This is a genomic window from Salipiger sp. D13 (assembly GCF_003703915.1).
Taxonomy (GTDB): domain Bacteria; phylum Pseudomonadota; class Alphaproteobacteria; order Rhodobacterales; family Rhodobacteraceae; genus Salipiger; species Salipiger profundus.
The window spans coordinates 56,340-112,647 of the sequence record NZ_ML112600.1 but is presented as its reverse complement, the minus strand read 5'-3'; the positions used below and the strand labels follow the sequence as shown (position 1 = coordinate 112,647).

Below are 56,308 nucleotides of genomic sequence, written 5' to 3'. Positions count from 1 at the left end.
GGTTCGGACAGGAACGCATCCGGAACTGCTGAACCCTGACGCCGCGCCATAGTCCCGGATGGTACGCTTTGTCAGTATGGCCTCCCCGTCACAGGCGCGGCAGAAGGCGTGATCCTGCAGGTCGGTGCTCTCCCATAACTGCAACTCGGTATTCCAGCCGACCCAGCAATCCCGCAGGACGTCTTCGCTGCCACAGGCGCTGCAATGGATGGTGACGCCCAGGTCGGGACGGGAGACAAAAAACGACATCTCATCCCCATTCAGCTTTGTGCCGCTTCGGTCCGTGAGGCCGATCGAACTGCCATTCGGCAGATAGGTGATCAGGTATTGGCCAGGTGGATCCCGGTGGACGCGGTAGCCTTCATGTGACCAGTGCACGGAGTGTCTCGCATCCACGGCGGATTCGATCTCTGCGAAGTTCATATTGATCTCCGTAGGGGATTGGTTGGGAATGCCCACGGGCCCGATCAATCGATCTGGCCCGTGGAATGGACGTTTTGGAGTCTGGACCTGCTCGAGCCGACGCGTGTCAGGCGGCTTCCTGGGACGCGCCAGTTTGGGCACCGGTGATCCGAGACAAGATCGCGGCGGTATCAACGCCCTCTCCGTGCGGCACGAAGACCCGGAGCTGGAAGGCGATGATCTCTGTAAAGCAGCCCATGGCCTTCAGCCCGTCGATCATGCCCCGGTCGGCCCCGTCGATCTCAAGACGGGCCGCCCCCGCGACCCGGCGGCGGATGAGCGTGAGACCGCGACCGAGATCGACCGGCGCTGTGGACCCGAGTGCCGCCGTCAGCACCTCCTGCGGGGTCTTCGGGGTGCCAACCATGAACCGCGCGCGCAGCGCCGCTGCGCCGTCCTCGCTGACGGTCCGGCCGATCATGCTTGCCTGGCCCTCTGGCGTGACGCGGTAGATTCGCTCGTTGCCCGACGGGATGTCCTTCCAGATCGGAAGAAGCAGCCCCGTCAGCAGGTAGAGCTTCGTCGTGGCGGTTTTAGGGAGACTATCGGCCTCCTTGTCCCAGAGGCGGCGGAACTCTGACGGTTTGATCTCCTCCCAGGCGGAGGCCTGGAACTTCCCTTCCTCGACATAGGTGGACCCGCTCGGCCGCGTCACCTTGCGCATGAGCGTGACAATCTCCTCGTCATACATCTGCATCGGACGCGAAGAGATCAACGCCACGCGACCCGACGCGCGATTGATCATCGGCTGCTTATCAGGATTTCGATCCAGAGCCTCTTCAGCGGCGAGAACATGGACGGGGTCCGTCACTTCGAGCCCGATGATCCGTGTCACCGCGCCGGAGCGCGGACAGGTCCAGAGGTCTTCTGCCGAAACCTGCTCGATCCTCTCGCCGTGTAAAGTCTCGACGCCGAGATCGAGCGTGCCTGCCGCCCGCGCCCGCTCGGTCTGGTCGGCAATGCGGCTCATGAACTCGGCAAAGAGCGCGTTCTGCATGTGGATCGGCAGCGCCAGCACGCGGTTGAGGAAGCGCTGGATCGGCGGAAGTTCTTCGAGCAGCACGCCGTCCTGATCGATCAAACGAAGCGCTGTCCAATCGCAGAACTGCTCGAAGCTCATCGCCCCGGCACGCCCGGCGGCCAGATCGGCATAATAGCCGCGGAGCGCTCCCCTTGCGATCGGGCTTTCGAGATTGTCCTCCTCGCGGAACATGCCCTGGGAGCCGGTCTCGCGCTGGCCCTTGGTGAGCGCGCCGAGCTGGTCGAGCCGCCGAGCGATCGTCGAGGTGAACCGCTTCTCGCCGTGCACGTCCGAGGTGCAGACCCGGAAAAAGGGCGCGGACACCTGAGCCGAGCGATGCGTGCGGCCGAGCCCCTGGATCGCCGCGTCGGCCCGCCAGCCGGGCTCGAGGAGATAGTGCCGCCGCCGCTTCTGGTTCTTCGCCGTCTGGGCGGCGTGATAGGACCGGCCCGTCCCGCCGGCATCGGAGAAGATGAGAATGTCCTTCTCGCCGTCCATGAAGGCGCGGGTTTCCGAGGAATTGCTGCTGGCGGATCGCTTCTCGATGAAGAGAGCGCCGTCACCGGATTTAAGGGGTCTGATGGAGCGCCCGGTCACCTCGGCCACGGCCTCATCGCCGAAGGCCCAAAGGATCTGATCGAGCGCCGCGGGGATCGGCGCGAGGGACATCAGCTCCATCATCGCGGCATCCCGCAAGGCCTCGGCCTCGCGCGAAACGACCAGGGCACCATTCGCATCCCGGAGTGGTTCGGCCACCATGTTGCCGTCGATCTCGATCAGCTTCTGGGCGTGGATCGGGAAGGCCTGTTCGAGGTAGGAGAGCACGTAGTCGCGTGGTGTCAGCGCGCCTTGCACGAGCTCGTCTTCAGGATCCATCGCCTCGAGCCGGCGTTTCAACAGGCTCTCTCCAGTTGAGACCACCTGGATGACGCAGGCATAACCGTCCGCAACATCCTCTTCGATGGCGCGGATGACGGTCGGGGCCTTCATGCCCATCAGGAGATGGTTGAAGAAGCGCTGCTTGGTGCTCTCGAAGCGCGACTTTGCCGAGGCCTTGGCGGCAGAGGCGTTCGTCTGACCGGAGGCGTCGTTGACGCCAGTCGCGGTCAGCGCGGCCTCAAGGTTGTGGTGGATCGTCCGGAAGGCCCCGGCATAGGCGTCGTAGATCTCGATCTGGGCCGGTGTCAGCGCATGTTCGAGCACGTCATACTCCACGCCGTCAAAGCTGAGTGCTCGCGCGGTGTAGAAGCCGAGGGTCTTCAGATCGCGTGCCACGACTTCCATCGCCGCCACGCCGCCGGCCTCCATCGCGGAGACGAAACTCTCTCGGCTCGGGAATGGATATTCCGGCCCCTGCCCCCAGAGCCCGAGCCGGGAGGCATAGGCAAGGTTTTGCACGCTGGTGGCGCCCGTCGCCGAGACATAGAAGACCCGCGCCCGGGGCGCAGCGAGTTGGAGGCGTAGCCCGGCGAGACCCTGCTGGGAGGGCTTGACGCCCCTGCCCGCGTCGGACCCGGCGGCATTCTGCATGGCGTGGGCCTCATCGAAGGCCAGCACGCCGTCGAAGTCTTCGCCCATCCAGTCGAGAACCTGACTGAGACGCGTGGTTCCGCATTTGCCCGCCGAGCGCAGCGTCGCATAGGTCACGAAGAGGATGCCGTCGCCCATCGGAATGGGTTGGTCCGGCTTCCATTTGGAGAGCGGCTGGATGTCGGCGGGCGAGCCGCCGAGATCGGTCCAGTCGCGGATGGCGTCCTCGATGAGCGTGGCGGATTTGGAAATCCAGACCGCCTTGCGCCGCCCGGCGAGCCAATTGACCAGGATGAGCCCTGCGCATTCCCGGCCTTTGCCGCAGCCGGTGCCATCGCCGAGGAAATAGCCGAGCCGATAGGCCTTCGCCTCCAGATCGGTGTCGGCGCGGGTCATCCGGGTCTGGTCCTCATCGATGGTAAACCGCCCCGGCAGGTCGCGCGCGTGCGCGTCGTTCGCCATGAGGATGGTCTCGAGCTGGGCTTCGGAGAGATGGCCCCCCTCGATCAGGCGACCGGGCAGGCGCAGATCGGCGGCGGCTTCGTTCGACGGGACTGGGGGCGCCACCGAGGCCATGGCGATGCTCTCGACGAGCGGCGTGGGATGCTCTTGCGCACCCGCGATCTCGATCCGCTGCGGACGGTAACGGGCATAGATGTCGGAGACGGGGGTGTTTTCCCGGGGTGTGTCGAGATTGGTGAAGGACAGCGGGACAGCGGCGTGGGATGTCGATTTGACAGTAGAGGTTGCGGTGGCGGGGAGCTTGCGCGCGGCGGGCGCACCGCCTTGCCGTGGGACATGCCGGACCTGTGCTCTGGTCTGGACGAGAGACGCACCGGGTCGCGACTTACCGATGTTATCGACGATTTCCCGCGCCGCATCCAAATCGTCGACAGCTGAGCGCACAAACTCGACGTCTTCCTGCAGCTTGTCGAAGACCATGAGCTGCGTTTCGACGGTGGTGCCAAGTTTGCGATAGACATGGCCGGGGATGGTGAGCGCAAGGCGCGGTTTTGCGATGGCCGAGGCCCGTGCCCAATGCCCCGCATCCCGTTCCGGCGTGAAGCCCGTGGGCATAATTGCAACGAGACGCCCGCCGGGCGCGAGGCGTTTGGCTGCGGAGATCAGATGTTTCGCCGCGATGTGCTTGTCGCGCGACCGATCGACCGAGGAGGCGAAAGGCGGGTTCATCACGATAACACTGGGAAGTTCGGAGGTTTCGAGAAGATCGTCGATATGCTCGGCGTCGAAGCCGGTCACCTGTATATCAAAGATCGCCTCGAGAAGCGCCCGGCGAAAGGAGTCGATCTCGTTGAGCATCGGCTTGCCGCCAGAGCGAACGGCAAAACCGGTCAGTGCGCCGGTGCCTGCGGAGGGTTCGAGGAAGGTTTCGCCGGGACGGATGGCCGCGGCACGCGTGACCAGCGCCGCATAGGGCAGCGGCGTCGAGAACTGTTGCAGGCGGATCTGCTGCTCGGAGCGCCGCGTCTCCGTCAGAAGCCGTGAGGAGAGCAATCTGGCCATCGCAAGCGCGTCCGAACTGCTGTCCCGCACAAGCTGCATGACCGCGGCGGCCTGCATCAGGTCATAGGCCATGCGCCAGAACCACGCGCCGCCGGCATCGCTGCCACCGAAAGTCTCGCGCATGATCCGAGCGAGCGATGAGCTCTTGAGCGGTTGCTTCTCAATCTCGCTGCCGATCAGGCGAATGGCCTGAAGAAGGTGAGGTTTCGATGGGAAATCGCGTGCGAGTACCGGGCTTCGGTTGTCCATATCGTCTGTCCTTTGAGTCAGGTTGTGGGTTCGACAGGACAGAAAGCCGCCTCTGCGCTTTTGTCTGCGCGGAGGCGGCTCAAGGCTGGACAGATGGCGACGCTGCCGGCGGTCAGGAACCGTTCCCGGCAAAGAACTCCGCCAGAACGGGGCTCGCGTCACCCTTCGCGGTGCCGAGAAGCTCGGACCCGGCAAGCGAGGCCTTAGACAGACGCATGAGGCCGCCTGTCTCCTCGATGCGGTAGCAGCGACGCTTCTGCCGCCCGCGCCGATAATGGGTAGCGGTCACGATCTGGCAGGTGCTGCCATCGGTCAGCGTGACGGGCGCAGCGAGCTTGATCCTGTCGCCCTCTTCGTATTCCGGGATCGCGGCCCAGTCGCGGCAGCGCTGGCGCCAGGCATGGGCATGGCTGTCGGGATCCTTCAACTCGGACAACAGGGCAAGAAGACCGAGCGGTGCCCGCGACTCCACCGGCCCGGCGCTCTCCTCCATGTCCTTGTAGCCCCAGCAGCCATCGTCGTAGCGCGTCAGGAAGACGGCCCCGAAGGTGATCGACCCGTCCTCGTCGGTCACATAGGTCGCATCCTCGACCCGCGAGCCGTCGATATTCGTGACCTTCGCTGCCGCATACCAGGTCGAGCCGACCTTGCAGGCCTTGAGCAACAATGTCTTGCGGGTATCCGTCTCGAAAGTGCAAAGCCGTGTGATTTCCGCTTTCTCGTCCGCGTAGGTTTTGACGCGGCGGTCGGTATAGAAAAGCCAGCCCACTATGCTGCCCTCCGGTCATCGATTTCCATCAGCGCATCGAGCGGCACGCGGTAGGGCTGCATGGCGTCAAAATCCTCGCAATTGCCACAGTTCTGCACGATCGCAAAGGTGTCGCAGGCATCCTTGAGGATGACCCTGAAGGTGCCACCGAGGCCCGAGGGCACTTCGTAGGTCCCGCCGATGAGATAGTCCGAGGCCCGGCGCACGAAGACGCGGATGCTGTGGCCATCGGTGGCGAGCCGGATGGCCCCTCGCCCCCGGTCGATGAGCACCTGCACGTCATCCAGGATGTCGGTGTAAAACTGGCCGGTCAGATCGCGAAACGCCATGCGGCGCTGCGCCATCCAGTCGGTGTCCCGAAACGGGTTCATGCCGTCGGCGAAGGCGAAGGAGGGATCGGCCTGCTCGGTGGTAACGATACGGGTGGTCGTGCCATCGATGCCGTTTGAGCGCAGATGCACACCATTGCCGACGATGAGGATCAGGGCCGGCCTGTCCACGGGCCCGTTCCAGTTGGGCAGGAAGGTCTTGCAGGCACGCGCATGTGCGATTTGCGCCGCAACAGCGGAGGCAGAGAACTTGAGAATAGCCATGGGGATGTCTTTCTGTTCGGTTTGGAAGGGTGCGACCCGCGCGGGCGGCATGGTCCACGCGCGGGTCGCGTGAGGACTCAGGCCGCTTGCGCGATGTCGCCGTCAGGCTCCGGGTGTCTCGGCCGCGGGCTCCGCCTCATCACAGGCGACACCGGCTGTCTGCATCATGGGCGGGCACCAGGCGGCCACGGCAGCGCGCTGCGCGTCCGTGAGCGTGGCGAAGGGCTCGGCGAAGAGCTTGTCACAAAAGGCGACGATCTCCTTCTTGCTCGACGAGGCCAGCGTCACCGCCTCCTGGGCGAGACCCAGATCCTCGCCGAGGATCTTCAGGAGCCAAGCCTTCTTGAAGCGGTTGAAGAGCGCCGCATTCGGCGTCCAGTGGGAGCGGATGTCGGGCATGATCTCGATCTCGAACGCATGCATCAGGCTGTCGCGCTGGCGGTCCCGCGCGAAGCAGGACTGCGTGGTGCTGGCCGTGGCATAGGCCACGAGCTTGGCCTTTTCGCCTGCCTCCAGCGCGCGAAACGCCGCGAACTGATCGGCGGGCGCGCGGGTGTCATCGAGCCAGGAGAGGTCCAGCGCCTCATGCGCCGCCGCCACCTGCTCGAGCGAGGTTGCGTCGATCTCGTCCATCTTGGCATGGCTGCGGTATTCCTTGCGGGCATCGATCTTGATCGCCTGCGTGACACTCATGCCGCTGGCCAGAACGTCGCTCACCAGCTTGAAGAGCGTCAGATCGAGCGTAGCTTCCGGATGCAGCGCCATCGCGGCCCCAAGCGCCATGGCTCGCTCGGTCTTGAGGTCCTCAGCCAGTGAGGCCGGATAGGTGATTTCGCCGGCGTCTGGGGCCTCCTCCCCGGTCGGGCTAGCCGAGGAGCCGCGCGCGCCCTCCTTTTTGACGGTGTCTTCCGGGCGGACGAGGCCAACATGGAGGGTCACCTGCCCGCCCGACCAGGACGCGATTACCCCAGACCGCGCGAGGTCCTCGGCGCTGTAGGCCTCCTGCAGGTCGCGGGCTTCCTCTTCCAAGGCGTCCACGCGCTCGTAAAGCGCGTTGTAGGCACCGTCCTCGAGCCCCTCATCCTCCATCTCGAGCTGCAGTTTCTCAAGCTCGGCGGCGATCTCATCGATGCGTTTTTGCGCAGCCTCATCCGGTTCGATCGGGCCGGGATAGACGCGGCCGTAGTCGGCCATGGTCGCGTAATCATAGCGGACCATCGCATCGGCCCAGGCAAAGCCCAGCCTCATACGCGCCTCTTCGGCAGCGGCACCGAGCTTCTCGAGCAAGATGGTCTCGACCAGAGCGGCATCCTCGAGCACGGAATGCTCTTCCAGAAGGTCAGCGGCGACAGCGCCGCCGCGCGCCTCGTAGTCTTCGCGCACGAAAGCTCCGATATCGTCACTGACCTGCACGCCGCGGGATTTGAGCGCCTGGCGGACCGTATAGGCCTGCAGGTAGCTATCTTCCTTGGTGAGCGCCTCGAAGACTTCGCGCTGCACCTCCTGGCTCGGATGCTCCGCAAAGGCCTTCATCGTGTCGAGCGTGATGGTCTTAGCCCGGGCCGCAGCGCGAATGTCGGGGTGGATCAGACCGTAGCGCAACCGGCCTTTCACGGCCGCCACCGTGGTGCCGAAGGTCTTGGCGATCGTCTCGGGCGTCTGGCCGTCGACTTCCATCATCCGGGCGAAAGCCTCGAACTCGTCGATGGCGTTCATGGGGGCCTGGGTGATGTTCTCGGCGAGGGACAGCGCCGTCGTCACGTCGCAATCCTCGGGCACAAGGCGGCAGTCGACCTTGGTTTTCGCGGTGAACCCCTTCTCGCTCTTGTCCGCGACCAGCTCCTTCAGGGCTGCATGGCGCCGTCCACCGGCCAGCACGGCGTATTTGCCGTCGAACTTCTGGACGAGGAGCGGCTGCAGGAGGCCCAGCACAGCGATGCTGGCCTTCAGATGCGCGATGTTCTCGGGGTCATAGGTTTCCGGCGCGTTGCTGCGCACATTGGCGGCATGCGGGACGAGATCGCCGATAGCGACGGTGAGGGGGGCAAAACTTGTGGTCATGGGATATCCTTCCAGATGGGTTAGGTGTGGCCCGCGCCTCTACGCGCGGGACCAATCCCCGGCTTCGGGGATCACCACGAAAAAAGGCCCGCTTTGCCTTTTTTGGGGGCAGCGGGCCTTAGTCGTCTGAGATGTCACGGGGAGGCGTCCCCTGCCCTTCTACCAGTCGCGCGCCAGCATGACGGTCAGTACGCGCATTGTGGTCACGGGATTGCCCGGGCGTTTCCGCCCCGTAGCGGAAATCCGAATCCGCTTCATAGAGATCGATTTTCCAGAACACGGTCTCGCCCCGGATCTCGACCGCTCCGAAATCATGCCATCCCTCGGGATCATTGTCCTGCTCAAAGGTGGTAAACTCACCGGTGGCTTTCACCGCCTCGGCCATAAAGCCGTCACCGGCCTCCATGAGCGAGCGGGTGACATGCATCCGGCCTTGGATGGGCTGCGCGGGCGGCACTCCAAGGCACGCGAGCTTGCGGAACGCGTCGTTCTGCGCGGCGATCACACTCGGATCCGGGCATTCTGTCTGGGGCTGTGCAGTGATGGTCATAGGGCTCTCCTTTGAGAAGTTGAAACACCCTTCCCAAAGCCTGCTTTTTCTTTTCTGCTTGGCGGAAGGACCGAAGCAGAAGGTGCCCTACCCGAACAGCCCCTTGGGTCTGTAATTCGGGTTAGGGATGGTTTCGATCCAGCCGCCTTGGTGCTTGATGCTCTCGAGCGCTGCCGAGAGCGGATAAGCACCCTCGGACGGGCTCCACCAATAGGCACCGCGCTTGAAGGTGATGATCTTGCGGCGGCCGTCTTCAAAGCAGGCCACCCGCAGCGCCTTGGGTTCCTTGCGTGACATGCGAGTCTCCGTTCTCCGTGTGGTCAGGCGGCCTCGGCACTGCGCCCTGCCCTGCCCACCTCCGATCTGGCGATCAGATAGTCGCAGGCGCGCTGCGCATCGGCGGCATGGCGGAAGATCGCACCCTTGTCCGACCGAAGAACGCGCAACCAGTTGTGGAGGTAGGCGGCATTCATCTCGAGCGTATGCGCCGTGAAGCCGAGCGTCTGACCCAGGAACACCGAGGTCAGTTCCGCGACGATCTCCTCGCGCGCATAGGACGTGTTGCCAAACTTCGAGAACCCGAAATCACGGTTCAGTCGATGTGGGGCTTTCGTGGCATGGGCCAGCTCATGGGCCCAGACCCCGTAGAAATTGCGCGGGTCCTGGAACCGCGTGATGGATGGCATATAGACCTTGTCCACGGGGGGCAAATAGTACGCCTCCGTGCCCGTGAAGACGGTTGTGATGTCGATGGCATCGAAAAACGCCTGCATGTGCGGGATCGGCTCGGACGGCGGATGCTCGGGTACGGGCTCCGGGTCAGGGTAGAAACTGTCGGGCAGGCCATCGATCTGGCAGGCATTGAACACGCGATAGGATTTCTGGAAGCGGAAGATGCGGGCTTCCTCGGAGCGATCATCGCCATCGCTGCGGTCGTCCTCGCCGCCCGCGTCTTTCCGGCTTTGGCCGTAATAGACGACGACAGAGGATTTCTCGCCCTTGCGGACCTTTGCGTCCAACGCATTGGCCTGAGGCAGAGTCATCCAGAAGGGAGAGCTGTGGCCCGCCATCACGGTCCGCATCGTCAGCAGGAAGTTGTTCACCCCCTGGTAGGGTTCGCCGCCCACGCGCAGGGGGCGTGAGCTGCCGCCTGCGGTCCAGGGCTTGCGCCACGGCAGGACGCCGCGCTCGATGATGCGGATGATTTCGTTTGTGATGACCTCGGAGGCATCGAATTTGGGCGTGCGGGATCGGGCCATGGCTGGCGTCCTTTCGAGTTTTGGTGAGAGGGAGTGGTGACTAGGTTGACCGACAGAGCCGCGGATCGTTGGTGATGCTCGCGCCGAGCTGTTCGGCCATGTCGATGTAGGTGGTCAGCGACACGGACCTGCCGGGACCCGAAGGTTCAGAGTCGTCCGATCCGTCCCGCGCCACCCGCGGCAGGTTCGCGAAGGCGATGACATCGGTGACGGGTCGGATATCGATGAACGGGGTCCCTTGTGCGACCGCGAGGGCGGCCAAGGGAAAGCGCTTGATCGGCGCGAAGGTCGACACGGTGGTCCAACCGAGATGGAGGAATGTCCCGCCCTCCCCGCAGATCACATGCGCGTTAGGCAACAGCGCCGCCTGCTTCAGATAACCGAGATCACGTAGGACGGTCTCGCGCTCGCGCCGTTGTGCCTGCCCCGTCTGGCCGGTTCGGCGTAGTTCCTTGTGTCGCCACCACGAGGCAGCGGTCGCGCGCAATACGCGCAAGACACCTGTTTGCATGAGAATGCCCTTCATCCGGAACGGCAGACCGGAATCCGGCCCGGACCCATCTGAGGGACCTCAAAGGCCCTCATCCGTCAGTCACAAAACCCGAAGAACACTTTCACTCTTTAGGGATCTGATGCCGAGGAGCGTTAAATGCAAAGCTCATGAGAACGTAGGATCCTCCACTTTCCGGCATCAGACCCCAATGAGGAACAGGATCAGGCCCGGACACCCTCTTTCGGGCATCCTCAGGCCTGACCTCCCCCGGCCCTCCTCTTCCTCTCAAACCCCATGATTTCCGCAGGTGGCTTGATTTTGTTCCTGTTATGTTCTATGTTGAAAGCCACGCTAAGAAGGGAGATCCCCGATGGAAAGCACCACTTACGCCCTGCCCGCGACGCCAAAGCAGATCGCCTATGCGCGCGCACTGGCCCTTCGCAACCAGACGCTTCTGCCGTGTGAGGTTCAGCAAGATCGGCGCTCCTTGAGCGCCTGGATCGACGCACAGGCCAAGCTGAAGCCGGGCACGCAGGACAGCCGCCCGACATCAAAGCAGGTCGCCTTTGCCGAGCGCCTCGCCCGCATCAAGCGCCGCGCCGTGCCGGACGAATGCTTCCGCGACAAGGAGCTGATGTCGAAGTGGATCGATGGGAACAAGTGAAGCTGGGTAGACCCCGCGCTGATCGAGATTACTTCGGCCGATCGACAACGGATGCCCCGCCCGACTTGGCAAGCGCGATCAGGCTGGACTGGATTTTGGATGTGAAGACGGAACTGAACGTGCCGATGGGCGTGCGGTCCTCCCAGACAAAGGACCGCTCCAGAACATCGGTGTTGATCTCGTCCAGCATGACCCATTTGCGGACATGGGTTTATGACCCCACGCGCTGCGACTCGATCTGTGGCACCTCGATGATCAGCACGATGTTGACGAGCGTTGCCGCAACAAGCAGCCGGAGCGGGGTTCTGGTACACCCCATTAACTCCTAGCCTACGGCGACCCCGAACAGCGCACCGACCCCGGCTGTCGCCGCCATTGCAAGCGCTCCCCATAGCGTGACCCGCGTGGCCCCACGGACGACGCCTGCGCCGCCGGCCGAAGCGCCCAATCCGCCAAGAACCGCAAGGCCAAGGATCGTCGATCCCGCCACCAGGGGAGCGATCTGCGCCTCCGAGACCAGCAGCACGACGATCAGGGGCAGCACCGCCCCAACGGCGAAGGTCAGTGCGGACACCAGAGCCGCCTGGACAGGGCGGGCGGTAACGGTTTCCGAAATGCCGAGCTCGTCGCGCGCATGCGATCCGAGCGCGTCACGTTCAGTCAGTTGCACGGCAACCTTTTCCGCCAGGTCGCGGTCCAGCCCCCTTTCAACATAAATCCGGGTTAGTTCCTCGAGCTCGGCCTCGGGCGTTTCCTCGAGTTCACGGCTCTCTCGGGCGAGGTCCGCCTGTTCGGCGTCAGTTTGCGAGCTGACCGAGACATACTCCCCCGCCGCCATCGACATCGCGCCAGCCATAAGCCCGGCCAGCCCGGCGATCATGACCTCGGGCTTGCCGGACCCGGCTGCGGCGACGCCGACGACGAGGCTCGCGGTCGAGACAAGACCATCGTTGGCGCCGAGAACGGCGGCCCGCAGCCAGCCGATGCGATGCACCATATGGATTTCAGAATGTGATAGACGGCTCATGGCGTGGCTCCTTGAACGATGTCAGCTTGCTCTGAAATGATCGCCTGGGGTTTGCCCGTAGCTGGCTCCTGTGGCGCGATGCGCAGCGCGCGCAGGGCGTTCAGGATCACGGCAACGTCGATCACTTCTTGCAGGAGCGCGCCCTGAACCGGCGTGAGGTAGCCGAAAGCGGCCGCGATCATGCCCATGACAGACAGGCCGATCCCGGCGACAACGCTTTCGACCGCGATCCGGCGTGAAGCCCGCGCGATCTCGATGCCGGGCCCCAGCCGGTCGATCCGGTCGACGAGCAGCACCACGTCGGCGGCCTCGGCCGAGGCCGCGGCGCCCCGTGCCCCCATTGCCACGCCTACATCGGCTGCGGCCAGGGCGGGCGCGTCGTTGACACCATCACCCACCATCATCACCGGCCCGTGTTTACGCTCAGAGAGCACCAGCAACACCTTTTGATCCGGCGTCAGACCGGCCCGCAGCCCGTCGAGGCCCAGCCCTTCCGTCACACGCTCGGCCACGTCCGCGCGGTCGCCGGTGGCCAGCAGGATACGCGAGATCCCTTGGCGGCGCAGACCGTCCAGCATGGCACCCGCTCCCTCGCGCAGCGGGTCGGACATGACGAGGTGCCCGGCCATGTGACCGTCAACTGCCACTGCGACAAGGACCGATCCGGCGCCCTTGGCGGGGTGATCGCCCACCATCCGCCCGACCCGGGACGCCACGAAGCCGTCGCCCCCGACGATCACCTCGCGGTCCTCCACACGACCCAAGACCCCTTCGCCCGGGATCTCAGCCACTTCTGTCGGAACGGGCAGTGTGAAGCCCTGTGCCTTGGCGGCGGTGACGATCGCTTGCGCGACAGGGTGCTTGGAGGCCTGATCGAGCGCGGCCGCGAGGCGCAGGATGTCGTCCTCGTTCATGCCATCGTGGCTGTCGATCGAGATGATCTGCGGACGGCCATCTGTCAGCGTCCCCGTCTTGTCGAGGATCAGCGTACGGATGCGCGCCATTGTCTCGAGCGGCCCTGCGCCCTTGATCAAAACGCCAAAATGCGCCGCACGCGAGAGACCCGCGACCAGCGCAACCGGCACGGCAAGGATCAGCGGACAGGGCGTGGCGACCACCAGCACGGCGACCGCGCGGATCGGATCGCCTGTGAACCACCAGGCCGCGAAGGCGATACTGACGGTGACGACCAGAAAGCCCAGCGACCAGCGGTCGGCCAGCCGGGACATCGGCGCTTTGGACGCCTGCGCTTCCTCGACCAGGCGAACGATCCCGGCATAGGTGCTGTCCTTGGCCTCGCGCGTCGCCGTCAGGTCGAAGGCCTCGCCCGCGTTGGTCGATCCGCTCATGGCGTCGGCCCCGCGCGCCAGCCGGACTGGGAGGGATTCGCCGGTCAGCGCCGCGGTGTCGAGGAAGGCGGTGTCGGACGTAACCGAACCGTCCACGGGAACGACATCGCCCTGCCGGATCAGCAGGCGATCGCCCGGTGCGATCTCCTCGAGAGGCACATCCTCAAGACCGCCGTTCCGGTGCCGCGTCGCGGTCCGGGGTACGCGAGATAGAAGATCCTTCATCGAACGACGTGCACGGCCCTCAGCGAAGGCTTCGAGGAAAGTGCCTCCAGAATACATGACTGCGACGACAGCCGCAGCCAAGGTCTCGCCGAAGACAAGCGCCGCCGACATCGACAGCGCGGCAACGATATCGAGGCCCACCTCGCCGCGCCCAATGCTGCGGACGATTTCGACCACAAGCGCTGCCAGCGCGGGAACAACTCCTGCAATCCAGATCAGGTTCGCAACCTCTGGTTGGCCCGCAAGGTAGAATGCGAGTCCCACGATCAGCCCGGTTGCGGCCATCAGCAGGAGTGCGGTCTTGAAGCGATCGGTACGGGTCTGTTCCATGCGGCTCATCTTCCCCCGGCTGAGGCGATTGCCGCTGGTTCTTCGGAAAAAAGACGCCCGACTCCCACGCCCATTGCATTCCCTTCATCATCGCGCAGAAGAAACAGGGCGTCGAGTCCACGTTGTCTTGCGAGGTCCGCACCCCTCTCCGCACCGAGCACCATCAGCGCCGTCGCCCAGGCGTCGGCCTCGGCACAGGTGCGGGCCACGACGGTGACGGAGGCCGGCGAGGCGATCAGCGGCGCGCCACGTCTCGGATCCATGGTATGCGACAGGCGGCGCCCATGCACCTCGACCCAATGGCGGTAGTCACCGGAGGTCGCGACGGCGGCGTCCTGCAGCGCCAGAACCGAATGCGGCGTCCGGCGATCAGGGTCCGGCGCTTCTACCGCGATGATCCATGCCTCGCCATCGGGGCGCAGGCCCATGGCACGCATCTCACCGTCGATGCCGACAAGGGCGTCGGCAATCCCATGATCGCGCAAGGTCTCGGCGAGCCGGTCGACACCGTGGCCCTTGGCGATGCCGTTCAGGTCCAGCGCGACGGGCGCGGTCTTGCGCAACTGCATCCCCTCGATCTCCAGCACCTCCTGAGCCGGGCGGCGGGGGGCGTCCATCGCGGCGCGGATACCCTCGGGCGCGGCGGCCCCGGGCCCGAAACCCCAGGCCGTCACCGCATCGCCCATGCCGATATCGAAGGCCCCGCCCGAGGCACGCCCGATCTCGAGCCCGAGGCGCAGGACCGCCCGCAGTTGCTCCGGCACCACCACCCAATCGCCCACCGGCGCCGCATTGATCCGCATGAGCGCGCTCTCCGCGTTCCACATCGACATCTGCGTGTCCACCTCGTCGACAGCCGCCTGAAGGGCGGCACGAATTGCATCCGTGTCGCGGACCCGATCCGCGAAGAACAGCGCCGACCAGCGCGTGCCCATGGCGGGGCCGTTCAGGGCGATGCGCGCGCGCTCAGTAGACATCTTCGACATACCGCCCCTCTGCCTTTAGGACTGCGGGCGTAAGCCCGGCAGGTGCGAGTATCTCGGCCAACGCATCGCTCACGCCCGTGGCCATGTCGCGCCCGCCGCAGACCATCACACGCGCCCCGTCGCAGATAAGCCGGGCCACCTGCGCCGCGTCGGCGCGCAAGGCGTCCTGCACATAACTGCGCCGCGCGCCGCGCGAGACGGCGGTGACAAGCCGGGTCAACCGCCCCTCAGCCTGCCAGCCGGGCATCTCTTCGCCATAGAAGAAATCGCTGTCCGCATGCCGCATCCCGAAAAACAGGTGCACGGGCCTGTGCCGCGCATTGCCGCGGATGAAGCCCGCCAGCGGCCCGATGCCGGTGCCCGCCCCGATCAGGATCAGCGGGGTGAGACCGCGACCGGCGTGAAAGCCGGGATTGCGCCGCAGGAAGGCCCGGACCGTATCGCCCGGTTCCAGCGCGGTCAGCTGGCCCGAGGCCAGACCGCCCGGATGCTTGCGCACCACGATCTCGACGAACCCGTCGCGCCGGCCCGAGGCCAGCGAATAGAGGCGCGGCATCGGGCTGCCCTGCGGCAGGACGCCGATCAGGTCGCCCGCCTGGAACCGTGCGAAGCCCGTGCCCGTCAGCCGTTGCCACGGCGTTGCGCGCGGCAGGGCGAAGCGCAGGATCGCGGCCCCCGCCTGCATCTCGGCCCCGTAGTTGCGCCGCGAGACGAGGGTCAATGTTTCGGTGCGCGGCGAAACGGGCTGGTGAGAAAGCTCGAGAGAGATGCCAAGCACCTCGCCAAGAGCTCGGCCCCAGCGCGCGAAATCCTGTGGCGATTGGCGGTCGATCGTGTCCAGCGGCATGAGTTCGGCCCAGCCCTTCGCCTGCGCCGCTGCCGCAACGGCCTTGGCGAAGGCGCAATAGGACGGAAAGCTGCGGTCGCCGAAGCCGAGCAGGGCCATCGGGATATCAGGCGCAGGGGCCGACGCGTTCATCCGGTCGAGGAGCCCCTTGGCCGAGGCGGGCGCCGCGCCATCGCCATAAGTCGCGGCGAGGACGATGATGCGCTCTGCACGGGCGTAGCGCTCTGGTGCGAAGCCCGACATCGGGCCAACATGGACGCCCTGCCCCGCTGCCGTCAGCGCGGCATGCAGGGTCGCGGCGAAGCCCCAGGTGCTGCCACCCTCGCTGCCGACAAGAATGATCGTCTCGGCACGGCCCGCGGGCTGGTTGCCCCGGATGCGCGGCCGCCCGCGCCGCCCGGCAAGCCAGATCAAGACGCCGGTCACGCCCATCGCCGGCACTCCGAGCGCCATCATCCCGAGCACAAGGCCGAGCATCGCGGCCCCCTGCCCCGTGTGCAGCATGTAAATGGTTTCCGAGACGCGCTCCCACCCGGTCAGGTCGGCCCATGCCACGAGCGCGCCGGTTCCCTGGTCAAGATAGCCGGTGCCCCGGTCGGTCTTCAGTGTGAACACGTCCGTCGCATCGCCGGGATAGGGAAAGCTCAGTTCGCGCAGCTCGGCGACGGGCGTCTGCAGCAGCGTGGCCATCTGATCGAGAGCGAACCCAATCTCTCCGCTCACTTCGGTGGGATCAGCCGGCAGGACGCCACCGTCCGGCAAAAGATCGAAGGTGGAGGCTGTCATCCAGAGGGCGGTGGTGGAGGACAGAACGAGGCCGATGACGGCGATCCGGGCGATCTCGACATGCAGCCTGCCCGTGAACGGACCGCGCAAGGACGCGAACCAGTGCCGCCATCCGCCCGCCCGTCGCACGACCAGCATAGCACCCGAGAGCGAGAGGACCAGCATCGCCGCGGCCCCGGCGGCCATGGCGATGCGCCCGCCATCCCCGAGGAAGAGCGAGCGATGAAAGTTGGTGAGCCAGCGAAGCGCCTGGTTCGGGTCGGCCGAGGCCACGCCCGCGCCCGTCGCCGGGTCGATCACGGCAGCACCCGGCGCGCCCTGATCGAACCAATAGGCGGTGATCCGACCGGAGGGCGACCGCCGGATCTGCTCGACGCCCGGATAGACGACCTGGATGCGCTCCGCGAGGGTGGCGACTGTCAGGCCAGTCTCCACCTGCGGCGCGGTGATGCGCTCGACTGCCGGAAAGACCGAGAGCGCAGCGCCGCTCAGGCTCAGGATCGTGACGAGCGCGAGTGCCAGAAGACCCGGCCAGCGATGGAGTGTACGGATCATGGCCCTGCCCCTCACATGTCGTAGGAGAAGTTGGCGATGTAGCGCCGCCCGCTCACCGGCGTGCCCGCGCCCGCCGTCGTCAGCGGCACGGCCACCTCGTTCGGGCTGTCGCGCATATCCTCGACTGCCGCGTCGATGTGCAGCGTGTAGCCCGCATCGAACAGCGCGTCGGCCAGATCGAGCGTGATCTCGAGACTGCGGCCCGCGCCGACGCTGGCGCCGGTGATACCGTTTACCTGCGCGGTATCGCCGCCCGTGGCACGGTACCAGTCGCTCAGATGCTCGTAGTACTTGGACTTGCCACCAGCCATCCAGAGACTGCCGACATAGGCGCCCGAGGCGTCGGTAACGTAAAGCGCGAGGTAAGCGCCGTCGCCACCATAGTTGTTAAGGGTGGTTGTGAGCGTCACGGGCCGTGCCATAGCGAGGCCGGGAAGCGTGAGTGCGGTGGTAAGCGCGAGCGTTGCGAGAAGTGATTTCATGGGAATGATCCTTGTTCAGGGTGCTTCGGAGCTGTTCAGTTCACCTGAACCTGCGGAGGGGCGCCGTTTCCGAAGAGGCCGTTCTGCGGAGGAGCGACCGTTCCAGCGGGCGCGGGATTGCGGGCGCCACCGCGGTCGTCGTCATCATCCTCGTAGTCCATCTCGACGATCTGCAGCGTCGCCGGATCGAACTTCACCTCGATCTCGCGGCCATTCTGGTCTCGGCCTTCGATTTCGTAGCAGCCGTCGTCGATCTCGAAGTCGCGCACCGTCCAACCGTTCTGTTCGGCCATCTGCATGGCGGCCTCGCGCGGCTGCCACTGGTCACGGGGCGCATTGCAATCATCGTCGTCGGCCAGCGCAGCGCCGGCGGGCAAAAGTGCGATCAGGGCAAGGGCGGTCAGGGTCTTTTTCATGGCAAGGGGTCCTTTCGTTTGATGAGACCAATCTGGCACCCCGACCTGAGGGCATCCTGACGCCCCAGCGATTCCTGCTTCAGCTTGCCGTCAGGAAAATGGCCCCGCCGATGATGACGGGGCCAAAAAGATGCGAGCGCAGGCTACAGGGCTGGCATGGCTATACGCCCTGCCCCGCGTTCAGGTGAATTCGAACTGCTCGAAGCGGACACGGCGAGGCGTTTGGCCTTGTGCTTTCAAGCCCTTGAGAATCCCGTCCTTCAGACCGGTTGGGCCGCAGAACCACAGATCGGCTTGCCGGATCGCGAAAGGGACCGCGCCAATCAGGCGCTCGGCCGTGAGCCTGCCATCGCGCGTCGTAACGACCACCTCGAAACTGAACCTCGGGTTGCGGGCAGCCGCAGCGCGCAACGTCTCTACGCCAATCGCCTCCTCTTGTGTCGGAACGCAGTAGATGAGGTGAATGTCGCGACTCTCCGCCTCTGTCAGGCTTTCCGCCCAGGCGAGGAACGGCGTGATACCGATGCCGCCGGCAAGCCATATTTGGCGCGCACCGCCCTTGCGGAAATTGAACCATCCATATGGCCCTTCGACCTGCACGCGCGTTCCGGTCCGCAAGATGGCGGGCAGGCTTCGTGTCCAGCCACCCAACCCCCTGATGCAGAACGTCAGGGTGCCGTCAGGGCGCGGGGCGCTGGCAATCGTGAAAGGGTGCGGCTCGGACAGTCCTGCCTCTGGCGCGCGGAAGAAGGCGAATTGCCCCGGCCGCCACCGCATGGCCCGCCCCTCGGGGCGGAGGGTTAGCGTGGTGGTGTCCTTGGTCTGGCTGATCTCTGTGACGGTGAATTCTCTACGCCGCAGGTACGGGGCGACCAGCTCGGTGAATATCCACGCGATCACTCCGGCGATGCCGAATGTGTTCAGAAGCACCGAGAGCGATGGATCTACCTCTGTCGGCAGGTCGACGAAGAACTGGTGAAAGACCACGATTGCAAAAAGGGCCCCCATGAAACGATGGCTGAACCGCCAGATTTGATAGGGGATTTCCAGTGGGGTGAAGGGCAATCTCCGGAACCAGCTGACAGCAACCAGGGCAAGAAGCGCGTTGAAGGCAAGTTCGCCCGCCTCTTCACCAAGTTCACCAAGGGAGGTTTCACGCACCAAACGCTCGAAATCCGGCTCGATCTGCTGGTGCAGGATCATCAGGACCATTGCGGAAATACCAAGCCACTTGTGGACCCGGTACATGCGATCGAGACCGCCGAACAACGGCTCCACCAGCGGCGGCCGTGCGGCGAGGATCAGGGTCTGTGCCATCGCGACAACTGCCGCGGCCCCGACGGCGATGCCGAGCGCGGCATCCGCACCATAAGTCGCATAGGTGTTGAAACCGAGCAAAGCCGCCAGCAGGCATGGCAACGCAACCAGCACCGGGCCCGTCAGGGCTAGAGGAGAGTTTAGGGAAAGCCGGGAGAGTGGCGGCAGGCTCGGCACCGGGACAATACCGTCGCGACGCGCTGCATCAGTCATCGTCGCGTCTCTCGTGATCCCGCTCGCGGCGATCATCCTCGTCGTCCTCGTATTCGAACTCGATTACCTCCAGCGTGGCCGGGTGGACAGTCACCTCGATCGCACGCCCCTCGGCATCCCTCCCGTCGATCTCGTAGCAGCCGTCATCGATCTTGATCCGGCGCACCGTCCAACCATTTTCCTCGGCCAGCATGGCAACAGCATCGCGCGGCTGCCAGTCGGCCATCGGCACGAAGCAATCGTCGTCAGCCAGCGCCGCGCCGGCCGTAAAGACCGCGAGAAAGCCGATAATTGTCAATGTCTTCTTCATGGGGCACACTCCTAGTGGCTCGCCTCTTGATGCCATTCATGCGCCGCGAAGCTGACGGCAGCCTGAAGGGGCTCGACCCACAAGCTTCAGCTTCGTGTCAGCCAGACGGATCATGGAGGGACATCAGGAAAGGACGGGTACGACCATGCGCATATTGCTGATCGAGGACGACACGACTCTTGGCGCTGCCGTGCGCGACCAGATCGCAGCTGATGGCCAGTCAGTAGACTGGGTCACGCGGCTAGACGCGGCGGCAGACGCGATGAGCGCAACCTCTTACGACCTGCTCCTGCTCGACCTCATGCTGCCAGACGGACGTGGTATCGGGTTCCTCAAGGGCCTCAGGACGCGTGGAGACGTGACGCCGGTCATCATCCTGACGGCGCTCGACCAGGTGTCCGATAGGATCGAAGGCCTCAATGCGGGCGCTGACGACTATCTTGTGAAGCCCTTCGACCTGTCGGAACTGTCGGCACGGATCGGATCGGTCGCGCGGCGCTACAGCGGCAACCCCAACCCGATCCTGACCCACGGACCGCTCGACATCGACCTTGCCGCGCGCAGCGTCCATCGGGATGGCAGACATGTGCCGCTGACGGCGCGGGAATGGGCGCTCTTCGAGGCCTTCCTGGCGCGTCCCGGGCAGCTCCTGTCCAAGGCGCAGTTGGAGGAGAAGCTCTACGCTTTCGACGCCGAAGTCGAGAGCAACACCATCGAGGTGCACGTGAGCCGCCTGCGCAAGAAACTGGGGAGCGCCATCATCGAGACCGAGCGCGGCATGGGTTACCGGCTGGGCAAGCCATGATGTGGCCATCCAGCCTTCAGGTACGGCTCGGCTTGTCACTCGGCCTTGTGCTGACGATCCTCTGGCTCGCCGCCGCCACGGTTACCGCGGTGATCGTTCGGGGCGAGATGGACGAGGTCTTCGACAGCGCCCTGCGCGAAACCGCCGAGCGCATCCTTCCGCTGGCCGTGACCGACATCGTCGGCCGAGAAGATCAGGGTGTGACGCAGCGCCTCGCGCCGATCCGGGAGCATGACGAGTTCTTCACCTACATCGTACGCGATGCCGAGGGACGCATTTTGCTGCAATCCCATGCGGCGGACCCTGCCGTGTTCCCTCCATACGACGGGCCGGGATTTGGGCAGAACGCCACACATCGCCTCTACAGCGACGCGGCGCTCCAGGGGACGATCAGCATCACCGTGGCCGAACCGTTGGCGCATCGCGCATCGGTTGCTCTTGAAATCCAGATGGGCCTCGGCCTGCCGCTGCTGGTCGTGCTGCCGTTGGCGCTCGCGTCGATTATTCTCGCTGTGCGCTTTAGCCTCGCCCCTCTCCATCGGTTCCGTACGCGGCTTGAAGCGCGCGGCGTGCGCGACCTGTCAGAAGTACCCGCGGCCGACCTGCCGACCGAAATCGGACCGCTGGCCGCAACCTTGAACAGCCTTTTGGCTCGGTTGCGCGACGCGTTCGAGGCTGAGCGAAGTTTTGCAGCCAATGCGGCTCATGAACTAAGGACACCATTGGCGGGCGCTATCGCCCAGGCGCAGCGACTGCGGTCAGAGACCAAAGATCCGACCATCGACGCCCGTGCCGCCGAGATCGAGGCAACGCTCAAGCGTCTCACTCGGCTTTCCGAGCGTCTCCTGCAGCTTGCGCGGGCGGAAGGCGGTAGACTTCGGATGGACCAGAGCGCTGATGTCAGAACCATCACTCGGGTCGTGGTGGAAGATATCGCGCGCACCACAGAGAACGGGCGCCTTACGTTGAACTTGCCGGACACGCCTGTCTTGTCTGATATCGACCCCGACGCATTAGGAATTCTGTGCCGGAATCTGGTGGAAAACGCCCTACGCCACGGGGCGCAGAATGCCCCAGTCGCGGTTACACTCACGAGCGAGGGGCAGTTGATCGTGGCGAACGAGGGCCCCGCGGTAGCAACCGAAACACTCGAACGCCTGACAGGGCGCTTCGAGAGGGCAGATGCAAAAACTGATGGTAGCGGGCTTGGCCTCGCTATCGTCTCAGCCATCGCAGAACGGATCGAAACCTCTCTCTTGCTCCAGTCACCACGTCCCGGTGAAACTTCTGGATTTCAGGCATCCGTCAGATTGCCAACGGATGCTCCAAATGCCCATGTGAAAGATCGGGAGCATTGGCCTTGAAGTCTCACGTCGCAGCGCCCCGAGGGGTGCGGTGTCGATGATGGTTGTTGTAGACATGATTCTTCATTCTGAATGCGAGTAATCGCGCTCATCCCATTGATATTATTACACTATAGGGTGATTGGGGGCGGAATCTCCGCCCCCCGCTGGATCACGTTATTCCGAGGCCAGCATCGACGCGCCTTCAGCAGGCAGGTCATCCGTCAGAAATGCAGGAAGGTCAGCTTCACTGACGCTGTCAGCCGCTTCGGCATCCGCCCCCTGCCCTTCGGCATGGTCCTCATCGTCAAGCGCCACGAGATCGTTCCGGCGCATGACGCTCGTCGACCAGCTTTGCCACCACGCTGTCCTTCAGATCGCTCGCCTGCGCCGGCATGTAGATGTGACGCACTGAGGCTTCGAGACAGCTTCCCGAAGCAGAGGAAGTGCGGAAGGTGTCCGTCACAATCTTCAGCAGCAGCAGAATCAACGCCACGTCGGGCGAGCGCCCGATCGCTTCACGCAGCGCCAGCGTCCGGTGTGCCGTCAACTCGATTACGAGCCGCTCGGGCAGTGGCTTCAGCGCTCCGTCATCCTCATCCTCCGGCAGATCGCCGCCAATCGGCTGGCCTCCCGACATGATGACGGTTCCGGCATGAGCGGCACTGTCATAGCCATCGGTGAGATCACGATCATCCCCCTGCCCCGCCACCGCAGGATCAGCACCATCCTGGACCGCTGTCACGTCAACCGGCTCATCCTCTGGACGCACATAGCCGCGATAGACGGCCAGCGCGCCGTAGCGGTCGAGCGTGACGAACGCCCCTGCCCGCCCGATCTCCTCCGCGTCGAAGATCAACGGCCGGGTCTCGATCTTTTCCATCTCCGTTTCCAACACGCCAAGCCGCGTGTCGATCCCGTCGGGGATTTCATCCTGACCCGCGTATTCCTCTTCCAGCGCCCGGTATTCGGCGAGCAGCTTGGCATGGTCCGCGCCTTCGTCATCCGTCATCGGTGCCGGATCACCTGACAGGGACCGCAGGCCGTGGCTGTAGCCGTAGGGCAGGTCAAGCGCGACCTCGATCCACTTCCAGCCCTCAACGGCAACCGTCTCAGCCTTGGCCTGGAGTTTTTCCGTCACCAGCCGATCGAGCAGGGCAGGGTCCTCGAGCCAGCCACCGTCATCGCCCTGAAAGAGGTCATGCAACATCGTGCCGCCCGCCGCTTCGTAGGCCTCAACACCCACAAAGACCGCGCGCCGGTCAGACGCCCGGACCGAGGTCTCGGTCAGCATGCGCCGGATCTGGAATGGCTCCTTGTTCCAAGATGAATGGATCACATCCCAGACCTGAACCTGACGCGCATGATCGGGGTTCACGGTGAAGGCCATGAGCTGCTCCAGCGTCATGCCATCCTCGGCATAGACCTCAAGCAGGGCAGGGGCGACGGAAGCGAGTTTCAAGCGCTGCTTCACGATCTGCGGCGTCACGAAGAAGGCGGCGGCAATCTCTGCATCGCTCTGGCCCTTGTCCCTCAGCGCCACAAACGCGCGGAATTGGTCGAGCGGGTGCAGGGCGACGCGATGCATGCTTTCTGCAAGGGAATCATCCTCGGCCAGGATGTCGGACGCAGCATCGCGCACGATGCAAGGAATGGGCGGGGTCTTTGCCAAACACTTCTGCTTCACCAGCAGGGACAATGCTTGGAACCGACGGCCACCGACCGGGATCTCGAACTTGCCGGTCTCGGTGCCGTCGTCAGCCAAGACGGGCCGCACGCTCAGGCTCTGCAACAGACCGCGGCGGGCGATGTCTTCGGCCAGTTCCTCGACAGACACGCCAGCCTTGATGCGCCGCACGTTGGACTGGCTCAGGACCAGCTTGTCAAAAGGGATATCCCGCGAAGGGGACAGGGTGATTTTCCGGACAGCTTTCGTCATCAGATCTTCTCCACGACGGGCGCCGGAAGCCACTCTCCCGATCTCATTTCCCGTCACCCTCAAACCAACACTCCTTTCCCTCTCGATGATCGTATGGTTGCCAAGAGGCGACTTAACAGCTGTTAAGTCATGCCAACTGAGCACCGCGGCGTTGAAACTTAACAGCTGTTAAGCCGCACTTCGCCGACCGATCAAAGCCATGACCATCGGACCGCAAGAGAATTCGCCCGCCGCGGCCTTGGACGTCAGCGCCCGCAAGTATCCACCCGGTGATCTGATGTCAGAGAATCGTTCCAGCATGGCCACGACGACGATCGAGGCTTGCTCTGGTCCCATGCAGCGTTGCGCTTCTTCCCACGCGGAAACACTGATCCCCATGGCCGGCCTTACATGACAAGCCGCGTCGAAAAGTTGGTGCCAGTGTCGAATGTCGCCCTGATAGAAAGTCTTGAGCGAGGGACAGCCGGCGATTACCAGGTGGAGTGGGATTTTCGGCACCCGCCTCGTGTCAGACTCTTCAAGGTCAGCCACGGACTCACCCGTATCATCATCAGGCGCGCGTCCCGCCGCCCCGCCTTTTTCTAAGGCAGGTTCAAGATCTATAGATTCTTTATTTGAATTATGATGGTGACGCTCACATTGGGCATCATTGGTGTTCATTTCTTCTGTTTCAGGACCGTCAATCACATTACGCGCCTGGTCAAGAAGGGTCTCCAGTTCAGTCCGAAATGCCGACAGATCCTCAAGCGAGAGTTTGCGGCGAAGAGCGCGGGCGGTGAGGGCTGCCTTGTCGCGGAGCTGGTCCCATAGGCCAAGCCCGGGCTGGATCTCCTCGCCGAACTCCGCCAGAGCGGCCAAGTCGCGACGCATAAGGCTCACTACCTCCCTCAGTCGCCGCACACGGTCCTCGGCCTCACGCACAGCCTCTGCAGCCCGTGCAATTTCCTCGGCCCGGCAATAGAGCGGGGAGAGATCAAAGCCGAAGGCCACCCGATCTTCGCCACGCTTGCGCACATACCGCTTCCCATTGGGGCTATCGCGCCGCATGAGCAAGCGTGCCTCTACCAACCGGGCGAGGTGACGGCGCATCGTCGAGCAAGGCATGCCGTTCAGCCGCTCGCAGATCGCCTTGTTGGATGGGAAGACGACCATTTCGGTGTTCCCGCCAAGCGCATCGTCCGGAAAAAAGCTGAGAAGTCCCTGAAGAACGGTCAGATCGCGCTCGGAAACCCCGAAGGCGGCCTGTGCCTTGGACAGCTCACGGAGGAGCTCCCACTTGTTGACGGGCTTGCCGGGAACAGACGCCTCAGGACGCTCGACCACGCGCAGATGGGCGTGCGAGATCGGCCGCATAAACGGCGAAATCGGTGTGTAATCCATGATGTCATTCACGAAGGCAAAATTTCCCTGGCCCGCGAATCGCTTTGCGCTTGCGGGAAAGGGGCCAGATCGCTACATTCAGAGGTGCGAAAACTGAAGTTTTGTAGCGGGCTGGTCCCGTGCGAAACCTAAGAAAGGTCTCGTGAAGCTTGCTTCTCGGGGCCTTTTTCTTTTCTGCCTGTCTCGTGCCTCCTTTTTGATTGTTGCTCTTCCTCAGTCTTCCGAACGCTTCCAGCGCTCGTGAAGCTCGGTGATCAGCTGCGGGGCGTTGCCCTCAAGCCAGCTGACAAAATCGCTCTCCTCGGCCTTCAACTCGAGCTTGAGTTGCTTTCCACGACGTCCGATCGTGACAGTGGCGGCACCGACCCCCGGAATCACCGTGCCGGGCCGCCCGCGAGGGCGAGACGAGGATGTGGTCTGTTCGGGCTTCCCTGCAGCAGAGAGGACGGCCAAAAATGCATGATCGGATTTCTCGTCAATACCGCCTTGGTAGGATGTCTTGGCCTCACCCGCCAAAGCTGCAAGCAGTTCGCGATCGGCATCCGTAGCCCCCAGCAACTTCTTGAGCTCTTCCCACCTGGGCCGACCAATGCCCGGAGCGGCACCGATGGCGAGGACCAAGTCCTCCCCAACGGTGCGGACCACGCTTAACAGCTGCGACACTCCTGCCTCGGTCAGATTGAGAACCTCGGCGACACCCTTGTTAGTGCGTTCGGATGCGCTCAGATGGTCACCGTCGAGCAAGGCTGCGGCAACAAGCGCTCGTTCGATGAAGCTTAGATCCCGCCGCTCCTGGTTCTCTAACAGCTGATCACGAAGTGCCTGATCGCCCTCCATCTCTGTGACAATGGCGCGGACCTTGATCCCAAGTTCTCTGCAAGCTTCCAGTCGACGACGGCCATAGATCAGGCTGTAGCGATCACCATCAAGCGGCCGGACGAGGATTGGTACTCGCTGTCCGTTCTTGGAAATTGACGCCTTGAGGCCCGCAGTCTCAATCTGCAGCCTGTCATCGAGCCGACCTGTGGTTTCGATTTGGTCAGGCTCGATTTCGAAAACGCCGCCGCGCAGCCTGCGCCCTTCAAGAGCGTCGGGCGCGTTGCGCAGGGTCTGCAGTGGCAGTCCCAGTTTAGGCTTTCTTGCCATTGCGTCCCCACGTGTTCTGGATGATCGCCGCGATCTCGTCGTTGACGGCGTTCATGGATTCGATTGCACGATCGAAAGTCTGACGCGTGAAGTCCTTCTTGTCGGCCTCGTAGAGCGTCTGCTTCGTCAGCCCTGCATCAGAGATCGCAGTAGACTCAACCATGTGGTTGGTCAGGACTGACCTGCCGAACAGACCCCGGATGAAAGCAATGACCTCGGTCTGCGGGGCATCACCCACCTTGTAGCGGGTCGGCAGAAAGCGCAGCCAGTCGAAGCGAAGGTTTGCGCCAGCATCCCGGATGACGCCAAGCAGATCAGCGGTCATGCGCAAAAACTGCGACATGGACATCAGATCGAGCATTTGGGGGTGAACGGTAACAAGCACCCCTGAAGATGCTGAAAGGGCGGACATGGTTAAAAAACCAAGCTGCGGCGGACAGTCGATGACGACGACGTCATAGTCCGCTTCGACACTGTCGAGCGCGTCGCGCACACGGGCAAAGAATGCGCGGGCGCCGCCACGCTGAATGGCTGCCGGTGTCTCATGTTCGAATTCCATGAGCTCGAGGTTCCCGGGAATCAGGTCAAGACCACGGATGTAGGTCTTGCGGATCACGTCCGAGATCGGGACCGGTTCATCGTAGCGAACCGCATCATACAGCGTGCCACCCTCCATCAGGTCCAGCTCAGGCTGGATGCCATGCAGCGCGGAAAGGGATGCCTGGGGGTCCAGATCGATCGCAAGGACACGATATCCCTTGAGAGCCAAGCGCTGTGCAAGGTGAGCGGATGTTGTCGTTTTCCCGGACCCGCCTTTGAAGTTCACAACAGAAACAATCTGAAGCTCGTCACCGGCACGACGCCCCGGAACGTAGGTTCCAGGCTTCTTCGCGTTTGCCTCAAGAGCGTGGCGAATCTCCCAGATATCATCGAGGGTATATCGCCGGTGGCTGCCCGCAGTGGTTTCGACGTCAGCGATCTTTCCTTCTCGATGAAGCTTGCGAAGGTAGGTATGATCGACGCCAAGCAACTCGGCCGCCTCGCCGCTGGTCAGGCTGCGCATGACTTTTTTGGCGTCGGGAGGGAAGTGGGCAGCACGTTGCGCATGAAGATTGGACGCAAGAAGCTCTGCGTAGTGCCCGATGGCAATGTCCAGGTCCTGCTCAGCTTCGCTCATCTCTGCCTCGATTCGTGGGCGCGTTTTTTATGTGATCGCGCGTTATTTATCGAGACTATTGCCCGAGCTATCAGATTCGTGCAAGCTCTTTCTAGATTTGGTGTCAGTCGCTGCGTCATGCACAAGAGTAGCTAGGGTTTGCGGCAGGCTTGTCTTAGGAACCTTTCGGATATACATTACAAAACGTATATCCGCATGGGAGGTCACGATGCAGGTCGCAAAATGGGGTAACTCGCTGGCCGTCCGTTTGCCCGCGGAGCTCGTCCGAGAGCTTGGTCTCAAGGAGGGTGATCAGATCGACCTGGTCAAGGACGACGGTCGGGTCAGAGTCCGTCGCCTTGCTCGTGCGGATGAGGTACTTACCGGCCTGCGCCGCTTCCGGGGCAAGTTGTCCGCAGCAGAACGTCTGAGCCGCGACGACGCACATGAGCGTTGAGTTCGCGGACACGAATGTCGTTCTTTACCTGCTCGACGACGGCCCAAAGGCCGATCGCGCCGAGGTCATCCTGGGGCAGGGGCCCCGGATCAGCGTTCAGGTTCTAAACGAGTCACTGGTGAACTGCCGCCGCAAAGCTGGCCTCGGTTGGGAGGAAGCAGCGGCCTTTCTCGAAGGCGTGCGCGCCTTGTGTCCCGTCGAAGATCTCACCGTGCAGACCCATGACGTCGGCCGCGCTTTGGCGGAACGCTACGGCTTCTCGATCTACGACGCGATGATCGTGGCCAGCGCTTTGGTTGCGGGGTGTACCACGCTGTGGAGCGAGGACATGCAAGATGGCCTGCTGGTGGAAGGCCAGCTTCGCATCGTCAACCCCTTTGCATGAGCGAACGGCTTCTGTGCCTGAAACTGACCACAACCTTGTAATCCTTCCCTATAGTGGAGGATTTGCAAGGTTGTTAGGCTACTCAAGCAGCCCCAGCCTCTCCGCCCGCTCCAACAGCATCTTGACTGACGACGGCTGCCATCTCGTTCGGCCACGTGGTGTGCGTTCGCGCATTGATTCCAGCCGTTCACAGATCGCCTGGAGCGTAATGCCGGGATCCGCGCCCTTGATGGCGGCGACGATGGCGGGCAGGCGGTCGTCGGTTTCGCGGCGGCCGGCGCGGGCCAAAACTGTCTCGGGCAGGAAGCCGTCGCGGACATAGGCCTTCACGGCGCGCAAGAGACGGCTTTGGGTCCAGCGACGCGCCTCGGGCAAGGGGCCGTTGATGATGCGCACCACGTCTTCCCAGGCCAAGTCAGGGCGCAACCGGCGCACATGGGGCACCCAATCTTGTGCCGTTTCGTTCAGACGCTCCATGTAGCCGTCCTGTCGCGCTAGCCGCACCTTGCGAAGAGCGGCAGGGTCTTTGGCCCGCAGTCCAGGGTTTCCGCCCACGCGGCCCTTTGTGCGCGCACTGGCGAGGCCGGCCTTGGTGCGCTCCCGGATCAGGGCGCGCTCGAACTCGGCCGCAGCGCCCAAGACCTGCAGCGTGAACTTGCCCTGCGGGGATCCAGTGTCGATCGGGTCCTGGATCGAGCGAAAGAACGCACCCCTAGCCTCCAGCCGCTCGATCACTTCCAGCAGATGCGACAGAGACCGCGCAAGCCGGTCGATCCTCACGACGACCAGCGTATCGCCACTCTGGATGCGTTCGAGCACACGCCCAAGCACCGGCCGCGCGCGATTGCCGCCTGAGGCGTGCTCTTCATAGATTTCGGCGCAACCCGCAGATTTCAGGGCCTGCGACTGGGGCAGGGGGGTTTGATCCTCTGTGGATACGCGCGCATAGCCTATCAATGGCATCAAAACAGTCTTTTTGCAGTTTCATATAGCGGCAATAAACGACCGTTTGAAAACGAATGCAAGCAAGTGATCTCTTGTCGTGCTGGTGCACAATCCCCTTGGTTTTCTTGCACTGAGCGCGATCTGAGAGGTTCCGCCGACAGTCGCGCGTCCGTACTATACAAAGAGCGCGGGCAACTGCCACAAAATCGCTTGGGTAATGTGCATAATATAGATATTTTGCACATATGAAGCCGCAAGCATCTACTTTTCCTGATGATTTTGACGACCCCCTCATCACCACCGAGGGGGATGTGGGGGCTCACGAGGACGACCTCTGGTTCCTGCCGGGGCCGCTCGAAGAAGAACCGGATGATTTGCCGCCCGGGCCACGGGCAGAACCGTCCGACATTGCTGTCATCGACGACTGGGCAAAGGCGGAAGCGGCTCAGGCTGCGCGGCTGGCAAAGGTGGCTGGACGCCTGGGTGCGCTGGATGACCGCTTGCTGCGTGGCCCGGATGGCTGGCGACACAGACTGGCACTGATCGAGGCGGCAGACCTCAGCTGGCTTGCAGGGGATCGGGTGAGTTCTGACCGCCTCGCTCTTTGGATATCAATGCGATTGTCTGGCGCACAGGATGACCCGAATGCCTTGGCAAGAGTTGGCTGGGCTGTTCGCCGCCTGATGGGTGGTCCGGGTCCAATGGTCGATCTGGCGGCCTTTCTGGACCGCCGCGATCCCGAGAACATCGAGGATGCCACCGAGCGGCTAGAGGAGCGCGCGGGCGGATGGCTGGAGGTGATGAAATCAGCTGTTCATCTACACCCGATCACGCGGGCTTGCATGGGGTTTCACCTCTGGAGCTTGGCGGGTCTCGGGCAACAAGGCGACCAGATCGAAGCAGCCGTTACCGCGGCAAGGATCACGGCCAGCGACGGAAAGGGAGCGAACTTTGCACCACTAGCTATGGGTGGGGCAGGGGGGTTGCGCGCGTCGGGCTTACCACCGGAGCGTCTTGCTCGCTGGCTGGATGGGATGGAGACTGCCTGCCTGACCGCGATGCGGCACTTGGACTATATCGAGACATGGTCAGCGAGGACAGAAGCAGAGATGAGCTCGCTCTCAGGCAAAACTCCACCGGCTTTGCGTGCCGTGCTGACCGAATGGCCGCTCCTCTCCGCACCGATGGCCGAGGCCCTGACCGGCACTAGCCGAGCGGCGGTCCAGCGGAACCTGACCTGGATGGAAGAAAGGGGATTGGTCCGTGAGGTAACAGGGCAGGGAAAGTTTCGAATGTGGCGGACAGCAAATTAGAATTTGCCTAAATGCGAACAAGAACATGCCCAAGCGGGATTTCAGCCATTCAGTTTCCAGTAAAATACGCGACCTTCAGGAGAGGCGCGAGCACCTCGAAGCCGCGGTGCCGGATCGAGCGATAAATCTTGCGGTAACTCTGTGCCTGCACCTGTCCGAGTTGATCAGCTTGGCCGGCTACGGCCTGATTCGTGGAAGCGGATGTCTAGGAAACTAGGGGCACCTCAGAGCGCGGTTTCTTCGCTGCCCGCGATATTGGTCACGGTGTTCCTAGCGCGGAAGCCAAGGACTGTCCGGTTTGATTGCCGCGGATTTCCTCAAGAAACCTTTTAGGCCTCCTCCCTCAGCGCATCTATGACGGGGCATTCGGGCACATCGTCTCCGCTACATTGCGCCACGGTGGACGACAGGACGTGCTCAATGCGCTTGAGATCCGCGATCTTGGCGCGGACTGAAGCGAGATGCGCATTTGCCAGACCCTGCACCTCGCCGCAGGTCTGGGCCCCGCCATCGACCAATGCGAGCAGATCGCGAACCTCGTCGAGCGTGAACCCCAACTCGCGCGCGCGCATGATGAAGCGCAGACGCGCGACATGTCTGTCATCGTAGACGCGATAATTTTTGCTGGAGCGCGGCGGCTCGGGCATGACGCCGATGTTCTCGTAGTAGCGAATAGTTTCGAGATTGCAGCCGGTCAGCTTGGCCAGATCTCCGCGCCTGAGGACCTTCACCGATCTGTGATGATTATTCACACCAAACCCCCTTGAGCCTGTACCAGCTACAGACCCTAGATTGAGATCATCACTGAGGCAAGGATGATTCGAACCATGACTGAAACCACATCCGCCGGCCGCCAGTCGGCAATGGGCGAAACCCCGGCAGCTGACAAAAAGGCATGGGCGACAACCGGGCTCGGCGTACTCGGCGCGCTGGCCATGACCTCCTGTTGCATCCTGCCGCTGGTGCTGGTGAGCTTCGGCGTCACCGGCGTGTTCATCGCCCAGTTGGGCGCGTTCTATCAATATAAGTGGATCACCTTCGCACTGAGTGCCGCTTTCATCGGATACGGCTTTTACAAGGCGTATAGCCCGATCCCGGCCGAAGCCTGCGTTGATGGCACCTGCGCGCGACCGATGAACCGAACACTCATGCGGTCCATTCTCTGGATTGCCAGCGGGATCGTCGCCGTGGCGATGATCTTCCCCTACCTGACCCCCTACATCCTGTCCTACTGAAAGGCGTAACCGATGAAACATCTCTCTCTCGCACTCGCAACTCTCGGCATTCTGGCCGCAATGCCCGCCAGTGCCGAAGAACAGCGCATCAATGTCGGTGTCGCCGAACTGACATGCCCGACCTGCTCGTTCACCGTCGCGGCGGCGATGCGCGGCGTGCCCACGGTCGAAATCGTCGACTTCCAGGAAGGCGAGGAGTTTGGCACGGGCACTTACGTCGTGGCCTTCGACGATCAGGCGGCCAACCCAGACATGATCATCGAGGCGGTTCTGGCCAATGGCTATCCGGCCGAGGTGCTCCAGGCGGGGGAGTCCTGAGCACGGAAGGACGGGTATGGCCATGGATGACAAACATTTGGGCGGGCTTCTGGCCTTCATCATTGCCGCGCCGATCATGGTGATCTGCTGCGGCGGCGGTGGCGTCATCCTAGCCACCATTCTCGGCGGGATTGGCGGGTGGTTGATGGGGCTCGGCGGAATAGCCGCTGTCGTCGCGGCAATTGGCGCGGCGCTGGTTGTTCGCGAGATCAGGCGCAGGGGATCAGCAGGTGTCGATGGCGCACCGGATGAGACTTGCACCAAAACCCGGGCCGCCGGTGAGAGTATCCACCGCCCGGCCGATTTCGCGGCCGAGTAGAGCAACGCACCGGCACAGGTCTTTGGGCTGTTCGGGTCGATCCCGGATCCGGTGGCACCACGCAATTGATGCACCAGACATGAGGAAACAAATTACGATGCCTTCAGACGACACATCTTCGAACGGCCTTTTGAAAGTGGGCATCATCGGCACCATCATTGTGGCGCTCTGCTGCTTTACGCCCATTTTGGTGATCCTCTTCGGCGCGGTCGGCCTGGCCGCCGTCGTCGGATATCTCGACCTCGTGCTGTTTCCGGCACTGGGCATCTTTATCCTGCTGACCATTTACGCGCTCTGGCGCAAGAACGCGCGCGGCTCGGCGTCCTGAGGGAAACTGGGCTGACATCCATCCAAATAGCGCCTCAGACAAAGCATTGAAGAGAAAAACCTTATGACGAAGAGCTACGACCTTATCGTGATCGGCGGTGGAACCGGTGGCAATGGCGTCGCCCGGATGGCGGCGAATGCCGGCTGGAGCGTCGCCAGCATCGACAGCGAGCCCCATGGCGGCACCTGCGCCCTGCGCGGTTGCGATCCCAAGAAGATGCTGATCGCCGTCACCGAGGGCGTCGAGTGGGCGGAAAACATGAAGGGCAAGGGGCTGGAGGCGCAGCCTTCGGTCAACTGGTCCGACATGATCGCCTTCAAGCGCAGCTTCACCGACGCGATGCCACCGCGCATCGAGGCCGGGCTGGAAAAGGCCGGGATCGACGTCTTGCACGGAGAGGTACGGTTTACCGGCCCCGATGCGATCGAGTTGAACGGCGAGACCCTGAGGGCGAAGCATTTCCACATCGCCACCGGTGCCCGACCGATGACGCTGAACATCCCGGGCGAGGAGTATCTCGCCACCTCGACCGATTTCCTGGAACTGCCCGAGCGTCCCGACCGCATCGCCTTTGTCGGCGGCGGGTTCATCGCGATGGAATTCGCCCATGTGGCCAAGCGCGCGGGCGCGCGCGAGGTGACCGTGCTGGAGATGATGGACCGCCCCCTGGGCAACTTTGATCCCGATCTGGTCGCGATGCTGGTCGAGGCGACCGCAGAGCTGGGCGTCGATCTGCGCACCAAAGCGAAGGTGGCGAAGATCGAGAAACAGGGCGACGAAGTCGTGGTCACCGTGGAACGTCACGACGGCACCGAAACGATCACTTGCGATCTGGTGGTGCATGGCACCGGCCGCGTGCCCAACATAGACGGGCTGAACCTCGAGGCCGCTGGAGTCGAATACTCACGCCGTGGCATCAAGGTGAGCGACGCGATGCGCGCCACCAACCCGGCCATTTTCGCGGCCGGCGACTGCGCTGATAGCGGGTTGAATCTGACCCCGGTCTCGGCGGCAGAGGGACGCATCGCGGGGAAGAACATTCTGGGCGGCAAGGACGCGCGGGAGATCAAGTATCCGCCGATCCCGTCAGTGGTCTTCACCCTGCCCATGGTTGCTACCGTGGGCTTGTCGGAAGCGGCGGCCAGGGAGCAGGGGCTGAAGTTCGATGTGCATTTCGAGAAGACGGAGGGCTGGTATTCGTCGCTGCGCGTCGGCGCGAAACACACCGGATTCAAGGTTCTTGTCGAACGGGGCAGCGGGCAAATACTCGGCGCGCACCTGATCGGACCAGGAGCCGAGGAGCAGATCAATCTTTTCGCCATGGCCATGGGTGCCGGGCAGACCGCAAATCAGATCAAGGCGATGATTTTCGCTTATCCCAGTTACGCCTCCGACATCGGGTCGATGGTGTGAATTGAAATTTGACCGCCGCCAAGATGGTGGCGCCCGGTTCAAGTAAAGGAAATGAAAATGGATCAAACCGTCAAGGAACATGATTGCTGCTCTTCGAAGGATGTCGGCGCCGACAGTTATGACCTGATCGTCGTCGGTGCGGGCTCTGCCGGGTTCTCGGCTTCGATCACTGCAGCTGAAGCCGGAAAGCGGGTGGCGCTTGTCGGGCACGGCACCATCGGCGGCACCTGCGTGAACGTCGGCTGCGTTCCGTCCAAGGCGATGATCCGCGCCGCAGAGGCGGCCCATGGTGGCGCGTCCGCTGCCCGGTTCCCGGGCATTGCGTCCTGCGAACATGCGGTGGATTGGCCAGCCGTTGTGAAAGGCACGACCGATCTGGTCGCGGAGATGCGGCACAAGAAATATATCGACCTGCTGCCCGCCTATGAGAACGTCACCTATATCGAGGACGGCCCGGCGCGATTGGTCGAGGGTGGCGTCGCTGTCGGCGGGCGGGTGATATCCGCCCCGCGCATCCTGATCGCCACCGGCTCGCGCCCCCATCAACCTGCCATCAAAGGCATCGACACCGTGGAGACCCTCGATTCCACCGGTCTGCTGACCCTGCCCGACCGGCCCGAAAGCATCATTGTGCTGGGCGGCGGCTATATCGGCTGCGAGTTGGCGCAGATGGCCTCAAGGCTGGGGGTGAAAGTCACGCTTGTGACCCGCTCGCGCCTTCTGCCCGGCGCCGAGCCGGAGGTGGCCCAGGCGCTGACGCAAGCGCTGAAGACCGAAGGCATCGCGGTCGAGACCGGTCTTGCTTACGTCTCGGCCGCGAAAGCTGCGGGCGGCGTCATTCTGACTGTCGAACGCGATGGAAAGACCGAGGTTTTGTCCGCCGAACGGCTGGTTGTGACCACCGGACGGGTGGCCAATTCCGAGAACCTCGGGTTGGAAGATCTCGGGATAGAGACCGACGCGCGCGGCTCGATCAAGGTCGGTCCTGACATGGCCACGACGCGGGCCGGCGTCTGGGCGGCGGGCGATGTCACCGACCGTGACCAGTTCGTCTACATGGCCGCCTACGGTGCCAAGGTGGCAATCAACAATGCCCTTGGACTGGAGCCAATGCGCTATGAGAATGCGGCGATGCCATGGGTCGTGTTCACCGACCCGCAAGTGGCCGGTGTCGGCGTTTCAGAGGCTGGGGCCAAGGCGGCGGGGCACGAGGTCAAGATCAGCGTGATCACGCTCGACAACGTCCCGCGCGCCGCCGCGGCCCGCAACACCCGCGGCGTGATCAAGCTGGTGGCCGACGCCAAGACCGACCGCCTGCTGGGCGGCCAGATCGTGGCGCCCGAAGGCTCGGACACGATCCAGACGCTGGCAATGGCGCTCAAGTTCGGCATGACCTCCAAGGCCCTCGGCGAAACGATTTTCCCATATCTGACCACGGTTGAAGGGCTGAAACTTGCGGCCCAGACTTTCGACAAGGATGTGGCCAAACTCAGCTGCTGCGCGGGGTAATGCCATGGTGCTGAAGGAAAGGACCGATCTTCTGTCGACACTTCCCGGTGCGTTGATCGCTTGGGGTCTGCCCATTGCAGCGATGATCTTGGCGATCGGTATCCCGCATCCGATCAAGACCTGGTGTCGCGTAGCCCTTAATTGTGAGATGGGAAATCCAACGAAATCAACGGCTGTCCTTTGCCCTTAAATATGAGATTTTGCCTTTAATTCCGATTTTCTTGCCCTTAAACCTGAGACAGGGTTCACAGACATGTGCGGCAAATATCGATGGATGATGATGGCGAAGCCTCCGTTGCAGTTGGTGCTGAAGAGTCGCGCAGGGCCGCCGTGCTACGTCCGCTTGTTCAGGCATATCTCAATGGGGCTGGCAGTCTGGAAAGCGGCATCAATGACGCCGTTTGGGAGCTTGGTGTCAGCAGGGCGACGGTCTGGCGTTGGATAAAGCGGCTGGCGGAAGAGGGTGGGCGCACCAGCGCGCTGGCTCCGCGAAAACGAGGCCGCCCGACAGGTACGGTTTTGATATCCAGCAAGGTCGAAGCGGTGATCGAAGAGCATCTTCGCCGTTATTTCTTGCGCCGGGAACGATCCAGCCTGTCGCGTGTTGTGACTGAGATCCGCAGCGCGTGCTGGCAGCAGGGGTTGCAACCGCCGACACGGCGGACGGTTCAACGTCGTCTGGATGCAATGGATGCCCGCGAAGTTGCAAAGGCACGAGAGGGGGCAAAGGCGGCCCGCCAGAAATTTGCGGCCGTCACAGGCGAGAACAAGGCCAGTCAGCCACTGGAGATCGTCCAAATTGATCATACACCGGCGGACATCATTCTTGTCGACGGCTTTGAACGCAAACCAATTGGGCGGCCTTGGGTCACGCTGGCGATCGACGTCGCAACGCGGATGGTGACCGGATATTACACCTCTCTCGAGGCACCTTCGCGTCTGTCAGTGGCGCTTTGCCTGACACAGGCGGTGACCCTCAAGGAGGAACTTCTTGCGGAATTGGCGTGCGATGTTCCTTGGCCGGCACAGGGCAAACCGCACAGCATCCACGTCGATAACGGTCGCGATTTCCGGTCGCGCGCCTTTCGGTCGGCCTGTGCGGATTGGGGGATCGATCTGGTCTATCGACCGCCAGCAAGTCCTCACTTCGGTGGTCACATCGAACGGTTGATCGGCACCATGATGGGGGCCGTTCACCTGTTGCCGGGAACAACGCAATCCTCGATCGCGGCAAAGGGCGACTATGACGCCGAAAGCAAGGCCACGATGACGTTGAGCGAATTCGATCGCTGGTTTGCTCTGGAAATCTGCCGTTACAACAACAGCATTCATTCAAGTCTTGGCTGCACGCCCGTTGCCAAATGGGAGGCGCTCTCAGAGCAAATGACAGGCGACATCCCCTTCGAGATGGAAGCCTTTCAGGTGAGCTTCCTGCCGAGTGAACTGCGCAAGATCAGGCGTGACGGCATCCATCTGTTCCAGATAAGGTACTGGTCCGATGCCCTTGCAGGCCACATTGGGCGCGGGGATGGAAAGGTGGTCGTTCGCTACGATCCTCGCGATATCTCAATGATCTGGGTCGAACTGGACGATGGCCGGTATGTTGAGGCGCGGTACAGAAACCTGGAAATTCCGCCCGTCTCGCTCTGGGAATATCGCGAAGCGATGAGGAAGGCCCGTGCCCTTGGCAAGTCCGGGTCTAATGAGCTGGTGCTGGCTGAGCTGATCCGACAGCAACGCCAGATCGAAGCTGAAAGCCGGGGCCTGACGAAGGCCGAACGCAGAACCCGTGAAAGAAAAGGGACATTGAAGGGCACGAACTCGGCCGTCTCGACAACCGAAGGGCTGCGCCCGATCGATACGGGTGATACATCGCGCCCATTGTTCAAGGTGGAGAGATGGTGAATTGAGGGCAGGGACAACTGAAGAAGACGGCCGGATCGCCCTCATTCAATCGGATATCTGGATCGGCTTTCCTCGGGCGGAACAGGTGTTGGACCGCTTGCAGGGCATGATCGAAGCGCCACGACAAACCCGTATGCCTGGGCTTCTTGTGCATGGCGCCTCCGGGATCGGAAAGACGATGATTGCCCGAAACCTGTCGCGCAAGTACGCACCAGAATACGATCCGGCGTCGGGCATCACCCGCACACCGCTTCTGCTGTTGCAAGCGCCGCCCGCACCTGATGAACGGCGGTTTTACCTGCACATCCTGGCCGCCGTCGGCGCCCCGGCGACGGCTCTTAGCGCCCGCGCTCAAAATGTGGCTTCCCTCGAAGTCCGTGTCATCGCGCTCTTACGCGACCTTGGCCTGCGGATGATCATGATCGACGAGGTCCACAATCTCTTGGCCGGGACCCACCGCGAACAGCGCCGATTTCTCAATGTCCTGCGGTATCTCAGCAATGAACTCGAGGTGTCACTGGTCTGCCTTGGGGTCAGCGAGGCCGTCGATGCTATTCGCGGTGATATCCAGCTTGCCCGACGGCTGGACGAACATCATCTGCCAAACTGGCGCGACGATGCCGAGTTCTCGGACATGATCCAGACCCTTATTGCTGCCATGCCACTGGAAAAGAAGTCCAACCTGAAGGTCAAATCTCTCAAGCAGGTCTTGGCACTGACCGGTGGGGTGACCTCGCGCATCTTCGCTCTGGTCAAGGATCTTTCCATCGACGCCATTATCACAGGCGAGGAATGCATCACCGATGACGCAATCGCAAAATGGACGCCGGTTTGGTCGCGCCATGCGAACCCCCATCGGCGGCTCCAGAAGTCCCGGGTGTGAAGCCGCACCCGCTGCCCAAGACTGTCGCGCCGCTGCCAGACGAGTTGTTGTCAGGTTGGTTGTCTCGGCTGGCGGCGGCCAACTACTGTGATGATGCGGAACTACTGGCTCATCTCAGAATCGATACCGCGCATGGCACCGCCTTGGACTTCAACGTCGACGCGGCTGCGGCGGCGAAGATTGCCAACGCCGCACGGGTTAACCCAGATGTTGTTCGATCTTTGACCTTTCCGGCAATGACGCCACGAGAAGCCTCACTGACGGCTCAGATGCCATTCCAGCATTGCCTGCGATGCTCCAGAGAGGGTCTTTTGCTCAGGCATTGGAGGCGGGCCTGGGCATTTGACTGCCAAGTTTGCGGGACGAGACTTGTGCAGACCCTTGGCAAACTCCGTGAGGAACAAATATCTGGAAAACTGATATACCGAGCGCGCCGCGGGGCAGAGATGCTTGAGTGCGCCGCGCGCTCGCGCGGCCCCAAGCAACTTCGGCGCGCAATGCGCGCAGTCACCTTTGCCATGTCACTCAAAACCTTCCGCGGGGATCCGTCGTTCGCTGTCCAGAACCCCAGATCGGAAGTTAGGCTGTTCTGCCTCGCCGCAATCGCCGCCGCTCGATCTCATCCCTTGGCTAAGGCAGCCATCGTCAGCAAAAGCATCGACGACTATGCAAGGGTTGCTCTCTTGCGCGCCTTCGAGAAGGAGCCTCGATTGCTTGCCGCGGTTGATCACATCGCGCAAAGGTGCGCGAGAAACAGGGGCCCCATGACAGCCGTATCTCACAATTAAGGGCAAAAATTGTCGCCAAACGCGTCGCGTCTCAGATTAAAGGGCAACGCGACAGCAGCCTTTGCAGCCGCTATCTGGACTATATCAAGATCCCGCGCGTGGCGCTCGTCGAGACACTCTGTTTCGAGCTGCAGCGTGACCATGTGAAACCCATGCTGTTCCGTCAGCCGCCGATAGGCCCGGTTCAGCAGGTCCGCGGCCTCTGCGGGCTCACCATGGCGGATATGGGCAGAAAATGCGTGTTTGCCGCTGGTCAGCGTCCAGGCATGCACATGGTGAACGTCCAGAACCCCGTCCTGGCCGCGCAGGTCCGTCGTCACAGCCTCGAGATCCGTTCCCTCTGGCGTGCCTTCCATGAGGATGTGGACCGCTTCCTTGATGACGCCGACGGAGGCCCAGAGGAGAACCACCCCGAACGCCATGCCGAGGATCGGGTCAATCGCCAGAAAGCCGGTGAACTCGATCACTAGAGCGGTGACGATGATCAGGAGGCTGCCGACAAAGGTCTGGATGATGTGCCAGAGCGCACCACGGGCATTCAGATCGTCCTTGCTCGATTGCCACATCAGCCCCAGCGAGATCACTTCGGTGACCAGGCCTCCGAAGGCGACCCAGAGCATGGGACCCGTGGCCAGGTGAATCGGATTCCCGAGCCGCATCGCGCCCATCCAGATCACCAGAAGCGCCATACCGAGAAGAAAGCCGCCATTCACCAGTGCCCCGATGATCTCGGCGCGGTACCAGCCGAAACTCCGCGCCGAATCCGCCGGGCGGCGCGCAATGCGCTGCGCGATGATGGCCACCAGAACGCCGCCAACCGCCGACAGGGTGTGAAACGCATCCGACAGGACGGCAATCGAGCCAGTCCAGAGCCCGACGGCCAGTTCAATCACGAAGTAGACGCCGGTGAGCCAGGCCGAAATCACAAGGGCCTTGCCGGAACTCGGCATATGCCCGGCGTGGGAATGACTGGCCATATCAGCTCTCCTTCCGTTTCGTACCGGTCTTTCGCGTCGCGGCGAAGAGAACCGACAGGCCGGTAAAGCCACCCAGCGCAAGTGCGGTCCATGTGGCAGTGCGGGCATCGCCGTTCATCGCCTGGCTGCCCATGTGAGCGAGCAAGAAACTCGCTGGAATAATCCCGGCCATCGTGGCCAGCGCGAACCTCCAAAGATGCAGCTTGCTCAGACCTGCGGCGTAACTGATCATATCGAAGGACAGAAACGGCAGCAGGCGACTGCCGAAGACCAGGAAGGTCAGAGTGTTCTGGGACCCGAACAGGCCTGCGTTAATCTTCTGACCGAGATGACGCTCAACGAAGGGACGACCCAAGCCGCGGGCCAGACCAAAGGCGGCAAGCGCACCGAGTTCCGCACCTAGAACGACGAAGAGCGTCCCGTACGTGTGTCCATAAGCCGCTCCGGCGGCGAGTGCGATTGGCGCCGAGGGCAGGGGGCTTGCGACAATAGCGATTGTCATGAGCGCCACGATGACAATTGGTCCGGCAAGACCTGCCGCCTCGATCCAGCGGTCAATTTCCGCGCGATCCGGCAGGCGAATGTCAACGCCAAGGACGTCCGGGAAGGCCAATGCGACGACTCCCATCAGGAACACCGCCATAAGAAGGATGCGCATCATCATGGATCAAAACACGGCATAGAGCAGAACGAAGAACGTCGCTGCCAAAAGGTCAAAGGCCACGCAGAATGGAATATACCAGTTCGGAATCCGGGCGAGACGATAAGAATTGTGGTGTGACATGTCCCAAAGGGCGTGAAGGGCCAAGCCCAAGGGGAGGAAGGCCCACTGCCATATCAGCCCCAGGAACGCTGCTAAGCCGAACAAAAGGGCGACCGCGAGCTCTGCCCAGAACACGCGCGCTCTGCCGTCCGCAGCGCCAAAGCCGATATAGGCACCGCCAATCAAAGCAAGCGTGATCGAAGCAAGAGCTATCGAGCTTTGCTCATCCAAAAAAAGGTGAGCCGGCAATGTGAGAACGACAAGCAACACGCCAACCCATACGGGAGATTTCAAGATATCCCCGTGTCGATGGTGCGATACGTGATCGCCTGTCTTTTCGAAAATCTGTGCCATGGCTTTGTACCTAGGGATTCCAGCAACTGGAAGGTCAAGGGCTATTCATCCACGCGCGCAACGCAGCGCTCACTCAACCGTTCCACGGTGAGGTCAAAGGACCGATATCAGGACGTATTTGACGCTGACGCCAAGCTCATGTCCGACGCGCGTGGCGATTTTCAGTCATCTTTCGCCTTCTGCCAGACTTGCTGGCAGGCTGAGTAAAGAAACGTCGCTGACCAGGTCAGCAACATGAAGCCCAAAAGCGATTGCAGCATCAGCAATAGTCGAAAGGGCCCGACCACCTCTATGGACGAATAGCCAAGGGTCGAGAACGAGATGCCCGTAACATAGAGAACATCCTGAAACATCGGAGGGCTGTTGCTGAACGATTGCGGCAGAACGCTTGCCACCACCATCGTGTTGAACACGGCGAGCGTCACAAGTTCCAAGACATGCAGCAACAGCAACGTGGAAAACGTCAGGATGATCCGAAAGCCGGAGCCATCCGACCGCTGCGGGGAAAACTTCAGAATGCCCGACAACGCATAATGATGGACAATTCCCATCACGATCGCCGCGCATATTCCGACAAACATAGCCATCAACTCGGTCATACACCCAAACCCGTCTTCCTGTTCAAACAGGTCAATTTGACCATACATCAGGCTTTTAGCACAACGGGACCAATTGATTCTTCACTGGTCAGGCCAACGCGGGGGGCAACCCGTTCAGGGCGACATCCACCGGAACGGTCGGCAAGTTCGATGCGATCCAGCCAGGCCCTTCGCCTGATCCCAACATCCCTTCCGAGATATCGGCGTAGCCCGAATAACCAGCTTGTCTCAACGCTCGAAGCAGCGATGCGGAGCGTCCGCCAGTGGCGCAGATCAGTCCAACAGTGCGATCACCGCTCAGTTCCTTGGCCCTGAACAATCGGTCCGGAAAACCGGACGCGTGCATGCTTATCGGCCATACACCAGCACCTACGCCGGTTTCTTGCCACTCTTTGTGCGTTCTGACATCGATGATCCGCGCCGTATCCGATAGAAGCGCGTCAAAGGCATTCTCTGCCGACCAGACAGATCGGCTCTGCGCCAACAGCGGTGACGCCGCGACGGTCAGCACCGTCATATGAGCACCCAGAACGAAACGGCGCCGGTTCAAATCAAGAGCCATATTCGAAAACCTCATCCTTTGATCGGTTGCGATCCCAAAGGTCACATAACATACGCGCGACGCTACCCGGGAGCACGACACGGTGCAGGCACAGATTTGTATCCATCTGTAGCAAGGGACTGACCTGATACAAACGGCTACAATTCTGCCCATGAAACAGAATGCAACGATGATCTAGGAAGGACGCCATGGGACCGCCACCTCATATCCTTATCGTGGACGACCACGCTCAGATACGCGAAAGCGTCGCGCGCTTCCTGGAGAAGAACGGAATGCGCACGACCGTCGCCAGGGATGCCGTGGAGATGGATGCCAAGCTGGCCACTGGTCACTTCGACCTCCTCGTGCTCGATGTCATGATGCCGGGCGAGGACGGTTTGTCGGTTTGCCGCAGACTTGCGCCAGAGGGTGATCTTCCGATCATCATGCTGACGGCGCTTGGTGAGGAAACGGATCGGATCGTGGGTCTGGAAATCGGTGCGGACGATTATCTCGCCAAGCCGTTCAATCCACGAGAACTGCTCGCCCGCATCAAGTCGGTTCTTCGGAGAAGCAACCGCGACGAACCTGTGGCCGGAAGCCTCGCTGGGAGGAAAGTCTCTTTTGCGCACTGGATACTGGATACCGACCGGCAGGTGCTGATTGACGAGTCCACCACCGAGACCCCATTGACGACCTCCGAGTTCAAATTGCTGGCGGTCCTGCTGGAACGCGCGAGGATGGTGCTCAGCCGTGACCAGTTGCTTGACCTGACCGCTGGTCGGACGGCAGGCCCGATGGATCGCACCATCGACAATCAGATCAGCCGTCTCCGCCGCAAAATCGAGCCGGATGTACTTAGGCCCAGTGTCATCAAAACGGTGCGGAACGGCGGATACTGTCTGGCTGCCGATGTCGAGGATGCGCCGTGATGCGCCGTGCGATGAGATCTCTGAGCGGCCAATTGATCCTGCTTGTGGTCGCGGCACTTGTCGTGGCCCAGGTGATCAGCCTGTTCCTGTTCGCCGACGAGCGCAGCCTTGCGATCCGTGCAGCTTTAGGATTCGAGGCCGCGGGTCGCGCAGCGAATGTCGCGCGGTTGATCGAAGAGGCCCCGCTGGATCTGCAGGACTCGATCCTTCGCGCGGCAAATTCGCCTCTGATCCGGTTCGATCTGTCGGACGCTCCGATCGTGGATCACACCGGTCATTCGGACGGCGGCATCGTGGAAGCGCGCATACGCGCCCTGATGGATGACAGCTACAGCCGGGATATTCGCGTTGAATTGCACGAGGTCGAGGGCGAGTTGCGGCCTCTTCCCAATCTCTCGGACGAGATGACAGAAATGCATCTCGCGATGATGCGCGGAGAGTTGACAGCGGTTGAAATGAACCTGTCCATCGCCATCAAGGGAGCGCGTTGGCTGAATGTCGGAACGCGGTTCGAGCGACCGCCGATCCAATGGCCTTTCTATTCGATGCTGACCTTCGGGATTTCCGCCGGACTGCTTCTGGTGGCGATCTTCTGGTTTGTAATGACGCGCCTGACGCGTCCTTTGCGGCACCTGTCGAAGTCCGCGGACCATCTTGGCCGGGGCGAAGATGTGGGCGAATTGGCGGTCACAGGGCCGACCGAGGTCAGAGATCTGACCGTCGCATTCAACCGCATGCAACGACGGCTGACCCGGTTTGTCAGTGATCGTACACGTATGCTCGCAGCCCTTGGCCACGATTTACGCTCGCCGTTGACTGCCATGCGTGTCCGCGCGGAGCTGGTTGACGAAGAAGAGACGCGGGACAGCCTCATCGCATCGGTCGAAGAGATGCAGAGTATGGTCGAAGCGACGCTCACCTTTGCACGCGGCCTTACCGGATCCGAAGGTGCCGAAGTGGTCGATCTGCGCAATTTTCTGGACAGCTTGTGCAGCGATATGGCGGCACACTGCACCTTTGCCCCGAGTGATGATGTTGCCGTGCGGCTTCGACCCAACGCGTTCCGAAGGGCACTGAGGAACTTGCTTGAGAACGCCGTTCGCTACGGTGGTGCCGCAAAAGTCAGCTGGGCGACCCACGGTTCGAACCTCGTACTCAACATCGATGACAATGGGCCCGGCATTCCCGTCGACCAGTTGGAAAAGGTCTTCGATCCGTTCTATCGCCTCGAGCAATCGAGGTCTCTGGAAACGGGCGGTTATGGGCTTGGGCTCTCAATCGCGAGGACAATCGTCCAATCCCATGGCGGCGATATCCAGCTGGTCAATCAGAACAGCGCGGGTTTGCGCGCTGTTGTCACCATCCCGTTGGATGAAACCGAACTGATCGAAGGAGAAACAGATGAAACTGAACGCGTTGATCCTGCCGTTGCTGGCCAGCTTGCCCGCCAGCATGGCGCAGGCTGATGGACCAGGCTCCTGGACGGGGCACATGTGGGGCAGTGGCTATGGCTTTATGGGCGGCTTCATGATGCTCGCCTTCTGGGGTGCGCTGATCGCATTGGTGGTGTTTCTGGTGTTCAGGCTGCGGGACAATGGCACCCGTCCCCCGGACTCGGACGCGCAGGAAGCGCTCAGGCGCCGCTTTGCAAATGGGGAAATCGACGAAGAAGAGTTCCGTCGCCGCAAAGCAACGCTCGACGAATAGACCCCGCCGCGGACGCCAAAGCCGTCCGACGCGACGCCCACCGACGCTGAATAGGAAAGAACGCCATGGTCCCGGAAATTGGTCACTTCGCACTGGCCCTCGCACTGGCGCTTGCGCTTGTTCAGAGTGTTCTACCGATTGCAGGTGCGTCGCGTAGAAATGCCGTCTGGATGAAATCCGCCCAGGCGACGGCAATAGGACAAGTGCTGTTTGTGGCCATCGCCTTCGCAGCGCTGATGCAGGCTTTCATCGTCAGCGATTTTACCGTCAGGAACGTCGTCGAGAACTCCCATTCGCTCAAGCCAATGCTCTACAAGGTGGCCGGGACCTGGGGCAGCCATGAGGGTTCGCTGCTGCTCTGGATCCTGATACTCGCGGTGTTCGGCGCGGGCGTCGCCTGGTTCGGATCGAACATCCCCGCCGAGACCAAGGCGCGCACCTTGTCGGTGCAGGCGTGGATCAGCGTCGGCTTCCTGTCCTTCCTGCTGCTGACGTCGAACCCCTTCGAGCGGGTGTTTCCGCCGCCGCTCGACGGCAATGACCTCAACCCGTTGCTTCAGGACATGGGTCTCGCCATGCACCCGCCGCTCTTGTATTTCGGGTATGTCGGCTTCTCCATCGTGTTTTCCTTTGCCGTTGCGGCTCTTCTGGAAGGGCGCGTCGATCCGGCCTGGGCCAGATGGGTCCGCCCGTGGACATTGGCCGCGTGGGTCAGCCTTACGGCAGGTATCGCTCTTGGATCGTGGTGGGCCTATTATGAACTGGGCTGGGGCGGCTGGTGGTTCTGGGACCCGGTCGAGAACGTGAGCTTCATGCCCTGGCTTCTGGGCACGGCGCTGCTGCATTCCGCCATCGTCACCGAAAAGCGCGACGCGTTCAAAAGCTGGACCATCCTACTTGCCATCCTGACTTTCTCGCTTTCGCTGCTCGGGACGTTCATCGTCCGGTCAGGCCTGCTTACATCCGTGCATGCCTTCGCCGTCGATCCAGAGCGCGGGCTTTACATTCTGGGTCTGCTGGCCGTGTCCATCGGTGGGTCGCTGGCGCTCTACGCCTGGCGGGCGCCCGAAATGGAGCCGGGTGGTCTGTTTCGCCCGATCAGCCGCGAGGCCGGGCTGCTCGTGAACAACCTCATTCTGGCCGCCGCTACGGGAACGGTCCTGTTCGGGACGCTTTATCCACTGATCCTGGAGGCTGTCACCGGGGACAAGATCTCGGTCGGTCCACCTTTCTTCAACGCGGCCTTCATTCCGATGATGCTGGCACTGGTCGTGTTCATGGGTCTTGGTCCATTCCTGTCGTGGAAGCGGGCTGATATCGCCGGTTTGCTCGATCGCATCCAATTCGTGGCCGTGCTGGCGGTCATTGCAGCCTTGGCCGCATGGTATCTTCTGAACGGTGGGCCGATCATGGCCTATCTTGCCATCCTCGGCGCAGCGTGGCTGCTTTTTGCGACCCTGCGGGAATGGGCGCTACGCATCCGTCTGTTCGAGGTTTCCCTTGCAGAGAGCGCGAGACGCGTGCGCAACCTGCCACGCGCCTCTCACGGTATGACGCTTGCCCATGCCGGCGTCGCTGTGTTGATGATGGGGATGATCGGCTCGACCGGATGGAAGAGTGAGGAGATCGTCTTTGCCGCCCCCGGGACCGAAGTCACGATCGCCGGGTTCGACATCACCTTCGAAGGGGCCGCAAAGGTTCAAGGGCCGAACTACATCGCGGATCGCGGCACCCTTGTGGTGCGTCGGGATGGCGAATTGGTCACGACACTTTTCCCGGAACGGCGGTATTACCCGGTCGCGGAAAGCCAGACGACGGAGTCGGCCATCCGCTCCACATTGGCGGGTGATCTCTATACGTCGATTGCAACGCCAGCCTCCGATCAAGTGAACAACGCCGGAGCATGGACCCTTCGGATCCTCTATGAACCGCTCGTCAACCTGATCTGGATCGGCTCGATCCTGCTGGTGATCGGTGGCTGTTTGTCCTTGTCGGATCGCCGTTTGAGGGTCGGGGCGCCGCGCCGTGCCAAACAGCCAGCCACCGATGCCGTTCCTGCCGAGTAGGAGAGAAGATGAAACGTCTCATTGCCGGGCTGCCGTTTATTGCGGCGGTCATATTCGGTGGGTTTTTTCTCTGGGGGCTCAATCCCGACCGGGATCCCAACGAGATCCCTTCCGTCCTGATCTCGCAACCGGCCCCGGCGTTCGACCTCGATCCCGTGCCGGGGTTGGAGACACCCGGCCTGGCCCGAAGCGATCTTGTCGGCAACGAACGACCGGTCGTGGTCAATGTCTTTGCGTCCTGGTGCGTGCCCTGCCGCGCGGAACATGCCGTGTTGACAAGATTTGTCGAACGAGACGGCATGCGGTTGTTCGGAATAAACTACAAAGACAAACCTGAGGATGCCGTGAAGTGGCTCAATGACCTCGGCAATCCCTACGAGCGGATCGGGTCCGACCTGTCGGGCCGGACCGGGATCGAATGGGGCCTGTCGGGCGTGCCGGAAACCTTCATCGTCGATAGCGATGGCACCGTTTTGTTTCGCTATGTCGGGCCGGTCGTGGGTCCGGACGCCGTCGAACGGTTCACGCAAGCCCTGAAGCAGGCAGGCGCACTGCCAAATGGAGCAGGTTCATGAGACAGTTGATTTTCGCGTTTTGCATCGGGCTCCTTCCCTTTGCCGCCAATGCGGTGGAACCGGACGAAATGCTGACCGACCCGGTATTGGAACAGCGTGCGCGGGAGATTTCCAAGGATCTACGATGCGTCGTCTGTCAGAACCAGGACATCGACAGTTCGAACGCGGGTGTGGCGCGGGACTTGCGTCTGCTCGTACGCGAGCGCCTGGTCGTTGGAGACAGCGACGCGGAGGTGATCGAATACATACGGGCGCGGTACGGGGATTACGTGCTGCTGAAACCGCCTCTGGAGCCTGCGACCTACGCGCTTTGGTTCGCTCCGATCGCTTTCGTTCTGATCGGGGTTTTCGTTGGTGGCGGGCTACTGATGAGTCGGCGAAAGCAAGAGGCATTTGAAGACTTGGGCTCGGAGGATGAGAACACCGTGTCCGAAATTCTCAGGCAAAACGAAGCGGGGGATGCGTCATGATCTGGGGTATTTTCGTTCTTTTGACGCTGGTCGCAATCGGAATTGTCCTCTACCCGCTGCTGCTGTCCAAATCGAACACTCTCACCAGAGGGGATGCGGTACCGGCGATCCTCGCCGATCAGATGCGGGAAATCCAACGAGACATGGACCGCGGTTTGATTTCTGAACAGGAAGCTCAAGCGGCCAGACTCGAGATCAAGAAACGGATCCTCGCGACGACCCGCAATTCGGAAGAAAAAGCCGGATCATCCCGTAATGGTGGCAGAGTCACTCTCGTTGTCGCGGCGGTCCTCGCGCCGGTTATTGCCGCGGGCTACTATCTGACGATGGGATCGCCGGAGGTTCCTTCAATGGCCTTCGCTGCCCGTGCAGAGGAGCGGGCACAGACTGATGAAGTGACGGCGCTGGCAATACAACTTCGCGAAAGGCTTGTATCCGATCCGACCGGCGGCCCTAGCGAAGGGTGGATGCTGTTGGGCCAGACCTATCAGCGCATGGGCAGAGCAGCCGATGCCGTCGAAGCCTTCGAAGTCGTTGCCGAACGGGAGGATGCCACCTCCGCGACATTCTCCATGCTGGCAGAGGCTGTCGCGGTTGCCAATGACGGCGTTGTTATTCCACGGGCGAAATTGGCCATTGATCGCGCTTTGGACCTTGACCCATCCAATCCTGCGGCAACCTACTTCGAGTCTCTGTATTACTTTCAGCAAGAAGAGACGCGTAAGGCCTACGATCTGCTTGTTTCACGACTGAATCAGGAAGAGGCTTACGTTCCCTGGATGGAGACCTATGCAGCGCAGATCAACCGGATTGCAGCGGCAGCTGACCTTCCGGTCGTCAATCTACCCAGCGGGCCGACGTCGCAACCAGGCCCGAGTGCCGCAGATGTCGCGGCGGCGTCGGAGATGAATGACGCGGATCGCGCGGAGTTCATCCGATCGATGGTCTCGCGGCTGGCCGAGCGTCTTGAGGATGAACCGGACGATCTGGATGGTTGGATGCGGCTGGCAAATGCCTATACCGTCCTTCAGGAGCCCGATCGCGCCGTTGAGGCCTACCGCAAGGCTGAAGCGCTGTTGGAGCAGCAGCCCGCCAGTGATCCTCGGCGTGCGGCGGTCCGTGCCGCGCTTGAGCGGCTCGGCGGCTGACTACTGCTCGGTGTCCCGGTCGAGCAGGTCACTCCTGTCCGGCAACCTTTGCGGAAACATCCCGACCACTGGCTTGCGCCAAGGCGTTCATCACGTCCTCGGTTTTTAGCAATTCGGACAGCACAATGCCGTTCGGTGCCGATGGTCCGTAGACGGCATTGAAGGGGATGCCGTATCTGCCGAAACTCTCAAGGTAGCGGGAAATGCGCGTGTCCGGGCGTGTCCAATCTGCCTGCATCGCCGTGACTCCAGGCGCTTCAAGCGCGCTCCGGACTGGCTCCCGATCGATGATAAGTGTCTTGTTCGCTTTGCAAGTCAGACACCAGTCAGCGGTCACATCGACAAAAACGACCTCTCCTGCGGACACGCGTTTCGCTATTTCCGAACGATCAAATGCGATCCAAGCCATTGCCAACTGCGGCGTCGAACGCGCAGGTGCTGATTGCTGCAAGAGAGGACCTGCGGCAATGGCCAGGACAAGGCTGGCTATGGCAATAGACCACCTGAATTGGGACTGCACATTCGGGAGAGATAGTATCAGAACGGCGAGACCGGACAACGCCGCGACCGCGATGACAGACGCAAGCCCGGCGACACCGTCGAGCACCCAGAACAGCCACACGGCGGTTGCAAGCAACAAAACCCCCATGACGCTTTTGATGATCAGCATCCATCGACCAGGCTTGGGCATGAATGCGACCAGACGCGGGAACGCGGCGATGACGAGATAGGGCAGGGCGAGGCCGAGCCCGAGGCTCGTAAAGACGATGAGGATGTCCACGCCACGCCCGGCCAAAGCAAAGGCCACCGCGGTGCCGAGGAACGGTGCCGAACAAGGCGTCGCCATGACGGCACCGAACATGCCAGTGAAAAAGTCGGCGGAATACCCGTTGCGTCCTCCGGCCCCTGCAAGCCGCGTCTGCATGCCGTGTGGAAGGGCGAACTCGAACGCTCCGAACAGATTTGCCGAAAAGACGAGCAGGACAGCGATCATCGCCGCAAGAAACAGCGGGCTTTGAAACTGCAAACCCCACCCGACGCTGAGGCCTGCCGTCTGGAGCGCCCAGAGGACGAGCGCCAGACCCCACATGAACGTCATGATGCCGGCGCTGGCAGCGACGAAACCGAACCGGACACGGGTTGTGTCGTGATCGGTGTGTTTGAGCACAGACGACACCTTGATGGACAGCACCGGCAGCACGCAGGGCATCACATTCAGGATCAATCCGCCCAGCAGCGCGATCGCGGCAATCCAGATCAGTTCCATCATGTCCGGTGTCGTGGCGGCCAGTTCAAAGGGTGGTGCTATTCCTTGCGCCACGCGATCCGCGATGATCGTGAAGGCCCGGTTCTCGCCGTCGGTGACGGTAATCGACGGAGCCACTGTCACATCCGTATTCGACGAGAGGATCGGCAAGCGCGCCCAAAGCAAACGATCCTCTTCTCCCAAACGGATATCGGGTTTGCCAAGCGCAACACCCATACCCAGTTCGGGAAACACATCCGGCGACTGGAGTGGTTCATCGACGCGAAGGCTGACGATCAACTCCGTGAGGTCTTCGTCGATGAAGGCATTTGCCTCGCTGACGCCGCTCGTCTTGGCCCCTTCGGGGACGCGCTCGGAAAACGTACCGATCAGCCCAGCCGAAGTGCTGTCGATGACGTTGCCCCGTCCGAGGCGAAGTGACAGGTCAAACTCTTCCGGGACACAGACATTGGAGCACACCAGCAGTTTGACCTGCGCGGAAAGAGTCACAGGTGCGCCGGGATCTTTGAGCGTTATGCGCAGCGGAAAGACGACTTCACCCGCATAACCAAAATTTTCGATGCCGAAGGCGGTGAAGCGCGTCGGGGCGGGCCACATGAATTCGACATCTGCGACGTTTTCGGAACCGCTCCATTCGACCGAAGGCGGTATTCCCACCTCGCCCGCCGACCGCCAATAGGTCTTCCAGTTTTCGTTCAGTTGAAGGTGAAGCCCGGCTGACAGAGTCTGTGTGTTCTCGGGAACGCCGTCCTGTACACTAATGAGATGCGCGGTGAGTGGCGCGCTCTGGTATTCAGCAGAGGTTGCTGCCGCGACACTTCCAGAGACAACGGCCAGGAGCACGAAGGGAATAAGCAAAACCCGTCGCAGGATCAAAAGGCAATCGATCAAGATACCTGCTTCCTTCCCATATTTTCCGCAGATTTCGCCAGGACGGCGGAAATTGCGTCAAAGTCCACCTGTGGCAAAACCCTGACGACCGTCCGCACAGACAATTCGCGCAACGCCAGTCGCAGAAGATGAAAGGGTTCGACACCCATCCGGCAGAAGGTCTGACGCTTGCTTCGTGGACACGATAGCCTTCAGATCTAGGCAGTCTGCAAGGCTTCCCGCGCAACCTCCAAGTAATGTAACCATCAACAGCAATACGAATACCTTTGCTTTCCCTCGCACATCACTGCCTGTTGCGGGCGACGCTAGGAATCACGGAACTTATGGGCTCGGGCGCTTCCTCGATAGTATCGTTTGCCTTGTCGGAATGGCACGATTTCCCCATGAATCTATGCATCACAAGATGCGCTCCAACGCACAACAGGAGCGGGGCGAAAGCCGATGCATTGCCCCACATACCCGCAAGCGTTCCGCCAGCGAGAAAAAAACCGATCACGGGCAACAGCATCACAATGCAACACGCCATCATTCCGTAATGCATGAGCTTGTCTGTAATCGGCTTATTCTTGGGATTTTCGTCGTCCATGACACCCTCTTTGTCTCGTTCCTGGCGTCATTTGCGACCCTCCAGCAGGGTAAGGTCAAGGATACAAATGGATACACTTCTCGCGGCCTTGTCAGGTTGCCTGATGCCGGGTCTCCCGTAAAAGACATGTACAAACCGTAGGCTAGGAGTGTGTCATGACGACATCGCGAAACAACAAGATCAATCGATGAAGCCTGTTGGGGTATGCGGCTGTCGCTTTGGTTGCACCAAGCGTGGTTCGAGCCGAAACCATTCGCCGCAACATTTCTTCTTTCCGAGTTCATGACTGGCAAGACCATTTCGACACGCTCGGCAAAGGGATCATCATCTCAGACACCGTGACGATGGCGCTACAGCACTGGACAGCGGACGGCGAGATGCGGATTTACCCGACATCCGTTCCGCTGACCGACGAACTCACCAAACGCGGTTACACTGAAGTGGTGGAAAAACGCAAAAACCCCAGTTGGGCGCCGACGCCCTCCATGCGGGAACGCAATCCGGAATGGCCGGCACGTATCGAGGGGGGTGATCCGGACAACCCCTTGGGTACTCGCGCACTGTACCTGTCGTGGCAGTACTACCGTATTCACGGGACACAGGACACGCGCAAGATCGGCCGCCGGTCGTCAAACGGCTGCATCGGTTTGTTCAACGAACAGATCGAGGAAGTCTACGAGCGAGCGCCTGTCGGCACTCAAGTCAAACTCATCTGACCCAACGGGCAAGGCGGAAGATACAGGCATGGACAAATTAACTGCGCTGATTGGTGCCGTTTTTGTTATCGGCGGGGGTTTTGCCGTTTGGCAGTTCGTTGGAGCCGAAGATTTAGCGGTTGGCCACTCCATGACGCCACCTGACACAAGCGAGATTGCCGAAGGCGATCCGATCGTCCAGGTCCAGCTGCCTGACGCACTCTCGCAGCAGGCGGCGCTTGGGAAGAACATATTCGAGGCAAAATGTTCCGAGTGTCACGGCGAAAATGCCGCCGGTCGCAACGGTGTTGCGCCGCCTCTCGTGCACAAGATCTACGAACCGAGCCACCATTCGGACATGGCTTTTGTTCTGGCAGCTCAAAACGGCGTCCGTGCACATCACTGGAATTTCGGTAATATGCCTAAGATCGAGGGATTGACCCAAGGAGACGTCAAGATGGTGGCCGCCTATGTCCGCGAATTGCAGCGGGCCAACGGGATCAACTGATGCGTTGGTCGAAGACGAACCGATGGATTCTGTCGGCCGTTTTCGGCCTTTTCCTTGTAGTACTCGGGGTGCCAGAGGCGCCGGTATATCATGGTGAAACGTCGTTGGGGCAGGAATACCATGGTCACGAAGACGCAGGGCCATCGACCGAGGCCTCTGGCCACTGCCATCCAGGCCTCGATTGTTCTGTCCCGGCAGCGTTATTGCTTCAGCCGAACATGGCGTACGAGCCTTCTTTTCTGAAAGCCGTCATGCAAGACGGCGCGATCCAACGAACCGAATTGCGCCCGATCAGCGATCCTCCACCGCCCCGACGGTGGGTCTGATTTCACATCGCTCGAAAAGCAGACCCAAAGAAGGATCGAAGACATGAAAAAGACGACTATCGTAGCGGCAGTGTTGATTGCAGGTACTGCGGTCACGGCATTCGCGCATAGCGGTGCCACCGGCATCGTGAAAGAGCGCATGGATGCCATGCTTGCAATGGGGAAGGCGGTCAAGACCGTGGCCCCGATGATGCGGGGCGAAACGGCCTATGACGCAGAAACAGTGCGCGATGCCGCGCGCCTGTTCCAGCAGCACGCCGGTGAGAGCATGACAAAGCTGTTCCCAGAGGGCACAGGGGGCATGCCCTCGGAAGCCAAGGACGAGGTGTGGACCGACTGGGAGCGCTTCGCGGCATTGGCAAGTCAGCTGGAAGAATACTCTGAGGGCCTGGAACGCGCAGCCGACAATGGATTGGGCGGCATGAGCGGCAATACCTCCATGGATGGCGCCTCGATGATGGGCGGCGGGTCAATGATGGGAGGCGATACAACCATGATGGGCGGGAGCACGATGATGGGCCGAGGCGACATGATGGATGCGGCCGCCATTGCCGAAATGCCCGCCGACGCAGCATTCGCGATGACGACCCAGGTCTGTTCCGCATGCCATGAACGCTTCCGGGCGGAAGAAGACTGACCATGCGCCGGTTCTTGACACTCGTCAGCGGGGCCGCCGTGCTCGGCGCGGCCAGCCTCGGCGTCGTGATTGCATGGCCTGTCGGCAGTGCAGTGACTCCGATTGCAATAGAGGGCAATGTCGACCGGGGCGCATATCTGGCGCGCGCCAGTGGGTGCATTGCCTGTCATACCAATTTTGAAGCGGGCGGCGCACCACTTGCCGGAGGGGCGCCGCTCGAAACCCCGTTCGGAACGTTCTACCCGCCCAACCTGACGACAGACCCGGAACATGGCATGGGCGAATGGACGGCAGAACAGTTCGCAAAAGCCGTGCGGCAAGGCATCGGCCCCGATGGAACGCCGTACTATCCGTCTTTCCCGTACACCTTCTATGCGGATTTTTCTGATCAGGATATCGCTGACCTCTGGGCGGCGTTTCAAACCGTGCCGCCCGTGGACGAGCCTGCACCAGAAAATGATGTCAGCTTCCCATTCGACCAACGATGGGGGCTGAAGCTCTGGCGAGCGGCGTTCTTCTACGATCCGGATACCGAACCGATTGAAGGGCGAAGCGACGCATGGAATCGAGGACGGGAATTGGTGCGCGGTGCGGCACATTGCGGAGCCTGCCATACGCCGCGCAATCTTGCGGGAGGCCGCGATATCGGTGCTTCCTTTGCAGGCAACGCCCAGCTTCCCGGTGGCAGCAAGGCCCCCGCGATACGGCCAAAAGACCTGGTCAAAAATGACTGGACGGTTTCAAACCTCGCTTATGCGCTCCAGACCGGCATCACCCCTTCGGGCGATGCTTTCGGCGGCAGCATGGCGGAAGTGGTTCGCGAGGGAACTCGGTTTCTGACACCTGCCGATCGCGAAGCGATGGCGCTTTTCCTGCTGAACAAGGACACGGTCGAGGCGGAGAACCCCGCGTCGAACTAACACCACGCGGGGGCAACACGCCCCCGCTTTCTCGAGGATCGAAATGAGACAAACACGTCGGGATTTCTTGCGCCATGCAACACTGGCGGCCTGCGCGGCGGCCATCCCGCAGTCGGCTTTTGCCGCGACCCCGTTCGAGGACCTGATTGCCAAGGTTGCACGTCGACAGCTTCTTCCGGACACCTACCCGGAAACAGAGATCTGGGGCTATGACGGCCTCGTTCCGGCCCCGGAAATCAGGGTCACACAAGGCGATCGGGTGCGTCGCAGGTTTCGCAACGAGGTACCCGATCCCAGTTCGGTTCACTGGCACGGAATCCGGATCGACAACGCGATGGATGGCGTTTCAGGGCTGACCCAAGAGGCCGTAGCGCCGGGTGGAACCTTTGACTACGACTTCGTCGTACCGGACGCGGGCACCTATTGGTATCACGCGCATAATCGCTCATACGAGCAAGTCGCGCGTGGTCTGCGCGGTGCCTTGATCGTCGAAGAGGTCGATGGACCGGACATCGACCGCGAGGAAGTCATCGTTCTGGAGGACTGGTTGCTCGACCCTGAGAGCGGGCAGCTGTTCGACAATTTCGAACAGCCCATGATGATGAGCCACGGTGGACGTACCGGCAACTTTATCACGACCAACGGGCGCTATGACCTGACCTTGCCCGCGCAGCGCAACGAGCGCATTCGCTTGCGGATCATCAACGCAGCAAGCGCTCGAATTTTCCCGCTGAGGCTCTCTGGATTCAGTGGCTGGACGG

At 61.8% G+C, this 56,308-nt stretch carries 56 protein-coding genes and 3 pseudogenes (2 of these 59 only partly in view); 27 read left to right on the top strand and 32 right to left on the bottom strand.

Features of this window, described 5'->3' with window-relative positions; translation table 11 throughout:
- The 9 genes and pseudogenes from D6860_RS14960 to D6860_RS14920 all read right to left on the bottom strand — a co-directional run.
- On the bottom strand, positions 1-423 hold the 5' portion of the coding sequence (locus D6860_RS14960; RefSeq protein ID WP_076626019.1) for a hypothetical protein. 117 nt of this gene lie to the left of the window's left edge; 423 of the gene's 540 nt are visible here — the first part of the coding sequence; the start codon lies at positions 421-423; its stop codon lies beyond the left edge, outside the window.
- A 106-nt stretch (positions 424-529) separates the two neighbouring features.
- On the bottom strand, positions 530-4,786 hold the full coding sequence (locus tag D6860_RS14955; protein ID WP_076626020.1) for a bifunctional class I SAM-dependent methyltransferase/DEAD/DEAH box helicase: 4,257 nt from the start codon (positions 4,784-4,786) through the stop codon (positions 530-532).
- A 112-nt stretch (positions 4,787-4,898) separates the two neighbouring features.
- On the bottom strand, positions 4,899-5,555 hold the full coding sequence (locus D6860_RS14950; RefSeq protein WP_076626021.1) for a DUF6927 domain-containing protein: 657 nt from the start codon (positions 5,553-5,555) through the stop codon (positions 4,899-4,901).
- The gene (locus tag D6860_RS14945) at positions 5,555-6,148 is read right to left on the bottom strand and encodes a hypothetical protein (protein WP_025042408.1); all 594 of its coding nucleotides are present in this window, start codon (positions 6,146-6,148) and stop codon (positions 5,555-5,557) included. The genes D6860_RS14950 and D6860_RS14945 overlap by 1 nt, the downstream gene beginning before the upstream one ends.
- 77 nt (positions 6,149-6,225) lie before the next feature.
- Positions 6,226-8,209, bottom strand: a pseudogene (locus tag D6860_RS14940) (ParB/RepB/Spo0J family partition protein).
- Positions 8,210-8,368: 159 nt separating this feature from the next.
- Positions 8,369-8,759 (bottom strand): annotated as a pseudogene (locus D6860_RS14935) (DUF3768 domain-containing protein).
- 87 nt (positions 8,760-8,846) lie between these two features.
- Positions 8,847-9,056 carry a DUF6330 family protein gene (locus tag D6860_RS14930; protein ID WP_017469169.1) on the bottom strand — a complete coding sequence of 70 codons (210 nt, stop codon included), beginning with the start codon at positions 9,054-9,056 and terminating at the stop codon, positions 8,847-8,849.
- Between the two features lie 23 nt (positions 9,057-9,079).
- The gene (locus tag D6860_RS14925; protein ID WP_028288613.1) at positions 9,080-10,018 is read right to left on the bottom strand and encodes an ArdC family protein; all 939 of its coding nucleotides are present in this window, start codon (positions 10,016-10,018) and stop codon (positions 9,080-9,082) included.
- Between the two features lie 40 nt (positions 10,019-10,058).
- On the bottom strand, positions 10,059-10,529 hold the full coding sequence (locus D6860_RS14920) for a hypothetical protein (RefSeq protein ID WP_028288614.1): 471 nt from the start codon (positions 10,527-10,529) through the stop codon (positions 10,059-10,061).
- 352 nt (positions 10,530-10,881) lie between these two features.
- Between D6860_RS14920 and D6860_RS14915 the strand changes: the two genes are divergently transcribed.
- The gene (locus tag D6860_RS14915; RefSeq protein WP_028288615.1) at positions 10,882-11,175 is read left to right on the top strand and encodes a hypothetical protein; all 294 of its coding nucleotides are present in this window, start codon (positions 10,882-10,884) and stop codon (positions 11,173-11,175) included.
- 28 nt (positions 11,176-11,203) lie between these two features.
- On the opposite strand, the gene D6860_RS14910 is transcribed toward D6860_RS14915, so the two are convergent.
- The 9 genes from D6860_RS14910 to D6860_RS14870 form a co-directional block, all read right to left on the bottom strand.
- On the bottom strand, positions 11,204-11,365 hold the full coding sequence (locus D6860_RS14910; RefSeq protein ID WP_224557872.1) for a hypothetical protein: 162 nt from the start codon (positions 11,363-11,365) through the stop codon (positions 11,204-11,206).
- A 135-nt stretch (positions 11,366-11,500) separates the two neighbouring features.
- Positions 11,501-12,202, bottom strand: coding sequence for a VIT1/CCC1 transporter family protein (locus tag D6860_RS14905; RefSeq protein ID WP_028288616.1), 702 nt, complete (start codon positions 12,200-12,202; stop codon positions 11,501-11,503).
- Positions 12,199-14,106, bottom strand: a complete 1,908-nt coding sequence (locus tag D6860_RS14900; protein ID WP_036540305.1) for a heavy metal translocating P-type ATPase — start codon at positions 14,104-14,106, stop codon at positions 12,199-12,201. Before D6860_RS14900 ends, D6860_RS14905 begins: the two co-directional genes overlap by 4 nt.
- Before the next feature lie 5 nt (positions 14,107-14,111).
- Complete coding sequence (locus D6860_RS14895; protein ID WP_028288618.1) at positions 14,112-15,092, bottom strand: FAD:protein FMN transferase; 981 nt, start codon at positions 15,090-15,092, stop codon at positions 14,112-14,114.
- Positions 15,073-17,280, bottom strand: a complete 2,208-nt coding sequence (locus D6860_RS14890; protein ID WP_028288619.1) for a PepSY domain-containing protein — start codon at positions 17,278-17,280, stop codon at positions 15,073-15,075. Before D6860_RS14890 ends, D6860_RS14895 begins: the two co-directional genes overlap by 20 nt.
- A gap of 11 nt (positions 17,281-17,291) precedes the next feature.
- A complete protein-coding gene (locus D6860_RS14885) occupies positions 17,292-17,762 on the bottom strand; it encodes a DUF2271 domain-containing protein (RefSeq protein ID WP_028288620.1) in 471 nt (156 codons plus the stop codon).
- Between the two features lie 35 nt (positions 17,763-17,797).
- Positions 17,798-18,178: a PepSY domain-containing protein gene (locus D6860_RS14880; RefSeq protein WP_028288621.1), complete on the bottom strand. Its 381-nt coding sequence runs from the start codon at positions 18,176-18,178 to the stop codon at positions 17,798-17,800.
- 180 nt (positions 18,179-18,358) lie between these two features.
- Positions 18,359-19,744: a ferredoxin reductase family protein gene (locus D6860_RS14875; RefSeq protein WP_076625739.1), complete on the bottom strand. Its 1,386-nt coding sequence runs from the start codon at positions 19,742-19,744 to the stop codon at positions 18,359-18,361.
- A complete protein-coding gene (locus tag D6860_RS14870; protein WP_028288623.1) occupies positions 19,701-20,018 on the bottom strand; it encodes a PepSY domain-containing protein in 318 nt (105 codons plus the stop codon). The genes D6860_RS14875 and D6860_RS14870 overlap by 44 nt, the downstream gene beginning before the upstream one ends.
- A gap of 145 nt (positions 20,019-20,163) precedes the next feature.
- Here D6860_RS14870 and D6860_RS14865 point away from each other — a divergent pair, with 145 nt between their 5' ends.
- Both D6860_RS14865 and D6860_RS14860 read left to right on the top strand, forming a co-directional pair.
- A complete protein-coding gene (locus D6860_RS14865; protein WP_009503873.1) occupies positions 20,164-20,823 on the top strand; it encodes a response regulator transcription factor in 660 nt (219 codons plus the stop codon).
- Positions 20,820-22,187, top strand: a complete 1,368-nt coding sequence (locus D6860_RS14860) for an ATP-binding protein (RefSeq protein WP_028288624.1) — start codon at positions 20,820-20,822, stop codon at positions 22,185-22,187. The genes D6860_RS14865 and D6860_RS14860 overlap by 4 nt, the downstream gene beginning before the upstream one ends.
- Positions 22,188-22,343: 156 nt before the next feature.
- On the opposite strand, the gene D6860_RS25710 is transcribed toward D6860_RS14860, so the two are convergent.
- The 5 genes and pseudogenes from D6860_RS25710 to repA form a co-directional block, all read right to left on the bottom strand.
- Positions 22,344-22,484, bottom strand: coding sequence for a hypothetical protein (locus tag D6860_RS25710; protein WP_009503871.1), 141 nt, complete (start codon positions 22,482-22,484; stop codon positions 22,344-22,346).
- 13 nt (positions 22,485-22,497) lie between these two features.
- A pseudogene (locus D6860_RS14855) lies at positions 22,498-24,105 on the bottom strand (ParB/RepB/Spo0J family partition protein); the annotation flags it as partial.
- 168 nt (positions 24,106-24,273) lie between these two features.
- On the bottom strand, positions 24,274-25,485 hold the full coding sequence (gene repC / locus D6860_RS14850; protein WP_076625738.1) for a plasmid replication protein RepC: 1,212 nt from the start codon (positions 25,483-25,485) through the stop codon (positions 24,274-24,276).
- A gap of 213 nt (positions 25,486-25,698) precedes the next feature.
- Positions 25,699-26,631: a plasmid partitioning protein RepB gene (gene repB / locus D6860_RS14845; RefSeq protein WP_028288626.1), complete on the bottom strand. Its 933-nt coding sequence runs from the start codon at positions 26,629-26,631 to the stop codon at positions 25,699-25,701.
- Complete coding sequence (gene repA / locus D6860_RS14840) at positions 26,615-27,808, bottom strand: plasmid partitioning protein RepA (protein ID WP_009503867.1); 1,194 nt, start codon at positions 27,806-27,808, stop codon at positions 26,615-26,617. The genes repB and repA overlap by 17 nt, the downstream gene beginning before the upstream one ends.
- Before the next feature lie 208 nt (positions 27,809-28,016).
- Between repA and D6860_RS14835 the strand changes: the two genes are divergently transcribed.
- Together D6860_RS14835 and D6860_RS14830 are read left to right on the top strand one after the other, a co-directional pair.
- The gene (locus tag D6860_RS14835; protein ID WP_009503866.1) at positions 28,017-28,244 is read left to right on the top strand and encodes an AbrB/MazE/SpoVT family DNA-binding domain-containing protein; all 228 of its coding nucleotides are present in this window, start codon (positions 28,017-28,019) and stop codon (positions 28,242-28,244) included.
- Positions 28,234-28,629: a PIN domain-containing protein gene (locus D6860_RS14830; RefSeq protein WP_028288627.1), complete on the top strand. Its 396-nt coding sequence runs from the start codon at positions 28,234-28,236 to the stop codon at positions 28,627-28,629. Before D6860_RS14835 ends, D6860_RS14830 begins: the two co-directional genes overlap by 11 nt.
- Positions 28,630-28,707: 78 nt before the next feature.
- On the opposite strand, the gene D6860_RS14825 is transcribed toward D6860_RS14830, so the two are convergent.
- Entirely contained in the window at positions 28,708-29,592 is an 885-nt protein-coding gene (locus D6860_RS14825) for a recombinase family protein (RefSeq protein ID WP_028288628.1), read from the bottom strand.
- Between the two features lie 227 nt (positions 29,593-29,819).
- Here D6860_RS14825 and D6860_RS14820 point away from each other — a divergent pair, with 227 nt between their 5' ends.
- Positions 29,820-30,887: a hypothetical protein gene (locus D6860_RS14820; RefSeq protein WP_008335981.1), complete on the top strand. Its 1,068-nt coding sequence runs from the start codon at positions 29,820-29,822 to the stop codon at positions 30,885-30,887.
- Positions 30,888-31,216: 329 nt separating this feature from the next.
- Here the strand turns inward: D6860_RS14820 and D6860_RS14815 are convergent, their stop codons facing one another.
- Positions 31,217-31,618, bottom strand: a complete 402-nt coding sequence (locus tag D6860_RS14815) for a MerR family transcriptional regulator (protein ID WP_008335980.1) — start codon at positions 31,616-31,618, stop codon at positions 31,217-31,219.
- Positions 31,619-31,714: 96 nt separating this feature from the next.
- Here D6860_RS14815 and D6860_RS14810 point away from each other — a divergent pair, with 96 nt between their 5' ends.
- The 9 genes from D6860_RS14810 (at position 31,715) to D6860_RS14765 (ending at position 39,585) form a co-directional block, all read left to right on the top strand.
- Positions 31,715-32,122: a mercuric transporter MerT family protein gene (locus D6860_RS14810; protein ID WP_176244179.1), complete on the top strand. Its 408-nt coding sequence runs from the start codon at positions 31,715-31,717 to the stop codon at positions 32,120-32,122.
- A gap of 12 nt (positions 32,123-32,134) precedes the next feature.
- A complete protein-coding gene (locus D6860_RS14805) occupies positions 32,135-32,440 on the top strand; it encodes a heavy-metal-associated domain-containing protein (RefSeq protein WP_009807473.1) in 306 nt (101 codons plus the stop codon).
- Between the two features lie 22 nt (positions 32,441-32,462).
- Positions 32,463-32,759, top strand: coding sequence for a hypothetical protein (locus tag D6860_RS14800; protein ID WP_222481190.1), 297 nt, complete (start codon positions 32,463-32,465; stop codon positions 32,757-32,759).
- Positions 32,760-32,856: 97 nt separating this feature from the next.
- Positions 32,857-33,087 (top strand): mercury resistance system transport protein MerF, encoded by a 231-nt coding sequence (gene merF / locus D6860_RS14795; protein ID WP_050759304.1) that lies wholly within the window; start codon positions 32,857-32,859, stop codon positions 33,085-33,087.
- Between the two features lie 63 nt (positions 33,088-33,150).
- Positions 33,151-34,500 carry a dihydrolipoyl dehydrogenase family protein gene (locus D6860_RS14790; RefSeq protein WP_008335974.1) on the top strand — a complete coding sequence of 450 codons (1,350 nt, stop codon included), beginning with the start codon at positions 33,151-33,153 and terminating at the stop codon, positions 34,498-34,500.
- A gap of 51 nt (positions 34,501-34,551) precedes the next feature.
- Positions 34,552-36,009 carry a mercury(II) reductase gene (gene merA, locus D6860_RS14785; RefSeq protein ID WP_008335972.1) on the top strand — a complete coding sequence of 486 codons (1,458 nt, stop codon included), beginning with the start codon at positions 34,552-34,554 and terminating at the stop codon, positions 36,007-36,009.
- Between the two features lie 270 nt (positions 36,010-36,279).
- Complete coding sequence (locus tag D6860_RS14775) at positions 36,280-37,914, top strand: Mu transposase C-terminal domain-containing protein (RefSeq protein ID WP_128549244.1); 1,635 nt, start codon at positions 36,280-36,282, stop codon at positions 37,912-37,914.
- 1 nt (position 37,915) lies between these two features.
- Positions 37,916-38,797 carry a TniB family NTP-binding protein gene (locus D6860_RS14770; RefSeq protein ID WP_038147410.1) on the top strand — a complete coding sequence of 294 codons (882 nt, stop codon included), beginning with the start codon at positions 37,916-37,918 and terminating at the stop codon, positions 38,795-38,797.
- Positions 38,734-39,585 carry a TniQ family protein gene (locus D6860_RS14765; RefSeq protein ID WP_207287098.1) on the top strand — a complete coding sequence of 284 codons (852 nt, stop codon included), beginning with the start codon at positions 38,734-38,736 and terminating at the stop codon, positions 39,583-39,585. Before D6860_RS14770 ends, D6860_RS14765 begins: the two co-directional genes overlap by 64 nt.
- On the opposite strand, the gene D6860_RS14760 is transcribed toward D6860_RS14765, so the two are convergent.
- The 5 genes from D6860_RS14760 to D6860_RS14740 form a co-directional block, all read right to left on the bottom strand.
- A complete protein-coding gene (locus D6860_RS14760) occupies positions 39,582-40,562 on the bottom strand; it encodes a cation diffusion facilitator family transporter (RefSeq protein ID WP_009807478.1) in 981 nt (326 codons plus the stop codon). The genes D6860_RS14765 and D6860_RS14760 overlap by 4 nt on opposite strands.
- A 1-nt stretch (position 40,563) precedes the next feature.
- Positions 40,564-41,226, bottom strand: coding sequence for a TVP38/TMEM64 family protein (locus D6860_RS14755; RefSeq protein WP_008327266.1), 663 nt, complete (start codon positions 41,224-41,226; stop codon positions 40,564-40,566).
- A 3-nt stretch (positions 41,227-41,229) separates the two neighbouring features.
- Positions 41,230-41,679 (bottom strand): DUF6010 family protein, encoded by a 450-nt coding sequence (locus D6860_RS14750; protein ID WP_008327267.1) that lies wholly within the window; start codon positions 41,677-41,679, stop codon positions 41,230-41,232.
- Positions 41,680-41,840: 161 nt separating this feature from the next.
- The gene (locus D6860_RS14745; RefSeq protein ID WP_222481193.1) at positions 41,841-42,278 is read right to left on the bottom strand and encodes an ion channel; all 438 of its coding nucleotides are present in this window, start codon (positions 42,276-42,278) and stop codon (positions 41,841-41,843) included.
- Positions 42,279-42,366: 88 nt separating this feature from the next.
- A complete protein-coding gene (locus D6860_RS14740; RefSeq protein WP_008327269.1) occupies positions 42,367-42,840 on the bottom strand; it encodes a rhodanese-like domain-containing protein in 474 nt (157 codons plus the stop codon).
- 188 nt (positions 42,841-43,028) lie between these two features.
- Between D6860_RS14740 and D6860_RS14735 the strand changes: the two genes are divergently transcribed.
- The 7 genes from D6860_RS14735 (at position 43,029) to ccmI (ending at position 49,717) form a co-directional block, all read left to right on the top strand.
- Positions 43,029-43,751 (top strand): response regulator, encoded by a 723-nt coding sequence (locus D6860_RS14735; RefSeq protein ID WP_007803380.1) that lies wholly within the window; start codon positions 43,029-43,031, stop codon positions 43,749-43,751.
- Entirely contained in the window at positions 43,751-45,217 is a 1,467-nt protein-coding gene (locus tag D6860_RS14730) for an ATP-binding protein (protein ID WP_076625735.1), read from the top strand. The genes D6860_RS14735 and D6860_RS14730 overlap by 1 nt, the downstream gene beginning before the upstream one ends.
- A complete protein-coding gene (locus D6860_RS25705; protein ID WP_222481198.1) occupies positions 45,153-45,458 on the top strand; it encodes an SHOCT domain-containing protein in 306 nt (101 codons plus the stop codon). Before D6860_RS14730 ends, D6860_RS25705 begins: the two co-directional genes overlap by 65 nt.
- 65 nt (positions 45,459-45,523) lie before the next feature.
- Positions 45,524-47,524 carry a heme lyase CcmF/NrfE family subunit gene (locus D6860_RS14720; protein ID WP_012187039.1) on the top strand — a complete coding sequence of 667 codons (2,001 nt, stop codon included), beginning with the start codon at positions 45,524-45,526 and terminating at the stop codon, positions 47,522-47,524.
- 8 nt (positions 47,525-47,532) lie between these two features.
- Positions 47,533-48,099, top strand: coding sequence for a DsbE family thiol:disulfide interchange protein (locus tag D6860_RS14715; protein WP_009807483.1), 567 nt, complete (start codon positions 47,533-47,535; stop codon positions 48,097-48,099).
- The gene (locus tag D6860_RS14710; protein ID WP_009807484.1) at positions 48,096-48,569 is read left to right on the top strand and encodes a cytochrome c-type biogenesis protein; all 474 of its coding nucleotides are present in this window, start codon (positions 48,096-48,098) and stop codon (positions 48,567-48,569) included. The genes D6860_RS14715 and D6860_RS14710 overlap by 4 nt, the downstream gene beginning before the upstream one ends.
- Positions 48,566-49,717: a c-type cytochrome biogenesis protein CcmI gene (gene ccmI, locus D6860_RS14705; RefSeq protein WP_008327282.1), complete on the top strand. Its 1,152-nt coding sequence runs from the start codon at positions 48,566-48,568 to the stop codon at positions 49,715-49,717. The genes D6860_RS14710 and ccmI overlap by 4 nt, the downstream gene beginning before the upstream one ends.
- A 28-nt stretch (positions 49,718-49,745) precedes the next feature.
- Here ccmI and D6860_RS14700 read toward each other — a convergent pair whose 3' ends face one another.
- Together D6860_RS14700 and D6860_RS14695 are read right to left on the bottom strand one after the other, a co-directional pair.
- Positions 49,746-51,875, bottom strand: a complete 2,130-nt coding sequence (locus D6860_RS14700) for a protein-disulfide reductase DsbD family protein (RefSeq protein WP_009807485.1) — start codon at positions 51,873-51,875, stop codon at positions 49,746-49,748.
- 283 nt (positions 51,876-52,158) lie between these two features.
- Positions 52,159-52,461, bottom strand: a complete 303-nt coding sequence (locus D6860_RS14695) for a DUF2933 domain-containing protein (protein ID WP_007803398.1) — start codon at positions 52,459-52,461, stop codon at positions 52,159-52,161.
- 194 nt (positions 52,462-52,655) lie between these two features.
- On the opposite strand from D6860_RS14695, the gene D6860_RS14690 reads away from it, so the two are divergent.
- The 5 genes from D6860_RS14690 to D6860_RS14670 all read left to right on the top strand — a co-directional run.
- On the top strand, positions 52,656-53,177 hold the full coding sequence (locus D6860_RS14690) for a L,D-transpeptidase (RefSeq protein WP_229673415.1): 522 nt from the start codon (positions 52,656-52,658) through the stop codon (positions 53,175-53,177).
- Between the two features lie 28 nt (positions 53,178-53,205).
- Complete coding sequence (locus D6860_RS14685; RefSeq protein ID WP_007803401.1) at positions 53,206-53,664, top strand: c-type cytochrome; 459 nt, start codon at positions 53,206-53,208, stop codon at positions 53,662-53,664.
- A 369-nt stretch (positions 53,665-54,033) separates the two neighbouring features.
- Entirely contained in the window at positions 54,034-54,627 is a 594-nt protein-coding gene (locus D6860_RS14680) for a c-type cytochrome (RefSeq protein ID WP_007803403.1), read from the top strand.
- A gap of 2 nt (positions 54,628-54,629) precedes the next feature.
- Positions 54,630-55,547, top strand: a complete 918-nt coding sequence (locus D6860_RS14675) for a c-type cytochrome (protein ID WP_007803405.1) — start codon at positions 54,630-54,632, stop codon at positions 55,545-55,547.
- A 43-nt stretch (positions 55,548-55,590) separates the two neighbouring features.
- Positions 55,591-56,308: the 5' portion of a multicopper oxidase family protein gene (locus tag D6860_RS14670; protein ID WP_007803406.1), read on the top strand. It continues 677 nt past the right edge of the window; only the first 718 of its 1,395 coding nucleotides appear in the window; its start codon is at positions 55,591-55,593; its stop codon lies beyond the right edge, outside the window.

Excerpts from the sequence above, each read along its gene's own strand:
- D6860_RS14955 (WP_076626020.1), bottom strand. The coding sequence starts at position 4,786 with ATGGACAACCGAAGCCCGGTACTCGCACGCGATTTCCCATCGAAACCT.
- D6860_RS14945 (WP_025042408.1), bottom strand. The coding sequence starts at position 6,148 with ATGGCTATTCTCAAGTTCTCTGCCTCCGCTGTTGCGGCGCAAATCGCA.
- D6860_RS14930 (WP_017469169.1), bottom strand. The coding sequence starts at position 9,056 with ATGTCACGCAAGGAACCCAAGGCGCTGCGGGTGGCCTGCTTTGAAGAC.
- D6860_RS14925 (WP_028288613.1), bottom strand. The coding sequence starts at position 10,018 with ATGGCCCGATCCCGCACGCCCAAATTCGATGCCTCCGAGGTCATCACA.
- D6860_RS14920 (WP_028288614.1), bottom strand. The coding sequence starts at position 10,529 with ATGCAAACAGGTGTCTTGCGCGTATTGCGCGCGACCGCTGCCTCGTGG.
- D6860_RS14915 (WP_028288615.1), top strand. The coding sequence starts at position 10,882 with ATGGAAAGCACCACTTACGCCCTGCCCGCGACGCCAAAGCAGATCGCC.
- D6860_RS14910 (WP_224557872.1), bottom strand. The coding sequence starts at position 11,365 with ATGCTGGACGAGATCAACACCGATGTTCTGGAGCGGTCCTTTGTCTGG.
- D6860_RS14905 (WP_028288616.1), bottom strand. The coding sequence starts at position 12,202 with ATGAGCCGTCTATCACATTCTGAAATCCATATGGTGCATCGCATCGGC.
- D6860_RS14900 (WP_036540305.1), bottom strand. The coding sequence starts at position 14,106 with ATGGAACAGACCCGTACCGATCGCTTCAAGACCGCACTCCTGCTGATG.
- D6860_RS14895 (WP_028288618.1), bottom strand. The coding sequence starts at position 15,092 with ATGTCGAAGATGTCTACTGAGCGCGCGCGCATCGCCCTGAACGGCCCC.
- D6860_RS14890 (WP_028288619.1), bottom strand. The coding sequence starts at position 17,280 with ATGATCCGTACACTCCATCGCTGGCCGGGTCTTCTGGCACTCGCGCTC.
- D6860_RS14885 (WP_028288620.1), bottom strand. The coding sequence starts at position 17,762 with ATGAAATCACTTCTCGCAACGCTCGCGCTTACCACCGCACTCACGCTT.
- D6860_RS14880 (WP_028288621.1), bottom strand. The coding sequence starts at position 18,178 with ATGAAAAAGACCCTGACCGCCCTTGCCCTGATCGCACTTTTGCCCGCC.
- D6860_RS14875 (WP_076625739.1), bottom strand. The coding sequence starts at position 19,744 with ATGATCGCCGCGAGCGGGATCACGAGAGACGCGACGATGACTGATGCA.
- D6860_RS14870 (WP_028288623.1), bottom strand. The coding sequence starts at position 20,018 with ATGAAGAAGACATTGACAATTATCGGCTTTCTCGCGGTCTTTACGGCC.
- D6860_RS14865 (WP_009503873.1), top strand. The coding sequence starts at position 20,164 with ATGCGCATATTGCTGATCGAGGACGACACGACTCTTGGCGCTGCCGTG.
- D6860_RS14860 (WP_028288624.1), top strand. The coding sequence starts at position 20,820 with ATGATGTGGCCATCCAGCCTTCAGGTACGGCTCGGCTTGTCACTCGGC.
- repC (WP_076625738.1), bottom strand. The coding sequence starts at position 25,485 with ATGGATTACACACCGATTTCGCCGTTTATGCGGCCGATCTCGCACGCC.
- repB (WP_028288626.1), bottom strand. The coding sequence starts at position 26,631 with ATGGCAAGAAAGCCTAAACTGGGACTGCCACTGCAGACCCTGCGCAAC.
- repA (WP_009503867.1), bottom strand. The coding sequence starts at position 27,808 with ATGAGCGAAGCTGAGCAGGACCTGGACATTGCCATCGGGCACTACGCA.
- D6860_RS14835 (WP_009503866.1), top strand. The coding sequence starts at position 28,017 with ATGCAGGTCGCAAAATGGGGTAACTCGCTGGCCGTCCGTTTGCCCGCG.
- D6860_RS14830 (WP_028288627.1), top strand. The coding sequence starts at position 28,234 with ATGAGCGTTGAGTTCGCGGACACGAATGTCGTTCTTTACCTGCTCGAC.
- D6860_RS14825 (WP_028288628.1), bottom strand. The coding sequence starts at position 29,592 with ATGCCATTGATAGGCTATGCGCGCGTATCCACAGAGGATCAAACCCCC.
- D6860_RS14820 (WP_008335981.1), top strand. The coding sequence starts at position 29,820 with ATGAAGCCGCAAGCATCTACTTTTCCTGATGATTTTGACGACCCCCTC.
- D6860_RS14810 (WP_176244179.1), top strand. The coding sequence starts at position 31,715 with ATGACTGAAACCACATCCGCCGGCCGCCAGTCGGCAATGGGCGAAACC.
- D6860_RS14805 (WP_009807473.1), top strand. The coding sequence starts at position 32,135 with ATGAAACATCTCTCTCTCGCACTCGCAACTCTCGGCATTCTGGCCGCA.
- D6860_RS14800 (WP_222481190.1), top strand. The coding sequence starts at position 32,463 with ATGGATGACAAACATTTGGGCGGGCTTCTGGCCTTCATCATTGCCGCG.
- merF (WP_050759304.1), top strand. The coding sequence starts at position 32,857 with ATGCCTTCAGACGACACATCTTCGAACGGCCTTTTGAAAGTGGGCATC.
- D6860_RS14790 (WP_008335974.1), top strand. The coding sequence starts at position 33,151 with ATGACGAAGAGCTACGACCTTATCGTGATCGGCGGTGGAACCGGTGGC.
- merA (WP_008335972.1), top strand. The coding sequence starts at position 34,552 with ATGAAAATGGATCAAACCGTCAAGGAACATGATTGCTGCTCTTCGAAG.
- D6860_RS14775 (WP_128549244.1), top strand. The coding sequence starts at position 36,280 with ATGGATGATGATGGCGAAGCCTCCGTTGCAGTTGGTGCTGAAGAGTCG.
- D6860_RS14765 (WP_207287098.1), top strand. The coding sequence starts at position 38,734 with ATGGACGCCGGTTTGGTCGCGCCATGCGAACCCCCATCGGCGGCTCCA.
- D6860_RS14760 (WP_009807478.1), bottom strand. The coding sequence starts at position 40,562 with ATGGCCAGTCATTCCCACGCCGGGCATATGCCGAGTTCCGGCAAGGCC.
- D6860_RS14755 (WP_008327266.1), bottom strand. The coding sequence starts at position 41,226 with ATGATGATGCGCATCCTTCTTATGGCGGTGTTCCTGATGGGAGTCGTC.
- D6860_RS14750 (WP_008327267.1), bottom strand. The coding sequence starts at position 41,679 with ATGGCACAGATTTTCGAAAAGACAGGCGATCACGTATCGCACCATCGA.
- D6860_RS14745 (WP_222481193.1), bottom strand. The coding sequence starts at position 42,278 with ATGACCGAGTTGATGGCTATGTTTGTCGGAATATGCGCGGCGATCGTG.
- D6860_RS14740 (WP_008327269.1), bottom strand. The coding sequence starts at position 42,840 with ATGGCTCTTGATTTGAACCGGCGCCGTTTCGTTCTGGGTGCTCATATG.
- D6860_RS14735 (WP_007803380.1), top strand. The coding sequence starts at position 43,029 with ATGGGACCGCCACCTCATATCCTTATCGTGGACGACCACGCTCAGATA.
- D6860_RS14730 (WP_076625735.1), top strand. The coding sequence starts at position 43,751 with ATGCGCCGTGCGATGAGATCTCTGAGCGGCCAATTGATCCTGCTTGTG.
- D6860_RS25705 (WP_222481198.1), top strand. The coding sequence starts at position 45,153 with ATGAAACTGAACGCGTTGATCCTGCCGTTGCTGGCCAGCTTGCCCGCC.
- D6860_RS14720 (WP_012187039.1), top strand. The coding sequence starts at position 45,524 with ATGGTCCCGGAAATTGGTCACTTCGCACTGGCCCTCGCACTGGCGCTT.
- D6860_RS14715 (WP_009807483.1), top strand. The coding sequence starts at position 47,533 with ATGAAACGTCTCATTGCCGGGCTGCCGTTTATTGCGGCGGTCATATTC.
- D6860_RS14710 (WP_009807484.1), top strand. The coding sequence starts at position 48,096 with ATGAGACAGTTGATTTTCGCGTTTTGCATCGGGCTCCTTCCCTTTGCC.
- ccmI (WP_008327282.1), top strand. The coding sequence starts at position 48,566 with ATGATCTGGGGTATTTTCGTTCTTTTGACGCTGGTCGCAATCGGAATT.
- D6860_RS14695 (WP_007803398.1), bottom strand. The coding sequence starts at position 52,461 with ATGGACGACGAAAATCCCAAGAATAAGCCGATTACAGACAAGCTCATG.
- D6860_RS14685 (WP_007803401.1), top strand. The coding sequence starts at position 53,206 with ATGGACAAATTAACTGCGCTGATTGGTGCCGTTTTTGTTATCGGCGGG.
- D6860_RS14680 (WP_007803403.1), top strand. The coding sequence starts at position 54,034 with ATGAAAAAGACGACTATCGTAGCGGCAGTGTTGATTGCAGGTACTGCG.
- D6860_RS14675 (WP_007803405.1), top strand. The coding sequence starts at position 54,630 with ATGCGCCGGTTCTTGACACTCGTCAGCGGGGCCGCCGTGCTCGGCGCG.